Raw genomic sequence first — 57,671 nt, forward strand, 5'->3', positions numbered from 1 at the left:
CAAAACAATGAAATTAAAAAAAACTATAGGTAAAATACATTTATGGCTAGGTCTGGCTTCTGGGCTTATTGTAATTATTTTAGGCATTACAGGCTGTTTATATGTTTTTGAAGAAGAATTACGTCCTCTTATTCACAAACATTATCATGTTGATGAAGTAAAAAAACCAGCAATGCCCTTCAGTAAACTGTTAGAAATAGCAAAAACCCAATCTGAAAATCCAATTTCCGGATGCAAAATTTATAACAATAAAGAGAGAACCTTTGCTTTTTGGAGTTTTAATAAATTAGAAAATAACAGCATTTGGTACTGGGACGATTACAACAGACTGTACATCTACATAGACCCGTACACAGGAAAGGTTGAAAAACTAGAAGATTATAATTTCGAGTTTTTTTTCGTGGTTAGAATGCTTCATCAGACTCTTTTTCTAAAGCATGATATTGGCGATATAATTGTAGGCACAGCAACAATTCTATTTGTAATTCCACTTATAACAGGCCTTATTCTTTGGTGGCCAAAAAACAAGAGTGCGGCCAAACAGCGTTTTTGGTTTCGATGGAAAGATACTACCAAATGGAAACGTAAAAATTATGATCTGCATAATATATTGGGCTACTATATGATGATTTTTGCTTTAATAATTGCGCTTACAGGTTTGGTCTGGGCATTTGAATGGTATGATTCGGGCTTGCAATGGGCTCTCAACGGAAGCAGTACAATTGAAAAAAGCGAAAAATTAGTATCTGATTCTACTCAGGTGAATTCGAAAAACAGCTTTGATAAAATATACAATACCACTAAACAGCTGCACCCAAAAGCTGATAATTATATTCTTTTTATACCTAAAGATTCGGCTGCAACATTTAATACATTCATTAAATATGAAAACTGCTTTAACGATGCATCAATCGAATACGATCAATATTCTGGAAAAATTCTTAAAACAAATTCATTTGATAACAAAAACACAGGGGAAAAATTTCGATCTATCAATTACGATTTACATGTTGGAAGTATATTAGGATTTTCAGGTAAAGTGCTTGCATTTTTTGCAAGTTTTGTTTCGGCCGGCTTACCAATTACCGGTTTTTTAATTTGGTGGGGACGCAATAAGAAAAAGAAAAAAGATACTGCTGAAACAATTGCATCTTAATTCTTCCTCCTGCTCCCAATTATCTCTCTACCAGTAAACATTGACAGCGATAATTTCATTTAACAAAATTATTCATAATTAATCTAAATAACACTTGTTAAAGGATTATTAATTTTTATATTTGCAGTGAAATAATTTTTATTTATTCTAAATAAAAATAATTTAATTTAATTTAAAAACAATGAACAATTTCAGACTTCGAAAACAGCATTTAATTCTTATAACTTGCTTGTTACTTTTTTCAGCCGTTAATCTTTTTGCCCAGCAAAATCATGGAAAAATAAATGGACAGATAACCACCTCAGACGGAGAACTAGCTGTCGGTGTAAACATCATTCTTAAAAATTCAAAATACTTTACGATTAGCAATGAAGATGGAACTTTTGAATTTAACAGAGTAAAACCAAATACTTATACTTTACAAGTTTCATTAACGGGTTACGAAACTACACAGCAAGAAGTAAGCGTTACCGAAAACCAAACGGCAACCCTAAATTTACAATTAAAGGTTTCAAACAGAGAACTGAAAGAGATAGTAATAAACACTCAGAAAGCAAATAAGTTTGCAGATAGAGAAACCGTTTATGTAGCACGAATGCCTCTAAAAAACTTAGAAAACTCACAAGTTTACAATACCGTGAGCAAAGAACTGATAAAAGAACAGATAGCAACAGATATGGCACAAGCCCAAAGAAATATCCCCGGAGCTATACCTGGAGCAGCAGGAGGCGGAAGTGTTGGTATTGTATCTAGAGGTTTTACTAGTTATCAATCCCTTAGAAACGGTATGAATTCGGCAGCTATCGCACCGGAGGATCCTGTGAATATTGAACGTATTGAAGCTATAAAGGGACCTGTAGGTACTTTATTTAGTAATATTTCTACCAGTTTAGGAGGAGTTCTGAACTATGTTACCAAAAAACCATACGAAACTTTTGGGGGCGAACTATCTTATACAACTGGAACCTATCAGCTAAACCGCTTGACTGCAGATGTAAATGCTCCACTTGATAAAGAAAAAACGCTGTTATTTAGAGCTACAGCTTCTTATCAAACAAGAAATGGCTACGTCAATGGTGATGGAGCACTTTGGTCAAACAGTTATTCTTTTTCTCCAAAATTGACTTATAAAGTTAACCCGAAACTTACTTTAGATTTTGATACCGAAATTGTTAGTCAAAAATACAATGCAACGTATGTTTACACCATTGGTGCGGGAGTTACTGCAAAAAGTTTAAAAGATTTACTTCCATACGATAAAAGTTTAAGCAGTAACGGTCTTGCCAATTATAACTTTGTGAATAATATAAATGTTTCGGCAAATTATAAAATTTCCGATTATTGGACTTCTCAAACCAGTTATATGTTTTCTGAAGGGCATTATCCAAAACAATATTTATATTCAGCTGCTACTTTTACAAACAATACTACAGCTAATAGATTGGTTGGATTATGGGAACCTGATAATAAATTTGGTCAAATGCAGCTACAGCAGAACTTTGTTGGCGACTTTAAAATAGGCAAACTTAGAAATCGTATTGTGGCAGGTATTGATTGGTCACAATACTACTATGGATTAAATCGTCCTGCATCATTAGCAAATGGATATACAGATACAGTAGATACAACTAAGCCTATTCCGGAAATTAGTCAAGCACAGGTAGAAGCGGCTAATTCATTAGTAAAATATAATTTTAGAAGTTCTACATTAGATCAATATAGTGCTTATGTTTCAGATGTATTAAACGTTACAGATAATTTACTGGTAATGGCAAGTTTGAGAGTCACACGAGCTATAAATAATGGTATATACTCTCAAGCTACAGGATTAACAACTGGTAATTACAACCAAACACAATTATCTCCAAAATTAGGTATTGTTTACCAAGTGTTGAAAGACAAAATATCACTTTTTACAAATTACAATAATGGTTTTATAAATGTTGCGCCTGCTCCTACTGGGCCTAGTGGAGATATAACCGTATTAGAACCTCAACAGGCTAACCAAGCAGAAGGTGGTGTAAAATTCAATTTATTTAACGGAAAATTAAGCAGTACATTCAGTTACTATGACATTCAGGTAACTAATGCTACCTATGCTGATCCAGCAAACGCAGCCTATACAGTACAAAATGGAACACAGCGTAGTAAAGGATTTGAGGCAGACATAATTGCGAATCCTATTTCTGGACTGAACATTGTTGCTGGTTATGGATTTAACGAAAACATCTATACTAAAAACACAGCGGCTCTTCAGGGCAAATTTTCAACATTTGCTCCTAAAAACATTGCCAACCTTTGGATCAGCTATAAAATAATGAATGGCAAACTAAACGGCTTTGGTCTTGGTGCAGGAGGGAATTATGTAAGTGACTCTTGGTTCAACACCACTAATACATTTATTTTCAACGGTTACACTGTTGCTAACGCATCTATTTTTTATAGTACTGAAAAAATCACCCTAAACCTTAAGGTAAATAATCTTACCAACGAAGAGTATTATATTGTAGGAACAGGTACTCCTCAAATGCTTAGAAATATTGCAGTAGGCTTTACATATAAATTGTAAAAACTCTTTCTAATTTATTATTTAAAAATCACCTCTTTATTAGAGGGAACGAAATAATAAAAAGAAAATGTAGATCACTAAAATTATTTATAACTATTAACCTATTTATATCTAACAAATGAAATATCTAAATCCGAGAATGACAAAATTCTTATATATTGTTAGTTTATTTTTTATTTTAACAACAACATTAATTGCCCAGCAGAATCACGGAAAAATAAAAGGAATCATAACCACATCTGATGGACAGCCAGGCAGCGATGTAAATGTGGTTCTTAAAAATTCAAAATACTTTACGATTACCAATGAAACGGGTAATTTTGAATTTAACAGAGTAAAAGCAGATACTTATACACTCCAAGTTTCATTAACAGGTTACGAAACAATAGAAAAAGAAGTTGCTGTTACAGAAAACGAAACAACCACTATCAATTTACATTTAAAAGTTTCTAACAAAGAATTAAAAGAAGTAGTTGTAAATAACAACAGTAGAAGAATCTCTAAAAAATCAGATTACGTTGCCAGAATGCCTATAACAAACCTTGAAAACCCTCAAGTATATAGTGTAATTCATAAAGAACTGTTACAAGAACAAGTTGTAATTGATATTAAAAGTGCCATCCAAAATTCCCCAGGGGCAACAGCAATTAGTTATCCCTCTGGAGGAGTTGGCATCAATTTTAGAGGATTTACTACTGGAGTAAATGCAAGAAACGGTATGGAAACATCTGCAAATCGTTCTTCTGTAGATCTTGCTAACGTGGAACGAATTGAAATAATGAAAGGCCCTTCGGGAACTTTATTTGGTTCGACAATATCTTCTTTTGGTGGAGTCGTAAATCTCGTTACTAAAAAACCTTTCGAAACAACAGCTGCTGAAGTAACTTATACTGCTGGAAGTTTTGGTTTAAACCGTCTTACTGCCGACGTAAACACCCCTCTTAAAAAAGATAAAACAGTTTTATTTAGAGTTAACCTTGCCATCAATAATGAAAAGAGCTTTGTAGATTATGGTTTTAATAAGACCGTTGCTATTACTCCAAGTCTAACTTTTAAAGCAAATGAAAAACTTACTTTTAATGTTGATGCAGAATTTATAAACTCAAACAATACCAGACGTACTTATAATATTTATGGTGGAACCTCAGGAATAACTAATCCCGAAGATTTAAAAATCGCTTATAATAAATCATTATTCTTTGATGACCTTGATGCTAAAACTTCAGCTACTAAAATTTTTACACAAGCAGAATATAAAATTTCCGAAAACTGGAAATCTACTACTCTATTTTCTTTTGTAGGCGAAAATGTTGAACGCAGTTACCAAACTTATCTTCTTTGGAGTTCTCCAACTACAGCCACTAGAAGAGTCGGTAATTGGGGACCTATATATGATAATTACACTAATTTACAGGAAAATATTAACGGACAGTTTTCTACAGGAAATATTAAGCACAAATTTTTGGCTGGAGCAAATTATAGCATGAACAAAAGTGGATTTTCGTCTGGAGCACAAGCTTTTGATGTTGTCGATGTAACAACCAATATCGATCCAATGAGAAAAAAAGATGTTGACGCTGTATTAACACAAACTGCATATCCAGTTTTTGGAACTAATACTTTTAGCGTTTATGCTTGTGATGTAATTAACTTTACCGACAAATTATCTGCTATGTTGAGTTTACGTTTAGACAATTTTGACCAACCCGAAGTTGAAGGGACAGAAGGCTATCATCAAACGGCATTATCACCAAAATTAGGATTGGTTTATGAAGTTGTTAAAAACCAGGTTTCGGTATTTGGAAATTATATGAATGGATTTCAAAATTCAGCACCTGTAACACAACCTGATGCTTCTCGATTAATTTTAGACCCTATTTATGCTGTACAATACGAAGGAGGTGTAAAGGCAGAAGTATTTGATAAGAAATTAAGTGCCACAGCGAGTTACTACAATATCACTATTGATAATGCCACAAGATCTGATGTTGATGGTTTTACAAAACAAGATGGAGTACAAGAAAGCAAAGGGTTTGATTTTGAATTGATGGCAAATCCTGTCAATGGTTTAAATCTTTCTCTTGGATATGCTTATAATGATAATCGTATTGTAAAAGCTTCCGAAGAATCTGTGGAGGGCAATAAAGCCGCAAATTCTCCTGAAAATGTAATTAATCTTTGGATTTCATATACCTTACAAAACAAGTTAAAAGGTTTAGGATTTGGATTTGGAAATAATTATGTAGATAAAAGTTATATGTTCGAAGATAATGTTTTTTACATTCCATCGTATTCACTTTATAACGCGACTGTATTTTATGAGCAACCTAGTTGGAGAGTTGGAGTTAAATTAAATAACTTATCCAACGAAAGATATTGGGATGCTTGGGGAGCTTCACAAGCACCTACAAACTTTTTAGCAAACTTAACATTCAAATTTTAAACTAATTAAAGTCACAAGACACCTCTATCTTTGGGTATGAGGTGTTTTTAGTTTTAAAATAAAAAAGCTATTTATCCTGCAATCATATAAACAATGAAATTAAAAAAAACTATAGGTAAAATACATTTATGGCTAGGTCTGGCTTCTGGGCTTATTGTAATTATTTTAGGCATTACAGGCTGTTTATATGTTTTTGAAGAAGAATTACGTCCTCTTATTCACAAACATTATCATGTTGATGAAGTAAAAAAACCAGCAATGCCCTTCAGTAAACTGTTAGAAATAGCAAAAACCCAATCTGAAAATCCAATTTCCGGATGCAAAATTTATAACAATAAAGAGAGAACCTTTGCTTTTTGGAGTTTTAATAAATTAGAAAATAACAGCATTTGGTACTGGGACGATTACAACAGACTGTACATCTACATAGACCCGTACACAGGAAAGGTTGAAAAACTAGAAGATTATAATTTCGAGTTTTTTTTCGTGGTTAGAATGCTTCATCAGACTCTTTTTCTAAAGCATGATATTGGCGATATAATTGTAGGCACAGCAACAATTCTATTTGTAATTTCACTTATAACAGGCCTTATTCTTTGGTGGCCAAAAAACAAGAGTGCGGCCAAACAGCGTTTTTGGTTTCGATGGAAAGATACTACCAAATGGAAACGTAAAAATTATGATCTGCATAATATATTGGGCTACTATATGATGATTTTTGCTTTAATAATTGCGCTTACAGGTTTGGTCTGGGCATTTGAATGGTATGATTCGGGCTTGCAATGGGCTCTCAACGGAAGCAGTACAATTGAAAAAAGCGAAAAATTAGTATCTGATTCTACTCAGGTGAATTCGAAAAACAGCTTTGATAAAATATACAATACCACTAAACAGCTGCACCCAAAAGCTGATAATTATATTCTTTTTATACCTAAAGATTCGGCTGCAACATTTAATACATTCATTAAATATGAAAACTGCTTTAATGATGCATCAATCGAATACGATCAATATTCTGGAAAAATTCTAAAAACAAATTCATTTGATAACAAAAACACAGGGGAAAAATTTCGATCTATCAATTACGATTTGCATGTTGGCAGTATATTAGGATTTCCCGGTAAAGTGCTTGCTTTTTTTGCAAGTTTCGTTTCAGCTGGCTTACCAATTACCGGTTTTTTAATTTGGTGGGGACGCAATAAGAAAAAGAAAAAAGATACTGCTAAAACATCTTAATTCTTCCTCCTGCTCATTAACAGCGATAATTTTATTTAACAAAATTATTCATAATTAATCTAAATAACATTTGTTAAAGGATTATTAATTTTTATATTTGCAGTGAAATAATTTTTATTTATTCTAAATAAAAATAAATAACCTATATATACTTTAATCATGAATTATTTAAAATTAAGAATGCCCCGATTCTTATATCTAATGAGCTTTTTTTTACTACTAACATCAATCGTAAATGCGCAGCAAAAAACGGCAACCATAAAAGGAACCGTAAAAAACAGTCAGGGAAAAGCGGCTGAATTTGCAAATGTCGAATTGAAAGGCACCAGCAAAGGTGCAGTGACTGATGAAAGCGGTGAATACAAAATTGAAAATATCAAACCAGGAAACTACACTATAACAATCTCCGGAATTGGTCTAAAAAAGAAAACACAAGATATCGAAATAACAGCCGGTCAAAGAAATTATACTTTTGACTTTGAAGTAGAAGAAAATATCGGACAGCTGGATGAAATTGTTGTTTCAGGCTTTCGCGAACGCACCTACAGAAACGAAATGTCTGTGGCCTCATCTAAATCTAGTATTGCTCTGAAAGATTTACCACAATCGGTAAGTTATGTTACTAAAGAATTAATTATCGACAGACAGGCTTTTCGTGTCAATGATGTTCTAAAAAACATCAGCGGTGTGAGTCTTAATAACTTTGAAAACCGCTTTTCCATCAGAGGAATTTCGGGCAACAGTTATCAGTTCATCAATGGATTAAGAGTAAGCGGAAGATCTTTCAATTCATTAAACCTAAACAACCTGGAAAGAGTTGAAGTCATGAAAGGTCCTGCATCTGCTTTATACGGTAATACTGAACCAGGCGGATCTATTAATAATGTAACCAAAAAAGCGCTGTCCGTAAATCGAAATGCAGCTAATGTAAGTGTTGGAAGTTTTCAAACCATTAGAGCCACAACGGATTTAACCGGTCCGCTAAATGAATCCAAAAGTATCTTATATCGTATGAATGTAGCGTATCAAAACACGGCAACTTTCAGGGATTTACAGGAAAGAGAAGATGTTTCAATCGCACCCACAATCGCTTTTTTACCAAGCGAAAAGACCCGAATTGATGTCGATTTCGTTTACAGTATTATCAAAGGAAGAACCGAAAGAGGACAGCCTATATACGGACCTTCAACTGATGGAGCCAGCCGTTTATTCACGACTCCAAGTTCACAGAGTATGTCAAGAGCAAGCGATTATTTGAAAGAAAAGACCTTTTATTTATCGGCAATAATGAATCATAAATTCAACAGCAAGCTTTTATTGAATGTGTCTTACTTAAAGTATAAATTCTTTGAAGACATGGTTGAACACAGAGGCGGTAACGCTTATGCAGTTGACGGAGCGGGAAAAGAAATTCCGTCGCTGTTATTGCAGAGCACAACCGAACGTATGCGCAACCGCTATGACGACAATCTTACCGCATACCTAAATTATGACGTCAGCACTGGAAAAATAGAACACAAAATAGTTTTAGGAGCAGATTATATTCAAAGTTTAGTACCTGTCGGCGGAACAAACGGCGTCGCATCTGGTTATAGAAATGCAGCCAATACCGGTTCAATTGCAACCTATAATCCAGCAAAAAAGGATTTATATCTGCTGGACGCAAATGGAAATCCAGTTCCGAATGTTCCTTTTTATAATTTAGCAAATCCAGATTACTCAGCTGCTAATACTGATAATTATTTCACAACCCGAACAGCAACGGCACCAACGAAATACTATTCGCAAAGTATCTACATCCAAGATCAGATGAAGTGGAATAAACTGCAGCTTCTGTTGGGTTTAAGACAAGAATTTTATACTGATTTCACCAATTACACAAAAAGCAATGAAGCCAAAGTAAAACAAGATGCTTTGATTCCAAGAGTAGGTTTGGTGTATAGTGTAATTCCGCAGATTAATATTTACGGAACCTATGTAGAAGGTTTTCAGCCACAAAGTGCTGGAACTATTGGTGCACCAGAAATTTATGGAGGTCCATTTGATCCGCTAACCAGTAAAATGTTCGAATTTGGAGCAAAAAGCGATTGGTTTGATAAAAAATTAGGCGTTAGTGTTGCTGCTTACAAAATCAATCAAAACAATATTTTGGTCAATGCCAATGATCCTACAAACACGCAATTATTGGAACAGAGAGGTCAGGAAACATCAAAAGGTATCGAAGTTGATATTACCGGAAATATTTTGCCTAATTTATCCATAAATGCAAATTATGCATACAACGATGCACGAATCACCAAGACCGCAGTTCCCGCCGATGTAGACAGATGGAAAGAAGCAGCACCGCACCATCAAGGAGGTTTTTGGGCAAAATACACCATTTTAAAAGGAAGCATTAAAGGTTTTGGAGTTGGATTAGGCTCTAATTTTGCTTCGAAACAAAGTACCCGATTAGCTTATTTTATTTTACCGGGTTATTCATTGATAGATGCTGCATTGTATTATCAAATAAAACAATTGAAATTTTCACTAAACTTGAACAATCTTCAGAACAAGGAATATATCGTATCACAAGCCAATGCCAATATGGTTGGGCCTGGTGCGCCTAGAAACTTTATGTTCAACTTGGGATACACTTTCTAATAGTTTTTGGACATAAAATCAAAAAGAATTCAGATCAAAACAATTTTTAAACTATAAAATCAATTACAATGAAAAAATTACTTTCAAAATTAGCGCTGGGATTTGTTCTTTTATTAGCTCCAATGGCTGTAAATGCGCACAATATCTGGCTAGAAGTAAAAGGCTCCGGCAAAATCAATGATAAAGTCCAGGTGCAGTTATACTTTGGCGAATACGGTCAGGAAGCTCCAGAAAAAGGAGCCAAACTAGACCGATTAAAAGACATCAAAATCTTTCTAATAGATGCTTCTGGAACAAAATCAGAAATCGCAATGGCACAGACAGAAACGCATTGGCAGGGTTCTTTTGATGCTAAAACTGCTGGAACTTATCAGATAATTGGAATAAATGACCAAGGAGAAGTTAGGGATATGTCAAAAAAACATCTCGGTTTTGCACGAAGCATCTCGTATCTAAAAGCTGTTTATACAGTAAAAACTCCAGAAGCCAAAGAATATGCAGTTCATCCACTAGACTTAACTGCACAAAAACAGAATGACAGTTATTTACTGACTGCATTTAAAGATAAAAAACAGCAGGGCGCTTTGAATATTACAATTATCAATCCTGAAGGCTGGGTGAAAACAGTTGAAACAAATGAAAAAGGTCAGGCAGCTTTTGTTCCCAATAAAAAAGGATTGTACTTAATCAATCTGGAATGGATAGACAATACCAAAGGAAGTTTCAAGGACAAAGTATTTGAAAATACTGTAAACAAATCAGTTCTTTCTTTAAAAGTTGAATAATCCAATTCCACTTTATTTAAAAAAGGTTTAGAAGAAATTCTGAACCTTTTTTTATGAAATCATCACAAACTTGACTAATTATGAATTTCAAAAGAAATAAAAATATTTCACCAGACTGCTTTAAACCTTCTTCAATTTATTACATCTAAAAAACGAGTTTTATACTCCTCATTTCTAAAATTAAAAAATCATTAGAATATTAGTTTTTATAGGAGAATCAGCTTGGTTATATACTATTTCTTTTTACATTTGCACTATTTTTATTTATTCTAAATAATTTCAATTAACAAATTATCCCTATAAATCATGAAAAAAAATATTTTCATTGCTTTTACCTTAGCCTCTGCATTTTTTGTTAGTGCACAGCAAAAAAACACACTTTTGGAACAGTCTTTCTGGAAAACAAACCCTGATGTAGCAGCTGTTCAGGCTGAAATTGCAAAAGGCAGCAGTCCATCAGAATTAAATTCAAGATCTTTTGACCCAGTAGTTCTTGCTATAAATAATGACGCGCCAAACGCCACTATAAAATTCTTATTGGAACAGCCTGGAAATGAAGTTACCAAATCGACTCACGATAACAGAATTTATCTGCATTGGGCTGCCGGTAAAGGAAATCTTGAAATCATAGAATATTTGATTGCCAAGAAATCGGATGTTAATTTAGAAGACAGCCACAGTTCGTTTCCAATTACTGCAGCGGCTAGCAGCGGGGTAACTAACATAGCCGTTTATGAAGCTTTTTTTAATGCGGGTGTTGAACCGATGAAAAAATACCAGGACGGTGCAAACCTATTGCTTCTGGCAATTCCTTATGACAAAGATCTTGCACTTTCAGCTTATTTTACAACCAAGGGAATGTCCCTTAAAGATGTAGACAGCAACGGTAATACAGCATTCAATTATGTAGCCAGAACTGGTAATATTCCTTTCTTAAAAACATTACTAGACAAAGGAGTAAAATACACTGACAATGCGCTGATTTTTGCTGCTCAAGGTTCCAGAAGAGCAACAAATACAATAGAAGTTTATAAATACTTGGTCGAAGATTTAAAAATCAAACCTAGTGCTACAAGTAAATTTGGTGAAAACGTATTTCACTTCTTGGTTAGCAAACCAAAACAAGCAGATATCATTAACTACTTTTTAGGTAAAGGCGTAAGTATTGCCAAAGCTGATAACGAAGGAAACACTCCGTTGATGGCAGCCGCGGCGTCCAGAGAAACTTCTGCTGCATTGGAACAAATACTGCTAATTGTAAAAACAATTAATTTCCAAAACGGAAATGGAGAGTCTGCATTGACAATGGCCGTAAAATCAGGAACTCCTGAAACTGTTACTATGCTTTTGGACAAAGGTGCAGATGTAAAAGTACTGGACAAACAAGGAAATGGTTTAGGTTATTACCTAATTCAATCATACAGAGCTCCAATGCAGGGAATGGGCGCACGTCCAGAAGGCGGAAACGCACCAAAACAAGATCCTTTTGAAGCAAAAGCAAAACTGCTTCAAGACAAAGGCTTAAACTTGGCGACAGCACAAAATGACGGAAACACACTTTATCATTTGGCTGTAGCCAAAAATGATTTGACTTTATTAAAAAAATTAGCCGATTTAAACATAGATATCAATGCTAAAAACAAAGACGGATTGACAGCATTGCACAGAGCAGCAATGATTGCCAAAGACGATACGATTTTGAAATACCTGCTTTCTATTGGTGCCAAAAAAGATATCACAACAGATTTTAAAGAAAGTGTTTTGGACTTGGCAAAAGAAAATGAAACGCTAACAAAAAACAACGCAGATTTAACTTTTTTGAAATAGCAAAAAGCTATAGGCTGTAAGCTTTAGGCCTTAAGCTAAAATTCATAATTCATAATTCATAATTCATAATTCATAATTAAATATGAAATCAATACTAAAAATAGCTCTTGCAGGAGCATTCATCTTCCTTTTATCTTTCGAAGCCACAGCGCAAACGAGCAAATACAAATGCATGCTTCAAATGTCTAACTATACAGGAGAAGGCGCTTATGTAGTGGTATCGCTTATCAATGCCAAAGGAGAATACGACAAAACGCTTTATGTAATGGGTGATGACAAAAAATGGTACAAAACCCTAAAGGAATGGCATAAATTTTATTCTCAAAAACCTACTGATATCAGTGCAAAAACCGGTGCTTCAGTTACTGGCGGAGACCGTAGTATGACAACACTGGAAATTGAAGATTCCAAAATCAACAAAGGATATAAACTGCGTTTCGAAACTTCGGTTGAAGACCAAAAATATTACGTAACCGATCTTGAAATTCCTTTGACTACTGAAGGAATCGCTGATAAAACCGAAGGCAAAGGTTACATCCGCTATGTAAGATTAAATAAATTATAAAACAAGCAACATTTGTTTTTTCAACCATATAAGGCATTTAAGGTCATTTAAGCTTTCATAAAAAAACTTATATGTTTCTTAAATGCCTTTTATGGTAAACTTTTTTTAAACAAAACCCTTACTAATGACTCTTTCTTTTTGGCGTTACTCCCACTTGGCCTTGGCGGTATTTTCTTCGTTGTTTTTACTATTAGCATCCGTAACCGGAACCATACTCGCGGTTGATGCCATTCAGGAAAAAACAGTTTCTTACCGAGCCGAAAATTTTGATGCAATAACATTGGGAGAAACCTTGCCGATTCTTCGCAAAACCTATCCTGAAATAACCGAAGTAACAGTTGATCACAATCAGTTTGTAACTTTAGAAGGGCTCGACCAAAAAGACAACGATGTCAAAGCCTATATTGACCCAAGAACCGGAAAAAATTTGGGGACACCCATCAAGAAAAGCGAATTTATTCAATGGACAACAGCGCTTCACCGCTCGTTATTTCTTCACGAAACGGGACGTTTTTTCGTTGGGCTTATTTCGTTTATTTTAGTATTAATTTCCATTTCTGGCTTTGTTCTTATCCTAAAAAGACAAAGAGGCCTGCGCAACTTTTTTTCCAAAATAGTAAAAGAATATTTTGCGCAATACTACCATGTCGTATTAGGCCGATTGGCACTGATTCCGATATTGATTATTGCAGTTACAGGAACCTATCTCACATTGGAAAAATTCAATTTTTTCATTCCAAAAACAGATTCCAAAGAACAGCAGGAAACCGTAAAACCAACACTGGTTTCGGACAAAACCTCTATATTTAAGAGTACACTTTTGGCCGATGTTGAAAAAATAGAGTTCCCTTTTTCAGACGATCCCGAAGAATATTATATCATTACCTTAAAAGACCGAGAAATTGAAGTCAACCAAGTTACCGGTACCGTTGTAAGCGAAAAACTTTTCCCAGCAACAACTCTCTTGTCAAATCTAAGCCTTGACCTTCATACCGGAAGAACCAATGCCATTTGGGCTTTCATCCTTGGACTTGCAAGTTTAAACATATTGTTTTTTATCTATTCCGGTTTTGCAATGACTTTCAAAAGAAGAGCAAGCCGAATCAAAAACAAATTCAAGGCCGAAGAAAGCAAATACATTCTGCTCGTCGGTTCCGAAAATGGTAGTTCTTTACGATTTGCCAATTCAATCCTAAAACAGTTAACCGATGACGGAGAAAAAGCACATATTACAGAGCTTAACAATTACAATGTTTACCCAAAAGCCGAGCATTTATTAATTTTCACCTCAACGTATGGCTTAGGTGATGCACCATCGAATGCTGATAAGTTCGAATCTCTTTTGACCAAATACAATCAACAGCAAAAAATTAACTACACCGTAATTGGTTTTGGTTCCAAATCATATCCCGATTTTTGCGGTTACGCGAAACAAATTGATCTATTGCTTTCGAATCAGGATTGGGCGCACCGCTACATTGATCTTCAGACAGTAAACGACAAATCGGCCGAAGAATTTGTCGAATGGGTAAAACAATGGAATCACAAAACTGGTTTCCAATTGGCCACTACTCCATCGTTGTACAATCATGTCCCGAAAGATTTAGAAAAATTAATGGTAATGGAAAAAACCACAGTTTCCGAAAATGAACAAACCTTTATACTGACATTGCGCGCTGGAATGCGAAGCAGATTTACCTCTGGAGATTTATTAGCGATTTATCCCGCCAATGACAATAGAGAACGTCTCTATTCCATTGGAAGCAGTAACGGAAACATCCAATTGGCGGTAAAATTACATCCTTCCGGTTTGGGCTCCGGATTTTTATACAACGCAAAAGCGGGTGATATCATCAAAGCCAGAATAGTTCCTAACCATGCTTTTCATTTTCCTAAAAAAGCCAAAAAAGTGGCTCTTATTTCAAATGGAACCGGAATTGCGCCTTTCTTGGGAATGATTGAACAAAACAAGAAAAAAGCCGAAATCCATTTATATAGCGGTTTCCGCAAAAAAACTGAGATCACTTCCCGTTACGAAACACTTGCTTCCGAAATGATTCAAAAACAACAATTAAGGAACATCAACTTGGCATTTTCCCGTGAACAGGATCATCATTATGTAATGGATTTAATCAAAAGAGACGAAGATTTTTTTGCTGATTTATTGGCCAACGGAGGCACTATAATGATTTGCGGAGCACTAAAAATGCAGTTTGATGTCGAAAATATCCTTGACGCAATTTGTTTGGCAAAAAATAACACAACCCTTTCCAGCTATATAAGCAAAGGTCAGATTTTGACAGATTGTTATTAATTTTTTGATATTTCGACAGCTCAATATCCGTTTAGTTTGTCATTCCGACGTAGGAGGAATCTTCACAAGTAGCTCTACAAACAAAGGCTTCACGATACGGAATAGCAAGCGGAGATTCCTCCTACCTCGGAATGACAAACTTTATGAATAGAAACGCTGAAACAGAGCAATCGCGTATATAGGCAGAACACGAAATCATTATGAAAAGAAAATACTTTATAGCAATTTTATCATTCCTTTTTCTAATCCAAACAAGCAACAGTCAAGTCCTTCGAAAAAGAGCCACAATGCTCATGGGCGGGCGTTTTGATATTACAATTGTTGCCAAAGATTCTCTTTCGGCTGAACAAAGTATTGATGAAGTTATCAGTGAAATTTCAAGAATCGAATATCTAATCTCCGACTGGAAACCCAACACTCAAATATCCGAAGTAAACCGAAATGCCGGAATTCAGCCCGTAAAAGTCGATAAAGAAGTTTTTGAACTAACGAAAAGAGCCATTCATTTCTCGGAACTAACCAACGGAGGTTTCGACATCAGCTTCGCTGCCATGGACAGAATATGGAAATTCGACGGATCAATGACCGAAATGCCTTCGGCGGAAGCCATTAAAAAATCGGTCGAAAAAGTAGGTTACAAAAACATTATTCTGGACAGCATAAACTCAACCATTTTCTTGAAATTAAAAGGGATGAAAATTGGTTTTGGAGCACTCGGAGAAGGCTATGCAACGAACAAATGCAAAGAAATGATGCTAGCAAAAGGAATCAAGGCAGGTATTGTAAACGGCACTGGCGATATGAGCACATGGGGAAAACAACCTAACGGAAAACCTTGGAAAATAGGCATTACCAATCCTTTTCATCCAGATGACCTATTAGGTGCAATTCCGCTCACACAAGGTGCGGTTACGACCTCCGGATCCTACGAAAAATTTGTTATTTTTAACGGCAAACGATATTCCCACATCATAAATCCGTCAACTGGCTATCCTGTAACGGGTCTTTGCAGTGTTACTGTTGTAGGTCCAAATGCCGAAACCGCCAATGGATTAAGTACTTCGCTAATGATTTTAGGACAAAAGAAAGGTTTGCTTTTACTCGACAAATTCCCTGATTACAGTTGCCTAATGATTACAGACGAAGGGAAAGTAGTGAAATCAAAAAACTTCAGAATCAAAAAAATAAAGACTAAACTTTAGTTTTTTGAATATTAATTTCACGAAAATATAATTCTTAAAAAATTAGTGTCAATTAGTGACTCGAGCGATAGCGACTGGCGAAGCAAATTCGTGTTTATTAATTTTTAATGTTCCATTTTTAATTTACTTGGCAAATACCCAAATACCTTTTTAAACGCTACAGTAAAATGCTGCGGGTTTTTATAACCCAATTCTTCAGAAACCAAAGCAACTGAATAATCGTTTTCCATAATTAATTGTTTGGCATATTCCATTCGAAGCTCCGTCAAATAATGAAAAACAGTAGTATTATAAACGATTTTGAAATATTTTTTTAACTTAAAATCATTCAAGCCCACTTGTGCTGCAATACTCGCAAGCGTGTGTTTTTCTTTGAACTGCTCTTTGAGAATCTTCTCGACAGCAACAATTTTCAGATAATCCTGTGAACTTAAATCTTCGCTTATTTTTGTATTTTCTTCTTCATTTATAATCGTAAACAAGTACGAAAGAATCTCAACAACCTTGGATTCCAAAAACGCTTTTTTGATCGCTCCGGTATAATTGCACTGAATAATATCTTCAATCAAAATATACAATTTTGGCGATATGCTTTTACTTGAATCCCACATGGCATACGGAGTTTTATTCGTTATGGCATCAGCCAATAAAGGGATGGCGGTTTTTAAATTGGGATAAAACAATTGCTCCAAATAATCTTCGGTAAAAGTAATTTCTAAAGTTTTTCTTTTTTTAGTCCGATAATTTAAAACGCCTTTTATTACCGGAAGATAAAACAAGTTGTAATGTCCCTGCGGAATATAAATTCCTCTTTCTAATGGGTTTTCAGGGCAGTATTCATTATCTCCTTCTATTTCGATATGCAGTTTAACAAAAGAGAAATCGTGCTGAATTTCGATGGAATAGGATGCTGCCTGAATCGTTATTTCCCGAATCGTCAAATGAATTCCGTTGAGCATGATATCGGTAATAATTCCGCTGACTCCTTTGTGGTTGTAGTCAATTTTCTTCTCGACAAGATGCTCTTTATTAAACTGAATCGGGTCATTTACCACAACCGAATTTCCTTCAAATATCTCGCTTCTCATCTCAGTTTTCATAAAATCCGTTTTGCGTTACTATTAATACTGATTGCGTTAATTATGTTTTCATTAACAAAGTACTTTTGCGTAAAATTATCAATTTTTAATTAATCTAAATAATAATAACCATGATTATTACCGAAAAATCATTACTGCCCTTATTCAAAATAATTATTCTGCTTCTTATTCTTACTTCTACAAATATATTTGCACAGCAAAATACCGGAACAATTAGAGGAACGGTAACTACATCTGACGATAAAGTTGGAGAAGCTGTTACGATTACCATACTGGAATTAAAAAAATCAGCAACATCTGATACAAACGGAAATTATATTTTTAATAAAGTTCCAACAGGTAAATATCAGCTTCAAATAAACACGATGGAACATCAGCCATCAGCCAAGGAAGTAATTGTAACTACCAATGAAACAACAACCGCTGACTTTCAGCTACAATCTTCATTAAAACAATTAAATGAAGTTGTTGTAGTTTCGGCGGCGAAGAAATTTGCCGAAAAGAAAAGTGAATATGTTTCAAGACTTCCTATCAGCAATCTTGAAAATCCGCAGGTCTATACCGTTGTCCCAAAAGAACTTTTTCAGGAACAAATCGCAGTTGACTTTAGAAGCGCGCTTAGCACTGCTCCTGGTTTAAGCAACGTTACGCAAAGTGTGGGTTCTGGCGGAGTTGGATTAAGTTTAAGAATGCGCGGTTTTAGCGGTGCATCGGCGGCAGGTTCCATCCGTAATGGAATGAACACCAACTGGGTAACAATGAGCGATCCGGTAAATTTGGAAAGTATCGAAGTTATCAAAGGACCCTCAGCTACTTTATTTGGCTCTGCATTAACCACTTATGGCGGACTTGTAAACAGAGTTACCAAAAAACCTTTTGAGGCAACCAGAGGTGAAGTGAGTTATACTACCGGAAGCTGGGCACTAAGCCGTACAGCCATCGATTTTAATACCGCTCTTAACGATGATAAAACAATGCTTTTCAGGATAAATGCTGCTTTGGACAACCAAAAAACATGGCAGGATTATGGCAAAAGCAGAACTTTCATTATTGCTCCTTCATTTCAATATAAAGTAAGTGACCGATTGACTTTTGATTTTGATGTAGAAATGTACAGCGGAAGCCGAAATGCCAGCTACATTGGTTTAGGAAATTTAAATCCAGTAACTTCTGAATATAAAAGCTTTAATGATTTGAATTTTGATTTTAAAAAATCATACACTACAGACGACTTACAATCCGAAGCTAAAAACACCAATGTTTTTGCCAGAGCTACTTATAAACTATCAGATCAATGGATTTCACAGACTAATTTCTCGAATGCCTTTACAGACAACAAAGCGAATTATTTATTTCTGCTGATAAATACGCCAGCTTCAGCAACAACACAACCTTTGTTACAGCGCAGATTAATGAACATCAACAGTGTTTTCAAAACTAGTCAATTGCAACAGAATTTTGTTGGAACTTTCAATATTGGAAACATCAAAAACCGTCTCTTACTTGGATTAGATTATACTTACATCAGTACCAATGACAACAGATGGACTATTAATTCCTATGATGCATCAGCAGGTAATCCTTTGACTCCAATAAACGGCACTGCTCCATTCATCAATATGGAAAAATACAAACAGATGATTGCCGCGATGCCGGCGCCAAGCACTGTAAACAACAGAGATTTAAGAACAACAAGCGCTTACGTATCTGATGTTGTGAATTTTACCGATAAATTAATTGGAATGGCTAGTGTCCGCTGGGATCACAACGAAAATAGAATTGCAAATTATAACCAAAATGCAGTTTCTCCAAAACTGGGTTTAATTTACCAAGTAATAAAAGAGAAAGTTTCTGTTTTTGGAAACTACATGAACGGATTCAGTAATGTTGGAGCAGGTTTGACATCGAATCCTGCTGCACCGACTGAATTCAAACCAGAACAGGCAAATCAGCTGGAAGGCGGTGTAAAACTTGAATTGTTAGGCGGAAAATTAAACGGAACTCTTAGTTATTATGACATTCAGGTGAAAGACAAAGTACGTACAGATCCTAATAACTCATTGTATTCTGTACAAGACGGTACGCAGAGAAGTAAAGGTTTTGAGGCCGATTTGATTGCTAATCCGTTTAGAGGTTTCCATGTAATTATGGGATATGGATACAATGAAAGTGAATTTACATCTGGATCATCAGAAGGGAAAACACCTTATTCTGCACCAAAAAATGTCGCTAATCTTTGGATGAGCTACAAAATATTGGACGGTAAAGTAAAAGGACTTGGTTTTGGTTTTGGAGGAAATACTCAAAGCGACAGTTTTGCAAATGACACCAATACATTTACTGTAAACGGATATACCATAATGGATGCGACAGTTTTCTACGAAAAACCAAAATTCAGAATTGGATTAAAATTAAACAATATTGCTAACAAAGATTATTGGTCTTCTGATTACTGGGCTACAATGATGCCGACAAGACAATTGGTAGCCAATCTTACCTATAAATTTTAAATTTTATTAGTCTAGTTATTTTTTTCCAAGCTAATGATGGATGAAACCTTCGTTAGCTTGGTTTTATAATTAATGTATCATGACAAAGAATTCTCAAAAAACGGTAATACCAAAAAAATCCAAGCAAAAAAGCAAATGGAGCAAACTCAATCATTGGCTGCATTTGTGGTTAGGTCTCAGTTCCGGAATAATCGTATTTATTGTAGCGCTGACAGGAGTTTTATTCATTTATTGTGATAACATTATCGACGGATTGGCGTATGATTCCTTGTATGTCAAAGAAGTAAAAGCACAAAGACTTTCGCCTGAAGAAATTCTGAAAGCGTTCAAACAGCAAAAACCAGAAAGAAAGGCAAGTTATTACATCATTTACAGAGATCCCGAAAGAACCATCAAACTGGCTTCTTCTACCAAAGAACGAGATTTGCAGTTTTCATGGATTGATCCTTATACAGGCAAAGTTCTGGATTCTGGCAAAGCTTATGATTTTTTCTATGTTATTGCTCACATTCACAGCGGTCACATCCCATTTGGAAAAACCGGCAATTTGATTGTTGAAATTTCAGTTTGGATTTTCCTTATAGAACTTATTACAGGACTTATCCTTTGGTGGCCAAAAAAATGGAACAGCTCAACCAAAAAACAAAGCTTTACGATAAAAACAAAAGCCAGTTTCAAACGGCTGAATTACGACCTGCACAATGTTCCTGGTTTTTATAATTTATTACCTGCTCTGTTTATTACTGTTACGGGTTTGATTATTGTCAACAAACCGCTGGGAAATGCTGCCCATAAAATATTTGGAGGAACTCCAAAAGCCTATTCTTTATTCCGAGATATTAAACCGAAATATGACAGCACTAAAACATTTGCTCCGCTAAATCCTATTATCCAAAAATTATTTTCGAAAGATAAAAACATCAAACAAGTCAAATTATCCGTTGCTGCAAAAGACAGCATTACTACTTTATATGCCGTTACAGCCGAAAACATTGGACTGAAAGGTGTTGAAAACGGAAAAACTTTCACCATCAACCGTTATACTGGTCAGGAAATGGAAATTCCGGTAAAAGTGATGAACGGTCTGGAAATCGACGACTGGACAATGAACCTTCATATTGGTTTTTGGGCAGGCTGGATCGGAAAAACACTGACTTTATTCGTTGGATTAATCTGTACTGCTTTACCGGTTACCGGATTTATTATTTGGTACGGACGCACCAACAAAAAGAAAAAAGAACAATTAATTTAAGTAACATGAAAAAGACAGTTTTACTCCTATTCATACTTTTTTATGCCAGCAGTTCCTTTTCGCAAGACAGCATTACTATCGGAAGCAGGCATCATATTTTTTCTAAAGTTTTAAATGAAGAACGAAACTTTTGGATTTACCTTCCACCCGATTACAACAATAAAAAATTTGCTCCAGCCAAATATCCAGTAGTTTATTTATTGGATGCTGAAAATAATTTCCATTCGTTTACTGGAATCCAGCATTCACTGGCAAAAGGGCCTTATGCAATGATTCCGCAAATGATTGTCGTGGGAATTACAAATACCAACCGCACCCGAGATTTAACTCCAACTGAAGCTAATCGACAGGCTTTTTTCGATAAAAGCAAAAAATTCTTTGACCAAAGCGGCGGTAATAAAAATTTCATTTCTTTTTTGGAAACCGAACTGCGTCCGTACATCGATTCCCGTTACAGAACTTCTGGCTATAACATATTAAATGGACATTCTTTTGGCGGGCTGACAGCTGTAAATATTCTGCTACACCATACCAAACTGTTTAATGCATACACTATTATTGACCCAAGCCTTTGGTGGGATAATGAAATCATGATCAAAAAGACGGATTCTATTTTCAACAAAAAAGATTTTGAGAACCGCAGTATTTATGTGGCTATGGCCAATAAAATAAGTATTCCGCAGGACACAACAACTGATATGGCAAGAGGAATCAGAAAATTTGAAAAACTATTAACTTCCAAAAACCCTAAAAATCTCCGCTGGGCATTTAAATATTATGAAAATGAAGACCACGGAACGGTACCCATTCCGGCAGAATATGATGGTTTGCGGTTTATTTTCAAAGAACATTTGGTACAGGTAAAAGAAGCCATGCAAAATCCGTCATTGGTAGAACAGCAGTTTGCAAAACTTTCGAAACAAACTGGTTTTACATTTATTCCAACAGAAAGCTATTTGGACTGGATGGGAAACTTTTGTCTGGAAAAAAAACAAACTGACAACGCGCTTGCTTTTTTTATGATGGCAAAAAAGTATTATCCGAACAGTGGAAATGTCTATTTAAGTCTTGGTAAAGCTTATGAAAATAAAGGAGAAAAATCACAGTCCAAACTTTCCTATGAAAAAGCAATACAGCTTTCGCCAAATAATAAAGAAGCTAGAAAGCTTTTAGAATCAGAATAAAAATCTGAAAGCACTTTTTTAACAAAAAATGAAATAAAAAAATTTGCCTTTCGTCTTTTGCAGGAGGTTTTTTAGTCCTTTTGAAATTACAACCCTATCATTATCAACATAAAAGAGCCAGTAGAAAATCAAAAAACAGAAAAAATAACAATTAAAAAACTGTATTCCAAATAGTTAAAAATTTATTAAAATATTATTGATATTTAGTCTAAATAAGTTGCAGTATCGAAAATGAGGTTTTATATTTGCACCGTTATTTTTAATTATTCCAAATAAAACGGCATGAAATACATTTTAATCCCCATTACGTTCTTTGCTTTCTGTTTAAACAGTCAAGCGCAAGACGTTGCAAGTAACGCAAACAGCACAAAAGACAATAGCCTTTACTATTTTGCTTCCGACAGCATAAAATCAGTAAATGATACTGTAAAGAAAAAAGGCCAGCAATTAAAAGAAGTTATTGTTACTGGAAATAAATTACCAAAAGTTACTGCTTTACGCTCTGGATTAAAACCAATGGATACGCCCCAAAGTGTACAAGTAATAGGCTCTGAAGTAATCGAACAGCAGCAGGCAATCCGTTTGAGCGACGTTATCAAAAATGCAAATGGAGTTTATGTAAGTTCAGCCCGTGGTGGAGCTCAAGAATCATTTTTCTCAAGAGGTTACGACATGGGAACCAATAATATGTTCAAAAATGGTTTTCGTTATAATGCAGGTTCCATTCCAGACGTAGCCGGATTAGAACGTGTAGAATTCCTTAAAGGAAGTTCTGCTTTACTATATGGCAATGTAGCTCCAGGAGGAATTTTAAATCTAGTTACTAAAACACCCTCTTTCAAAAACGGTGGTGAAATCACGATGCAGGCTGGAAGTTATGCTTACTATAAACCATCTGTTGATTTCTACGGACCTCTAAATAAGTCTATTGCATACAGAATTAATGCTTCTTACGAAAACTCAGAAAGTTTTAGAGATGTCGTAAAAAATGAACGCTTATATGTGAACCCGTCCCTACTTTTTTTAGTATCTGATAAAACACAAATTACTTTACAGGGAGATTACTTGGATGCTGACTGGACTCCCGATTTTGGAACAGGGATCATTGGAAAAGAAATATTGGATTTACCACGCAATGAATACTTTGGTGCACTATGGTCTACTGGAAATACGAAATCAGCCAGTGCTTCTGTATTATTAAATCATGATTTTAACAAAAACTGGAAGTTAAATTTCAATAGTTCTTACCAAACTTATAGAAGAACTCAAAAATCAACTTCTCAATTATCTAATTTAGATGATCCGATAATTTACCCTACTACTGGCTACTGGAACAGAGCATTAACTCAAAATAAAAACTTAGAACAAATAGCTGGTGACCAATTGAGTTTGCAAGGAACATTTAATACAGGAAGCATTAAACATCAAATATTTACTGGTGTAGATTGGGAAAATTCATTTACAACCGGTTATAACCTCGCATTTAATGAAAAGGCTGTAGCTGTAAGACAATTTGATGGATCATACAAAAACGATCCTAATCTATATGATACTATTTATCTTTTTGATTTTGATCCCTCAGCACAAAGAAATGATATCCCAAATGCTAGGACTACTCAAATACTAAAAACAGATACTAATCGTTTTGGGGTCTATTTTCAAGACTTAATTTCAGTTACTAGTCAAATTAAAGTTTTAGCTGGTATTCGCTGGTCTTGGCAAGAAGCAGAAGCTACTACCTATAAAGAAACGCTGACAAATGGTGTTCAGACTATATCTCCTGAAAATGCAATTCCTACAGTTGCTGACAAAAAAATGGATAATGCTTTTTCTCCAAAAATTGGATTAGTATACCAGCCACTAAAAGATATGTCTTTATTTGCAAGCTATTCTAACTCATTTACACCAAACACAGGAAATACATTTAATAATGAGCCTCTTGATCCTTCGATTATAGATCAATACGAAGCAGGTATTAAAACAGATTTTTGGAAAGGAATTTTAAGCACTAATATTACTATTTATCAAATTACAAATGACAACTTAGTTCAAACGGCGGCATTTAAAGCGGATGGAATTACCCCTAATACTGACACAACTTTAAAAGTTTTAAGTGGCGAAACAAAAAGTGAAGGAGTAGAAATTGATGTTACTGCAAGACCTCTTGAAGGTCTAAGCATCATTGCTGGATATAGTTATAATGATATGCGTTACACAGAAACATCTGGTAAAGAGGGAAGTTTTATAGAAGGAGACCGTGTAGCAAGAACGCCAAAAAACACAGGTAACTTAAGCTTCTTTTATACCCTTCCTACAGGAATTCTAAAAGGATTATCAGTGGGGGCAATTGGTAATTATATCGGCAACCGTATAGGTGGATGGAATAATCAATACTACTACGCGACAATTTTTGATCCTGCAACAGGTTTACCAGTTATTGATGTAAGTGATCCCACGAAACCTAAACCATTAAAATCAACTACTCTAAGCATTCAAGAAAGAGAAATCCCCCTAGAAGGATATGTAACGGTTGATGTATCGGCAGGTTATGCTTGGAAAAAATTCTCAGTCCTTTGTAAAGTATCAAACATCGCAAACGAGTTGAACTATACTGTACACGAAAATTACAGTGTGAATCCAATTGCACCAACTCAATTTATGGTAAGCTTGAAATACAAATTATAAAAACTGTTAATTAAAAGCTTTTTATTTTTTTTTCCAAAACTTTTTCTGTCTATTTCATCTTTTTGAAAACAGAAAAAGTTTTTGGTTTTTTTGTTGCTTTTCAACTAATCAGGACAAGAACATATTGAAATATAGGCGTTAAAAGAAATCCCAATTCCGAAATAATATCAGAATTGGGATTTTTTTATCTTCTGGATTTAAAATAGTCTGCTAAATTTTCACAACCCGACAAATCAACACTATATTCGGGAAATTGTGTGGCAACCTTTTTCGAATCACTATATTCATTCTCTTCAGCATAATCCATCATCCGCAGACAAAGTGCTTTGAATTTTGCTGTTTTGGCATTTTGAAAAGCCAATTTGTAATAGGCGACAGCCTTAAGTTTGTTTCGGTACTCTATTTCGTCTATATATGATTCATTTTCATAATCTTGCCCAAAATAAGAAGTACTGCTGAAATAACGGCGCATCATCCATGAATTACCATAATCTGACATATTGTAATAGCAGTTCGCCAGAAGAAAATAGTAATAATCTCTATCTTTGGTTTTCGGATTATTGGCCAGATTGTTGTATTTTATCAAATGTTCAGTGATGGAAAGTTTGGTAACCAAAAACCTTTCTTTATGTTCAATAAAGTTTTCCGTATGTTTAAAATCATAAAACGGATTCTGGTCAAAAGTATAATCATCGCCATAATTTCCTCTTTCCCATGCATTGTAATTATCTTCCCAATATCTTTCATTTATAGATTTAAAAGTAATTAAAGCATTACTCAATTGATTTTCCCGAATGTATTTTGTTCCCAATAAATCCTTCAAATAATCTTTATCTTTAAGCAATTTGGCATAAATCGCTTTTTCGAATTGGCTTAAATTTCCTCCTTTCAATTTATTGACAATAATCTGCAGATCCTTGGCCGAATACACAAAATCCAAATAGTCAAAATAAGTATAAAACACTTCCAAATTTCCTGATGTTTGGATACGATTGCCTTGCCATTCTACATCGCTAGTATCATAACCATTATCAAAATTTGATTCCAATAAAGAGATTAAAGCAATTCCATCTGTAATATTACCTTTAAACTCCAATTCTCTTCCCAAAGCAAAAATAAAACGTTCGTCGTTTTTATATTTTAAAATCACATTTTGGATCTCATGCTTGATGATGGCTTTTCCATTTTCCTGATTGGCAGTAAGGCAGAGTGCTTTTATTTTTTCAATCTGTTCTAAAGACTTATCGTTTTTAAACTTTTTTTCGAATGAGGCTATATGCTGTAAACAATCGGCATATTTTCGGGTCATAAACAGCAGATTGATTTGAGAAGCTTCCCAAACCAAAGGGTCCTGTATCGCTTTCAAATCGATGGATTCTACAAAATCCAAAACATTCAGAGCATACAATCGGTCTTTTTCAGAACGGTCTCTTAATATTTGAGTAGTAATTTTATCATTATCTTCACTCCAATAATCAAATTGTGTCGACGGAGAATAATTGGAATAATAAGGTGTATAAACCCAATCTTCAATTTTATTAATTTCACGCAAAAGCAAAAACCCAAGAATTTCTGATTTTGGATTATTTTTATAAATTTCTTTTAGGTAATCTAGGTTCTTATCCACTTTTTGAACAGAAGCATACGCATAAACATTAGCAATTTCCTCTTTGCTCCTAGCATGCTTTAAAGCTTCTGAAATTTTAAACCCTTCGTGAAAATAGTAATAACTGGCATATGTTTTCTCAGGACAATTTGACATTAAATTGGCTGTATTCAACATAGATTCAGCATCTGATTTTGTAAAATTATAGAAAAACAAACTCCAATAATACAGATAATCTTTTTTGCTTCTATTGAAATTATTCTCAAAAACAGTTTTTATAACATCCATTTCTCCAGCATAATACGCAAATCGAGTCGTCAAAAAAGCATATTTACGTTTAAAATAGGAATTGCGTTCTTGTTGGGTAATTTTAACTAATTTATTCAAGAAATCACCTCTCTTATTTGTGTTCACAGCCTCATCTCTTTCCCAAACATCCTGCTCGAAAAAACCATTAATCATTTCACAGTTCTTTGCTGTCTTCAAATAGGTAATCGCATCTTTTTTATCGTTTTTATAAAGATATTGGATAAAATCATTATTGCTTTTGGGACTAATATCCGTAAGCGTCAAATTATTATTGAAATCTTCAATAGATTCAACACTTACCTTTCTATTGGTAAAATTATACCAATCCAAGATATTGGCTTCCACACTAGTTTTGTAACTATTTGAATTTAGATCATAATCAAACCCCCATAGATTAGCATTATAGTAAAATGCTTTATAGTGGGAATATTTGAAATATTCGGGTCTTAATAAACAATACCTAATATCCTCCCCATAAGGCGAATAACCACATGCGATGCTCTTGTAAAAACTACTTACTAAAAGAACTGTAAAAACTAGAAATTTCTTCATTACTGTATTTTTTAAAAGTGCTGTCATCTAAATGAAATAGGGAAATAGTCGTATTAGCGTCCAATTCTACATTCTTTTTTATTATCGAAATTGCTTTGCTGATTGTTTCAGCACTCACTTCTTCGCATTTAATTTGGTCTCCTTTTTTGAAAAAAGTGTCATATTGATAAGTGCTGTCTTTTGTCACCTCATACCACAATGGCTTTACAGGTTTTGTAAACCCTGCAATATCTGACGAATTAAGATTTACCAATCCCGAAAAACGATTATTTTCATACCATTGGGTCCAATAAAATACGGGTAATACCACATCTAAATGCATAGGATAACTGCGCCTTTCATTCAAATAGGATTCCAATTCGGAAATGTCCAAAATTGAGTTTTTATCTTTGCTGGACAAGGGTTTTATCAGATTATAACACATCAGCATTGCTTTATCCACAGGCGGAACTCCCATAATATCTGGATATTTATAGGGATAAAGCCGAAGAGTACAGCTAATTTCCTTGTTGGATAGTTCTTTTATTTTTTTCAGCAAATAGAAATACTTCTCTTTGGTCGATTTAGTCCAATCGCAGTCTATCTGAATTTCCGAATACTCAAAAATGTTTTTATCACTGTAATCTTTATGGTATTTGTCAATCAGAAAAACAATATTATCTGCTAGTTTGTCCAGCGATTTTTCAGTATTATATTGAAAGATTTCGTTTTTAATAAAAATAGTTGGTACAATAGCTAACGAATCTAACCGGCGGAATTCATACTCTCTAGGCCTATTCTTTTCATAAGGAAAATTGCCCATCGTTTCATTATAATCTACTTCAAAAAATTTTACATAGATTTTTTGAACCTGTAGTTTGTTAATTTTTTCAATGGATACATCGTCAAAAGAAGTATTGCTTTTCCAGTAATAAAAAGCTCTTTCAACATTTTCTACTTTATTTTCCTTTTTTGAACAAGACAAAAACAAAGCAGAAACAAAGACAAACAAAACGATTTTTTTCATTAGGAATAGGGATTTTATTAAAGTGTAAAATCGTACTAAAATTATATAATTTCGAAATACAAAATCAACAATGAAACCATTTTTTTGACTGAAAACAAAAAATCCCAATCCTAAAATAGTATCAGAATTGGGATTCATTTTTTAAGATAATTTACTTATTTCAATCCAGCCAGACTCTGCTCAATTGTAGTAATTTTAGAAAGCGCATCGGCTTCTTTTTATCTTTCAATAGGCTCAACTTTGTTTGAAACACAAGCGACAAGAGAAATTACTTTCAGCACCATATACATTATAACATTAAATTTTAAATAATTATTATATCTTTAACACGATTATTCTACAATTAAATGACTCGATTTTATGCAACACAGATTTTTTTTCAGCTTACTATTTTCACTTTTTTTCTTTTCATGTGATAATCATGAGGAGATTACTCAAACCAAGCCAACTATTTTTATACCAACCAAATGGACAAAAGGAACCGGCACAATTGATGATCCTTATCAAATTGAAATCCCAGAACATCTTGTTTATTTATCAAAAACAGTAAATGAGGCTGTTCCAAGAACAGCAGAAGCCCAACGTTTTTCAAATAAATATTTCAAAATAATGAACGATATTGATTTAAATAACATCCTATTTATACCAATTGGAAATATTTATGATTTGCCTTTTATTGGTAATCTGGATGGGAATTTTAAAAAAATAATCAATTTAAAAATCAAAATAACCAATGAGCATGAACCTGCTGGTCTATTTGGATCTTTAAATTCTAGAATAAAGAATTTAAGCATTATAAATGGCTCTATTGAAGGGCAAAATTCAGTAGGAGGCATAGCTGGTGAAGCAAATGCTAATATAGAAAACTGTTCCTTTGAAGGAAATATTATTGGAAAAGATGGAGTTGGAGGCATTGCTGGAACTGGTTACCTTAATATAAATAATTGTTCCTTTAATGGAAGTATCCAAGGAGAAGCTTTTATTGGTGGCATAGTTGGAGACAATATTGGATCAAATGGCCAAATAAAAAATTGTTTTAACAAAGGAACTATCAGAGGAACGACAATGGTTGGAGGCATAATAGGAATTAATTATGATAGTGTTATACAAGAGTGCTACAACATTGGCAATATTACGGCAAGTAAAGAAATTGCAGGAGGAATAATCGGATTAAGTTTGGGAGGTAGGAACTTAAATATTCCAAACTACATAAATAATTGTTATAATAAGGGGAGAATTCTGGCTCAAAAATATGTTGCTGGTATTACAGGTAAACAAGATCAAGGCCTAATATTCAACTGCTATAACACAGGGGAAATTTCAAAATTATCAGAAGAATACAGCAATCCAATTGCTAAAGGATATGATTATGTATTTAATTATGTTGATAATTGTTATTACTTAAGTAGCTCAATAATTTTAGACCCAAATATTGTTCTTGTCAGAGGCATTAGTAAAGAAAAAAACTACATGACAACCGTTTCCTTTGTAAATGACCTAAATAATAGTATTTTACCAAATGCATGGAAGCAGGACAAAATCCCCAATATAAATGGTGGTTACCCAATCTTGTCTTGGCAATAACTGATTCGATTTTCTAACAAATATACATTTGCAAACATAATCCGAAGTCCTAAGCATTAGTATTTAAAAAAAATCCCAATCCTGAAATTTTCAGAATTGGGATTTAATTTTTTAAGATAATTGACTTATTTCAATCCAGCCAAACTCTGCTCGATTGTAGCAATTTTAGAAAGCGCATCTGCTTCTTTTTTGCGTTCGTTTTCTATGATTTCAGGTTTGGCATTGGCTACAAACTTTTCATTTGAAAGCTTCACCTGAACCGATTTCAAGAAACCTTTAATGTAATTTAACTCTTCGGTCAATTTCGTAATTTCTGCTTCAACATCAATATTTCCAGTAATCGGAATAAAATATTCATTCGATTTTACGCGGAAAGACAACGCTCCATCTACTTTATCTGAAACATATTCTAAAGATGTGATATTTCCTAATTTGGTTACCACCGAATCAAAATAAGTAGAAGCTTTATCATTATTTACTACTTTCAATTCAATCGTATCTTTGAATGGAATATTCTTGTCTTTACGAATCGTTCTGATTCCGGAAATCACTTCAATTGAATTTTCAAAATCAGTAATTAATTTAGCATCAAACGGTTTTAACTCTGGCCAAGTCGAAACGATTAAAGCTTCTTCTGTAGTTCTTTCTGCAATATGTTGCCAAATTTCTTCTGTCAAAAATGGCATAAATGGGTGCAACAATTTCAAGTTGTTTTCTAGCATTTCTATCGCTTTCGCAAAAGTTACGCTGTCAATTGGCTGTTGGTATGCAGGTTTAATCATTTCCAAGAACCAAGAACAGAAATCATCCCAAACCAATTTGTAAATCCCCATTAAAGCATCAGAGATTCTGTATTTTTCAAAATTGTCTTCGATTTCTAAAAGTGTCTGCTGTAATTTGGCTTCATACCATTCAATCGCTACTTTTGAAGATTCTGGTTGTGAAATTGAATCTGAAACTTCCCAACCTTTAATCAGTTTGAAAGCATTCCAGATTTTATTTGTAAATCCTTTTCCTTGGCTACACAATTCTTCATCAAACATAATATCGTTTCCTGCGGAAGCACTCAAAAGCAATCCCACACGAACTCCATCGGCACCAAACTTCTCGATTAATTCCAAAGGTTCTGGTGAATTACCTAACGATTTAGACATTTTACGTCTTTGCTTGTCACGAACCAAACCAGTTAAATACACATTTGTAAATGGTTTTTCACCAGCATATTCGTAACCCGCAATAATCATTCTCGCTACCCAGAAAAATAAAATATCTGGACCGGTTACTAAATCATTTGTTGGATAATAATATTTGAAATCTTCATTTTCTGGATCCATAATTCCCCCAAAAACAGACATTGGCCACAGCCAAGAAGAAAACCAAGTATCTAGAGCATCGGCATCTTGCTTTAAATTGTTAATGGTTAATTGTTGATTGTTTGTAGCTTCTTTAGCCAAAGCTAAGGCATCATCAATATTTTCAGCAACCACGAAATCTTCTTTTCCATCACCATAATAGTACGCAGGGATTTGTTGCCCCCACCACAATTGACGGGAAATATTCCAGTCACGGATATTATTTAACCAATGAGCATACGTATTATTAAAACGTGCTGGATGCAATTTAATATCTCCATCAACCAAAACCGATTGAATAGCTGGTTTTACTAAATCTTCCATTTTCAAGAACCATTGATCAGATAATCTTGGCTCAATAACGGCTTTCGTTCTTTCTGAAGTTCCTACTTTATTCAAGTGAATTTCAGTTTTTGCTAAATCACCTTTTTCTTCTAATTCTTTAGCAATTTCAGTACGAACTACAAAACGATCTTTCCCTTGATAATGCAAACCAAAACTATTTAAACTTGCATCTTCATTGAAAATATCAATGATTTCTAAATTGTGTTTTTCTCCTAATGCCTTATCATTCACATCGTGAGCAGGCGTTACTTTCAAACAACCCGTTCCAAACTCAACATCTACATATTCATCTTCGATAATTGGAATCACACGACCACAAATTGGCACAATCGCTTTCTTTCCTTTCAAATGAGTAAAACGTTCATCATTTGGGTTGATACAAATTGCAGTATCCCCGAAAATAGTTTCAGGACGAGTAGTTGCAACCGTTAAGAAATCTTCTGAATCTTCGATTTTATATTTTAAGAAAAATAATTTTCCTTGTTGTTCTTCATAAATAACTTCTTCGTCTGACAAAGTTGTTTTCGCTTCCGGATCCCAGTTCACCATTCGATACCCACGATAAATCAAACCTTTGTTGTATAAATCCACAAAAGATTTAATTACAGATGCCGACATATCAGGATCCATTGTAAACTTGGTTCTGTCCCAATCACAAGAACAACCTAATTGTTTCAATTGTTCAAGAATAGTTCCTCCATATTTATCGGTCCATTCGTAAGCGTGTTTCAAAAACTCTTCACGACTCAAATCAGCTTTATTGATCCCTTCGGATTTTAATTTGGCAACTACTTTCGCCTCTGTTGCAATCGAAGCGTGATCCGTTCCAGGAACCCAACAAGCATTAAAACCTTTCAAACGAGCACGACGAATCAACACATCTTGAATCGTATTATTAAGCATGTGTCCCATGTGTAAAACTCCAGTCACATTCGGTGGCGGGATTACAATAGAATAAGGTGTTCTATGGTCTGGCTCCGAATGAAAATAATTATTCTTCATCCAGTAATCATACCATTTATTTTCAATGGTTTTAGCGTCAAATTGTGCAGGAATTGTCATAAAAAAGCAACTGTTAAAACCAAAATTAAACTTTGGTTTGATTTTTGATATTTATATAAAGGACAAAAGTAAATAATTAAGCACAGTATAAAAAGAGAAATAAAAAATTGTGCATTAATTATAAAGTAGTACATTTACTATACCTACTAAAAACCTAATCAAATGAAAAATATAAAATTTCTTTTATTATTATTGTTCGTAAGCTATATGGGCTTTGCACAAAGTGGCCCTAAGATTGAAATCCAGCAAAGTGAAAATACTGTTGATTATGGAAAAGTAAAAAAATCGACTGATAATGGGGTTCGAAGTTTTACATTTACCAATAATGGAGATGCACCGTTAACCATAACCGGAATTCAGACTACTGCTAGTTTCACGATATTATACAAACCAAATCAGCCAATTGCACCAGGAAAATCAGATAAAATTGAAATTAAATACAACATGAATCTTGGTCCAATTCGAAAAACTATAACATTAGAGACTAATGCTGTAAATTATGAAGGCGGAAGAGTTCCTCTCAAAATTAAAGGGGAAGTACTCACAAATTAAAAACAAAAAAACGCTTTTTAAAAAGCGTTTTTTTGTTTTTACAGATCATCAATCAGCTGAAATCCAAATTTTAAAACTTTACCATTCCTATCTATTTCCAAGTAAATCCATTTATCTTCTTCTGATTTAAACATTTCATTCAATTTTTCCAATGAATACCGGTAAGCTGGTGCTTTATTAATAGATATTATTATGTCTCCAACCAGCAGACCAGATTTTTCCGCTGCTGATTTTTTTCGAATATTAGCAATCTCATATACTGGTTTTAGCTCAAATTTATATCTAAAATCATTTGTAACATTATTTCCCTCCCTATCAAATGAAATCCCTCCGGATAATGGAACTGTTTCCATTTTCACTGTTTCTTTTACCCACTGTATTCCATTGTGCTTTATTTCGATACCACTTTTATTATAACCAAATGGCTCACTGAATCTAGAATTTTTTCTTAAATAGAGTTGCTGGTTTTGATAATCAAAAACCACCGAAAACCGTTTTAAAATTTCTCCTCCCACAGATCCTGCTCTATCTTTAACCATACGGACACTTTTGATAGAACTCGAATCTGGAAAAGCTACAATCGGAGATCTAAAAGTATATTTATCAAATGAAAAATTCTTTACCCGTGCTCTTTTCCCTTCAATATCACCGCTAAAGCCTTTCCCTAAAAAATCATCAAAATTTTTAGCTGGAACTTTAATATCTTCTGATAAATTCTGAAAAAGCCATACCGAATCACTATTCCCTGTATCCAGGAGTAATTTTGTTGAAACTCTGGATTCTTTCATTTCAACTATCCCAATTAAATAAGGTTTTAGTTTCTCTATTGTAATTGGAATTTTATCAAATTTTTTTTCGATTTTTTTTCGATTTGTTTCATTATTTTTATAAACAACAACTCTCTTATTTGCATAGTCAAAACGAACCAAGTTATTCTTAAAAAATTGATAACCAATAATACCATTTACTGGAATACCAATTTGTGAAGAAAGATTAAAACTCTGATCGAGAATAACGTAAATTAACTGATAGTTAGCTTTTACACCATTCAATTCCAAAATATTATTGGTTGTTTTCAACCCTTCAATCGCATCTTCACTTCCCAGCCCTCTCAAGCTTATTTTTTCGGAATTAAAAAAATTAACATTTGGATTATCTTCCAGACTAAAAAGAATAGTTTCCTCAACACCGGTATCCAGAAGAAAATTCAATTCTACTCCATTTACCTTTATAGGAATAAAAACTAAATTATTAATTAAGGTAATAGGGATCGTAACTTTTTCAATTCCTTTTTCAAAAACAAAACCCTCTTGGGCAAATACTGAGGATATTGCTATAAAAAAAAGAAAAATTACACACTTTTTTTGCATTTAGTTAAATTTCTATATTAATATTCAATTATACGAAAATAATAGGCAAAAAGCAATAAAATAGAAACAATGTTTACAGTGTTTTTAGAAAATAAATTGCAATTTTGCACCTCAAATTTATAATCATGCCTGAAATTTCAATCAGAGGTCGGAGAATGCCGGAATCGCCAATCCGAAAATTGGCTCCTTATGCTGACATAGCTAAAAAAAAGGGACATAAAGTCTATCATTTAAACATTGGACAACCCGATATAAAGAGCCCAGAAATTGCCATCCAAGCGATAAAAAACATTGATTTATCGATTATCGAATACGGTCCTTCTGCAGGATACGAAAGCTACCGAAAAAAACTGGCCAAATTTTACACCAAACAAGATGTAAAAGTTGGTTATGAAGATATCATGATAACTACTGGAGGATCAGAAGCACTTTTGTTCGCTCTTGGAAGTATCATGGATCCAGGAGATGAAGTCATTATTCCTGAACCTTTTTATGCCAATTACAGCGCTTTTTCGGAAGAATCAAGTGCGAAAGTGGTGCCTGTAATTTCTAATATCGAAAGCGGATTTACACTGCCTACAATTGAAGAATTTGAAAAAGCAATTACGCCAAAATCTAAAGCGATCTTAATCTGTAACCCAAATAACCCGACAGGCTATTTATATTCTGAATCGGAAATTAAACAGCTGGGAGAATTGGTTAAAAAACATGATTTGTTTTTGATTGCTGATGAAGTATACCGCGAATTTATCTATGATGAAAGAGATCATCACTTTTCGGTGATGAACCTGCAAGGAATCGAGCAGAATGTCATCATGATTGATTCGGTTTCCAAAAGATACAGCATGTGCGGTGCGCGTATTGGATGTATGGTTACTAAAAATAGAGAAGTTATAGCTGCTGCAATGAAATTTGCACAAGCACGTTTATGTCCGCCAACAATCGAACAGATTGCATGCGAAGCTGCAATTGACACACCTCAAAGTTATTTTGACGAAGTAATCGTTGAATACAAAGAGCGAAGAGATATTTTAATTAGCGAATTAAACAAAATAGACGGCGTAATCGTGAAAACTCCGAAAGCTTCTTTTTACTGTATCGCTCAATTGCCTATTGATAATGCTGATGACTTTGCGCAATGGCTTTTGGAAAAATATGAACTGAATGGTGAAACGGTAATGATCGCTCCTGCTGCAGGATTTTATTCGACTCCCGGCGTAGGCTTGAACCAGGTTCGTATTGCTTATGTTTTGAAAAAAGAAGATTTAATCAATGCTGTTAGAATTTTGAAAGAAGCGATTAGCGTTTATAATTCGAAATAAAAAAAGATTTATCATAAATATCAAAAGCAATATCGCTCAAAACGATATTGCTTTTTTGTTTTTATTCCAAAACATTTAACCAATCTTAGTATTTAAGACATTAGGAAGTTTTGAATAATTATCAATTTGAGATTTAGAGAATTTAGGTTTTCTGCAGAGACCTAACAGGTTTTAAAAACCTGTTAGGTCTGAATAGCAGTTTTTCATTTCATACCTTACTTTGTCCTTCTGATAAAACAAAAATGCTGTCCTTTAGCCCCGATTGCAGTGAAAATCCTTGTATGCCGGGTTTCGGCATACAAGATTGTAACGAAAAGCGGGAGCAATGCTGTTATAAAACCCAAATATTCTGCTCCTATTAAACAATAATAAACTTCTATTTATTGATAGAATTAAAAGCCAAAACGATAGAAAATGTTTCCTTTTTATTAATTATCTTTACCCCTCAAAAATAGACAATCATAATAACAGTATCTTTTAATGATAAACAACGAAGAATTTCAAGACGAAATAGGAAACAATCATATTAGTACAAATGCTAAAAACCCTGTAAGAGACGATGCTTTTGCGATTACAGATGACGAAAAGATTGAAAAAATAAAAAAAGATGTTGAAAGCATTCTATTAACACTTGGAATGGATTTGACTGACGACAGCATGAAAGGAACTCCTAATCGTGTTGCAAAAATGTTTGTAAAAGAAATTTTTGGCGGATTAAATCCTGACAAAAAACCAAAAGCTTCGACTTTTGAGAATAATTACAAATACGGCGAGATGTTAGTTGAAAAAAACATTACGCTTTACTCCACCTGCGAACATCATTTATTGCCAATTATCGGAAGAGCTCATGTGGCTTACATTTCGAGCGGAAGGGTTATTGGTCTTTCTAAAATGAATCGTATTGTTGAACATTTTGCTAAAAGACCTCAAGTACAAGAGCGCTTAACGATGCAGATTGTTCAGGAGCTTCAGGAAGCCTTAGGGACTGAAGATGTTGCCTGCGTGATTGACGCCAAACACCTTTGCGTGAACTCTAGAGGAATCAAAGACATCGAAAGCAGTACGGTAACTTCTGAATTTGGCGGAAAATTCAAAGATGCACAAATCAAAAGAGAGTTTTTGGATTACATTAAATTGGAAACTAAATTCTAAATATCGTTTAATCGTTAATTTGTTTAATTGTTAAATCGGATTAAAGTATGTATGTTTTTTCATTCGAGAAACTTGAAGTTTGGCAAAATTCCAGAGAATTTGTTTTGACAATTTATAAACTGACTAATAATTTTCCATCCAGTGAAATTTATGCCATTACATCTCAAATAAAAAGAAGTTCGTCATCTATTGCAACAAACATAGCTGAAGGAACTTCTAGGAACACAAATAAAGATAAAGCTCACTTTCTGACAATTTCATACTCTTCGGCAACAGAAACATTAAACCATTTAATAATTTCAAAAGATCTTGATTATATTACAGAAGAAGAATATTTATTTTGTAGAGAAAAACTTGAAAAAATTTGCAATCAAATTAATAGCTTAAAAAAATACTACCTTTCACAAGGGTAAAAAAGTTTAATCGTTGAATTCTTTACCAGATTAAACAATTCAACGATTAAACGATTAAACAATAAACGAATAAACACATGCCATTATATAAAAGCCAAACCTTAAAAATATACAATTCTCTTTCGGGAGAAAAAGAAACATTTACGCCAATCAACGAAGGAAATGTGGGTATGTATGTATGTGGACCAACGGTTTACAGCAATGTGCATCTTGGAAATGTGAGAACTTTTATGTCATTTGATGTAATCTTTAGGTACTTACAGCATTTGGATTTTAAGGTACGCTACGTACGTAATATTACCGATGTTGGTCATATCGTAGACGACGTAGATGAAGGGGAAGATAAAATCGCCAAAAAAGCGCGTTTGGAACAATTGGAACCGATGGAAGTGGTACAACGTTATACTGTAGATTTTCATGATATCTTAAATGCTTTTAACTTTCTGCCTCCGAGCATCGAACCGACTGCAACGGGACATATTATTGAGCAAATTGAAATCATAAAAACCATAATTGACAAAGGAATTGGTTATGTTGCCAATGGATCGGTTTATTTTGATGTGGTTAAATTCAATGAAACTAATCATTACGGTATATTAAGCGGACGCAACATTGAAGACATGCTTGCCAACACCCGCGATCTTGATGGACAATCGGACAAAAGGAATCCACAGGATTTTGCGCTTTGGAAAAAAGCCGAACCACAGCATATTATGCGATGGCCTTCGCCTTGGAGCGACGGTTTTCCAGGCTGGCACTTGGAATGTACTGCAATGAGTACTAAATATCTGGGTAACCATTTTGACATTCACGGTGGCGGAATGGATTTGAAATTCCCGCACCACGAATGTGAAATTGCTCAAAACGAGGCTTGCACAGGTCATACTCCTGTAAATTACTGGATGCATGCTAATATGCTTACCCTGAACGGTAAAAAAATGGCAAAGTCTACTGGAAACAATATTTTGCCTGGCGAAATTTTAACAGGAGACAATACTTTTTTAAGCAAAGCTTTTTCAGCTTCAGTAGCACGTTTCTTCATGTTACAGGCACATTACAGAAGTATTCTTGATTTCTCTGATGAAGCTATTATTGCAGCTGAAAAAGGATATAAAAGACTGATGGAAGCAATGGATGCTCTAAAAGGAATTTCAGCAAAAGAAACTAGCTCACTAGATATTACTGGCTGGAAACAATTGTGTTATGATGCTATGAACGATGATTTCAATACGCCGATTCTTATTGCGCAATTATTTGAAGGCGTTCGTTATATTAATTTACTAAAAGACGAAAAAGAAATTTTAAATACTGCCGATTTGAAACTATTTACAGCAACAATGGAGGCTTTTGTATTTGATGTTTTGGGATTGGAAGAAGAAAAATCAAATGGTAATACCGATAAATTAGAAGGTGTCGTGAACATGCTTATCGGCATGCGTAAGCAGGCAAGAGACAATAAAGATTTTGCGATGTCTGACCAAATCCGTGACCAATTGATTGCCTTGGGAATTCAATTAAAAGACGGAAAAGAAGGCACTACGTTTAACATAAATTGATTTTAGATTGCTGATTAACAATTTTTGACTTCAGATTTCTCAGCAAATGAAATCGAAAATCGTTAATCATAAATCGTTAATCATAAATCAAAAAATCGATGAAATTTCTAACTGCTCCTTTTATTTTGCTAGTACGTTTTTATCAGGGCGCTATTTCCCCTTTTACTCCGGCTGCTTGTAGATTTGAACCTACTTGCTCTAGTTATATGATTCAGGCGCTGCAAATTCATGGATTATTTTATGGAGGTTATTTAGGAATAAAAAGGATTTTGAGCTGTCATCCTTGGGGCGGAAAAGGCTATGACCCGGTCCCCGAGAAAAAATGCAGTCACAATCATTAAAAGAAAAACTCTTACCTTTTAGTTAACATAATTGTTCGAATCAAAATAGTATTTTCACAAAAAAATAAAATTATAAATGACACACGCTTTAAACATTGTTTGGAATCCCTCTGAAGGTATCGATTTAGGTTTTTTCATTATCCGTTATTACAGTTTGATGTTTGTAATCGCTTTTGGATTGGGCTGGTACATCATGAAACATATTTTTGACAGAGAGAATATTGCCATCGATAAATTGGATTCCTTATTTGTTTGGACAGTGTTAGCTACTTTGGTCGGTGCGCGTTTAGGACACGTTTTCTTTTACGATTGGGAATATTATCGAAACAATTTAGCAGAAATCATATTACCTTTCCGTTTTAATCCAAAATTTGAATTCACAGGATACCAAGGTCTAGCAAGTCACGGAGCTACTATTTCAATTATTGCTGCGATGTATTTTTTCAGCAAAAAAGTACTTCACAAACCTGTTTTATGGATATTAGACAGAGTCGTGATTCCATGTGCCAGCGGTGCTATTTTTGTGAGATTGGGGAATTTTTTCAATTCTGAAATTGTGGGTAAAGAAACTACTTCTGCATTTGGAATCCGTTTTGTGAGAGATCAGTTTTCTCCAAGAGAAGCTGTCAATTCAACAAACCTTCCTACTCCAAAAGAAGCATATAATGCCATTGCTTCCAATCCTCAATATGCAAATTTACTAAATCAGGTTCCGGCAAAACATCCTGCTCAATTATATGAAGCTTTCTGTTATATTTTTGTTTTTGCAGTTTTGTTTTTCCTTTATTGGAAAACAGATGCAAGAAAAAAATCAGGTTTTTTATTCGGTTTGTTCTTAGTACTTTTATTCACCGTGCGTATTATAGTCGAATCAGTTAAAGAAAGCCAAGGCGGCTTCGAGAGTGATTTAGGAAATATATTATCAACAGGACAATGGCTGAGTATTCCATTTATACTTGTGGGATTGTATTTTGTTTTTACTGCAAAAAAGACAAGTGAAATATAAATCACGTTTTATATAATTTAAAATAGCCACTGAAAATTCGGTGGCTATTTTTTTAATAATTATCCTAATCTTGAAGTCTTATAAATTGTCATTTCTCCATCCAGATAAAGTTCAGAAACCTCACTAAATTTCACGAAATATAATTGTTTCATATGCAGATCGAGACCTTCTTTATTTTTCCAAATCTCATGAAAAATAAAAACATTTGGATCTTCTATATTTTGATGCAGATCATATTGTAGACAGGCTGCTTCTTTTCTAGAATTCTCTACCAAATTGAGCAAAATTGTTTTTAATTCTTCTCTCTTTTCAGATTTACTTTTAATAATTACCGTCAAATTTATTTCCATAATTAGTTCAAAAAAACGTTAGTCAGATGATTTCTATACATTTCTAAATCGCTGTTTAAATTAGCCCCTTTCATGACATCGTGAAAATGCAAACTTTCCAAAGGCTCCAATCCAGTAAAAGCATTCATTCTGTGGAAACCAAATAATACTCCATCGTCAACACTTGTTTCTCCAAAGAATTCCCCAGGCAATGTGAAAGCTTCTTTTGGTGCATTCCAAGACGAAGTTACCATGTATTTTCTGCCGTGAAGCATCCCTCCTGTTCCATAATTAATAGCAGGATTTTTAGAGGAACGGCCGTCACTTTTGTAAATGCCATTATCGTGACCTTCGGTAAAAACCACGTCGATATATTTTTTAAAAGCATGAGGCAGCTGAAACCACCAAATCGGCGTATGATAAATGATGACATCTGCCCAGACAAATTTTTCTACTTCTTTAGCAGGATCATACTCATCGTTTACATCTGTGCTTCTTACCTCAAAATCTTTATTATTTACAAAAAATTCTGCCGTTGCATTTGCAATTGTCTCATTAAATTTTCCGCCTGAATGTCCGAACTTTTGCCCGCCGTTTATTATAAATATCTTTTTCATTTTTATTAGTTTTAATTTGATAGTGCAAATTTAAAACCAATATATCTATTATTAAAATAACATAATTAATACATTTGCATCATAATTATAATAGATTAAAAATGGTAAATCTAGAATGGTACAGAACTTTTAAATATATTTATAAAACCGGCACCTTAACCGGCGCAGCAGATTCATTATTTATTTCACAGCCTGGTGTCAGTCTGCATTTGAGTTCGCTCGAAAGTTATGTTGGTTATAAATTATTCGACAGAACCAGCCGAAAAATGGTTCCAACCGAAAAAGGGAAAGTCTTATACAATTTCATAACAGATGCATTATCTAAATTGGAAGAAGCTGAGAAAAATTTCCAGCGAAGCACTGAAAAAAACACACCAACCATCAGCATCGGAATGTGTTTTGAGACCTTCCAAATTACGCTAGAACCTTACCTAGCAACTTTTCCTTTCAATGTGATTATACAGTTTGGAGAATATCCCGAAATGATTGAAAACTTAGACAAAGGAATATTAGACTTAATCATTACACCGCAAATGATTATCAAAAACAATATCGACTATCAGGCTTTCTCATCTGAAACGATTGTTCTTATTGCAGGCAATGAAACTGATTCAGATGCTTTTGAAACTTTAAAAAAAGAAAATAACGCTACAGCAATTGAACTCTGGCTGAAACAGCAAAGATGGTACGGTACAACCGGAGACATGGAGCATTTAAGACGTTTCTGGCAGCTTAATTTCAACAAATATGCAGATTTCAGACCAAATTATATTGTTCCGAATTTAAACTCCATAGTACGCTGTTTAAGCAACAGTAATGGTCTGGCCGTAATTCCGGATTTTTTATGCAAAACAGAATTGGAAAACGGTAAAATTAAGCTTTTATGGAAAGGAAACACTCCTTTAAAAAACACACTCTACTTTGCAAACAAAAGAAAAACGATTTACACTGATGAGATACAATTAATAAAAAACACTTTTATGAAAATAATGTGATTTCAGATTTTACAAATAAAAAAACTGCTACATTCCTAAACTCTGATTGCTACAAATATTAAAAGCAGAATGTTGATTATTAGCCCCGATTGCAGTGGAAATCCTTGTTGCCCGGGGTTCGGGTAACAAGATTGCAACGAAAAGCGGGAGGATACTTCCTAAAAAACACAAATCTTTCTGCTCCAAAAAACATTACGCTTAAATTAAGAGCAAAAAAAAAGATTCAGCTTTCACTGAATCTTTTATAATCTGTATTTAGTATTTATTAAGCTTCTTGATGCTTAACCTCTACATCATGTTTCTCATCTTTAGAAATAGTATCAACCAATACTGGAGTTGCTATAAACAATGAAGAATAAGTACCGATGATAATACCAATAAGCATTGCAAAGATAAATCCTCTGATAGATTCTCCACCGAAAATAAACATAATCAATAATACAAAAATCATTGTTAATGAAGTATTGATTGTTCTTGACATTGTTGAGTTAATCGATTTGTTTACGATTTCAGCAAAAGATCCTTTTGTCTTACCATCCAAGAATTCACGAACCCTGTCGTATACAATTACGGTATCATTCATAGAATAACCAATTACGGTCAAGATCGCTGCAATAAAGTGCTGATCAATCTCCATACCGAAAGGCATGTATTTCCAAAGCAATGAATACACTCCTAATACGAATATAACGTCATGCGCAACAGCAGCAATAGCTCCTAAACTATATTGCCATTTTCTGAAACTGATTACTAGATATAAACCAACAATAATCATTGCTCCTAAAACTGCCCAGTACGCATTAGTTTTAATATCCTCAGCTACAGTAGGACCAACTTTTGATGCCTGAACAACACCTAATTTTTTACCTTCATAAGCATTTACAAATTTATCATAAGTCATATCAGGACCATAATGCTTTTTCAGACTTTCAAATAATTTTTTATTTACATCTTCGTCAGCAGCACTTCCAGTCTCTTGTATCTTATATTTAGTAGTTATTTTTAACTGATTGTCTTCACCAAAGATTTTAACCTCGGCGCTGCCAAATATAGCTGTTAACTCCTCTTTAACAACCTCTGGTTCCATTGATTTTTCAAAACGAACCTGGAAAGTTCTTCCTCCAACAAAATCCACACCTTGGTCAAAACCATGAGTCGCAATCGAAGCAATACTTACAATAGTTACAACAATAGAGAAAAGGTAAGTCCATTTTTTAACTCCCAAGAAATCAAAATGGAAATTAGTAAAGAAATTTTTAGAGAAATTAGTAATGAAATTCAAATCATTTTTACCTGCAATATTTTTATCAATAAAGATTCTTGCAATAAAGATTGATGTAAACAAAGAGGTAATAATACCAATTAATAAAGTAGTAGCAAATCCTTTGATTGGTCCAGAACCAAAAATGAATAATACTGCACCTGTCAAAATGTGAGTTACGTTAGCATCTACAATAGAACGCATTGCACCTGTCCAGCTGTAAGAAGCTTTTACCGCTTCATCGAGAGTTTTTCCAGCACGTAATTCTTCTTTTGCTCTTTCATATATAATGATATTCGCATCTACCGCAGTACCCATTGTTAAAACGATACCAGCAATACCAGGCAATGTAAGTACAGCACCTAAGCTTGATAAAATACCAAACATAAATAATAAGTTGACTGCCAAAGCGATATTTGCATACCATCCAGCTTTACCATAATAAACAATCATCCAAAGTGACACTAAAAGCAATCCGATTACAGCAGAATTTGTACCATTATCAATAGCTTCCTGACCTAAGGATGGCCCTACAACCTCAGACTGAACAATTTCAGCAGCAGCAGGCAATTTACCAGCTCTTAATACGTTTGCTAAATCTTTTGTTTCTGTAACATCAAACTGTCCAGAAATCTCAGATCTTCCACCAGCGATAGGTCCGCTAGAAACACCTGGTGCAGAATAAACTACATCATCAAGAACAATAGCAATATTACTTTTTTGAGTATAAGCTCTTCCTGTTAATTCTTCCCATTCTTTAGCACCTACATTATTCATCTGCATAGAAACTGCAGGTTTACCCATTTGATCAAATGTATCACTAGCATCAGTCACAACACCTCCACCCATTGAAGCAACATTATCTCTATTTCCTCTTAAAGCATAAAGTTCAACAGCTTCAATTTCTTTTTCTTTTGCATCTTTAATAGTTGTTGGTTTTCCCCATACAAATTTTGCATAACGCTGATCACCAGCTAACAAAATTCTGATATCGGCTCTTTTAAAATAAGAGTTGATTACAGCAGTATCTTTTGGAGAGAAAAGACCAAGAACTGGTCCACCGCCTTGAGCAATAATTTTATCTAAAATAGGATTGTTCCCTTTTTTTGTAGCAGCAGAATCTTTTGCATCAGTCAATAAAGCACTTAATGAATCTTTTGCAACTGTTTTTGTTTCAACTTTTGCAACTTCAGTTTTTTTCAAAGCCTCGTTAGCAGCCATTAAGAAATTACCAATTTCTTCAATTTTATAAGTTTCCCAAAACTCTAACTGAGCTGTACTCTGCAATAATTTTTTGATTCTATCGATATCTTTAGCACCTGGAAGCTCCACAAGGATTTGTCCAGATTCTCCTAATTTTTGAATATTCGGCTGTGTTACACCAAATTTATCGATACGTTTTCTTAATACTCCAAAAGCACTTTCAACTGATTCGTCAACTTTTCTTTTAAGTACTTTTTTCGTTTGAGAATCTGTCATTTGAAAATTAATTCCTCCCTCGCCTTGCAGATTTTTATTTGCAAAAATCTCAGGTGAAGCAAGTTTCACTGATCCTTTAGAATTAGCGTCAAAAGCTTCAAAGAATGCATCAAGATAAGATTGATTTCCTTTTTGGTTTGCAGTGGCATCTGCCAAAGATTTATTAAAAACCGGATTTTTCGAATTATTAGATAATCCTTTCAAAATGTCTTTAACTGAGATCTGAAGAGTCACATTGATTCCTCCTTCTAAGTCAAGCCCTTTGTTAATTTGCTTATCCTTTACTTCATTGAATGTAAAATCGGTAAATCCTAAATTGAAAACTTTTTCTTTACCAATTGAATCCAAATATTTTATTTCTTTTTCTGGATTACCTCCAGCGAAAGTTTTTGCATCACTTTTAATCTTACTAGAGACAAAAGTGAAAGAAAGTTGGTAAATACTTACCAATGCAAATAGAATTGCGAAAAATTTAATAAGTCCTTTATTCTGCATTATTACTAAAAATTAATTATTTTTATTTATTACTTTTTTGCTTTAAACCCTATAAGATAAGCCATTACATCTATTTTGTAAAACCAAAAAGAGGTGCACGATTTATATCATTTTTTTTAAACCGAGCAAATATATAATTAACGGAAAGATTAACCAATTAATTTATTAATTAAAATCAAAAAAAAGACTGCAAAATTGCAGTCTTCTTTTTTTCCTATGAGAATTATTATACTAAAACCGATTTCAAATCAGCATTCATGTTTCTTACAGCGTCTGCACTTTTTGCAAAAGCAGCTTTCTCAGCATCATTCAATTCGATATCAACAATTTGCTCTACACCGTTTTTACCTATAATACAAGGTACTCCAATGCAGATGTCATTTTGACCATATTCTCCTTCTACAAAAACAGAACAAGCAATCATTTTCTTTTGATCATTCAAAATACTGTCAACCAAATAAGCAACAGAAGCTCCTGGAGCATACCAAGCCGAAGTTCCTAATAAACCAGTAAGTGTAGCACCTCCAACCATAGTAGCCGCTGCAACTTTATCTAATTCTTCCTGAGATAAAAACTGAGAAACTGGGATACCATTATAAGCAGCCAATCTTGTTAAAGGAATCATAGTAGTATCTCCGTGTCCGCCAATAACCATTGCCGAAATATCATTAGACGGCTTGTCCAATGCTTTAGACAAATAATATCTAAAACGGGAACTGTCTAAAGCACCACCCATTCCGATGATTCTGTTTTTTGGCAAACCTGTGGATTTCAATGTCAAATATGTCATTGTATCCATTGGGTTTGAAACTACAACTACAATACAATTTGGCGAATGAGCCAATACATTCTCTGCAACAGTTTTAACAATTCCAGCATTAATTCCGATTAATTCTTCTCTAGTCATTCCCGGTTTTCTTGGAATACCCGAAGTAATCACAACCACATCACTGTCAGCGGTTTTAGAATAATCATTAGTAACCCCAGAAACATTCGTATTAAAACCGGTGTTTGTAGCACATTGCATAATATCCATAGCTTTACCCTCGGCAAAACCTTCTCTGATATCTAATAATACTACTTCACTTGCAATTCCTCTATAAGAAATTGAATCTGCACAGGATGCTCCCACATTCCCTGCTCCTACAATGGTAACTTTCATTTTTATTTGTTTTTTTATTAATTTCAAATCAAAAAATGAAAAATACAGCTCATTCTAAAAACTACGCATCGATATTAGCGTAAACTGCATTTTTCTCAATGAACTCTCTCCTTGGCGGCACTTCATCTCCCATCAACATTGAAAAAACCCTATCTGCCTCAGCAAGACTGTCAATATTTACTTGTCGCAGCGTTCTGAACTCAGGATCCATTGTAGTTTCCCACAACTGCTCTGCATTCATCTCCCCAAGACCTTTATAACGCTGGATAGCTGCACTTCCGCCCATTCTGGCATTTGCCTGATCGCGCTGATCATCATTCCAAGCGTATTCCTTTTTATTTCCTTTTTTCACTAAATATAAAGGTGGCGCTGCTATATAAACGTGTCCTTCTTCTATTAATTCTTTCATAAAACGGAAGAAGAACGTCAAAATTAAAGTTGAAATGTGGCTTCCATCGACATCGGCATCACACATGATGATTACTTTATGGTAACGTAATTTTGAAATATTCAAAGCTTTGCTGTCTTCTTCAGTTCCAACTGTTACTCCAAGTGCCGTGAAAATATTTCGGATCTCTTCGTTTTCAAAAACCTTGTGATGCATTGCTTTTTCAACGTTCAAAATCTTACCACGCAATGGTAAAATCGCTTGAAAAGCACGGTCACGGCCTTGTTTGGCCGTTCCACCTGCCGAATCTCCCTCGACAAGATACACTTCACATTTTGCAGGATCCTGCTCAGAACAATCTGATAGTTTTCCTGGCAATCCGCCTCCGCCCATTACGGTTTTACGCTGTACCATTTCACGCGCTTTCTTAGCAGCATGACGTGCCTGCGCAGCCAAAATTACTTTTTGAACAATAATGCGGGCATCATTTGGATTTTCTTCCAAATAATTTTCAATCATTTCGCTTACAGCCTGACTTACCGGCGAAACAACTTCTCTATTTCCTAATTTCGTTTTAGTCTGACCCTCAAATTGTGGCTCTGATACCTTTACCGAAATAATTGCCGTAAGACCTTCACGGAAATCATCTCCAGAGATATCAAACTTCAATTTATCCAGCATTCCAGAAGAATCTGCATATTTCTTCAATGATCTCGTAAGACCAGTTCTAAAACCCTGCAGGTGCGTTCCTCCTTCGTGTGTATTGATATTATTTACATAAGAAAAAATATTCTCTGAGTAACTTGTATTATAAATCAAAGCTACCTCAACCGGAATTTCTCCTTTTTCGTGATCCATCGAAATTACATGAGCAATAATTGGCTCACGGTTTCCGTCCAAATAACGAATATATTCTTTTAACCCTTCAGTAGAATGGAAAACTTCACCAAGGAAATTTCCATCTTTATCTTTTTCTCTTTTATCTGTAAACGTAATAGAAATACCTTTATTCAAGAAAGCCAGTTCGCGCATACGAGCTGACAAAGTATCATAAGAATACTCCGTTGTCTGCGTAAAAATCGTTGGATCTGGGTAAAAAGTAACGATTGTACCTCTTTTAGAAGTCTCTCCGATTTGTTTAACCGGATAAAGTGCTTTACCTCTCTCGTATTCCTGTTCATATATTTTCCCGTCACTACTGTGAACTGTGGCAGTCAAATGAGAAGAAAGTGCATTTACACACGAAACCCCAACACCGTGAAGACCTCCCGAAACTTTATACGAATCTTTATCAAACTTACCTCCAGCACCAATTTTAGTCATTACAACCTCCAATGCCGAAACACCTTCTTTTTTGTGAATACCAACAGGAATACCACGTCCATTATCCTCAACAGATATCGATCCGTCCTCATTGATACTAACAGATATCGTATCGCAATGACCTCCCATTGCCTCATCAATAGAGTTATCTACTACTTCATAAACTAAATGATGTAACCCTCTTACACCAACATCTCCAATGTACATCGATGGACGCATTCTCACGTGCTCCATACCTTCTAAAGCCTGGATACTGTCTGCTGAATAATTGTCCTTCTTAATTTCTTCGCTCATATAATTTAATCTAAAAAATGTGTTTTTCGTCTAACAACAAATATAAGAAACCATAAAGGATTTAATGGTTAAAATCATATTTTAAGTTGTTAAGTTATTAACAAAAAGACGAAAATATCTGTTTAAATTTCAATATAGCTAATAATTACAATACCAAAAATCGATATTAATATCAAAACCCTATTTCAGCCCTGCTAACCTGAGTCTCATCATTATTTTTTGAAGCAGAAACATTTGGCATTTTCAGGAAGCATTCTCCCGATTTTCGTTTCAATCTTGTATGCCGAACGCCGGCATACAAGGATTTCCACTGCAATCGGGGCTAAAAATCAACAATCTGCTTTTTTATTATTACTTATTATACAGACCTAACAGTTTTTTTTTCAAATATTCAGGAAAGATGAATTAGTTATATTCAAGAGTTTATACACTTGGTATGTCATCCCGACGGAGGAGGGATCTCCGTTAGAAACTCGACAACGATTAGCTCTTTTAATTACGGAATTACTTGCGGAGATCCCTCCTCCGTAAGGGATGACAAGTTTGCGGACATATTTCGGAAATAAACCTTTCGAAAACAAAAAAAGTGGGTCTGCGTTTTTCAACACAAACCCACTTCTTAAATGGTTTTAGATTATAAAATCTGCTATCGAATAACACGAACATTCATCTCTTCAACCTTTTTGTCGGATAAAGCAGATGGTGCTCCAAATAATAAATCTTCGCTGGTACCGGTTTTCGGGAAAGCCATCACTTCTCTGATCGATGCTTTTTTCTCCAAAATCATCATCAAACGGTCAATTCCCCAAGCAATCCCTCCGTGTGGCGGTGCACCGTATTGGAAAGCTTTATGCATCGTTCCTACACTCTTAATCATTTCTTCTTTGTTGTAACCCATATTTCTATAAGTCGCTTCCAGAATCTCTGATTTATGTGCACGAACTGAACCTCCACCTATTTCATAACCGTTTAGGATAATATCATACTGTTGCGCAATGATAGTTCCAATTTCATCATCATCGCCTTTCATGTGCTTTTCTAAATCATAAATCGCAGGCATTGAGAACGGATTATGTGTAAACGTCCATCTTCCTTCATCTGTTCTTTCAAACATTGGAAAATCAACAACCCAAGCCGGACACAATTCCTTCGGATTGATCAAGTGCAGTATTTTACCCAATTCCTGACGAACAGCATCCAAAGCTTTATTAGCCGTTGCATAATCAGCTGCCGAGAAGAATACAATATCACCAACTTCAGCATTTGTTGCTTTTATAATTCCGGCCGCAATATCTTCACCTAAAAATTTAATAATCGGTGACTGTAATTCATCTTCATTTACAATAATATAAGCCAACCCGCCTAATCCGTGCTGTTGTGCAATAGCAGTAAGGTTTTCGATCTGACCTTTGGACATACGTTTATTGCCTTGTTCTTTAGCCGAAACCTTGATACATTTTACAATTCCACCATCCTCAATAGGTTTGCTAAACACTTGAAAAGTAGTATCTTTTACAATATCAGTAATGTCCTGCATTTTTAAACCATAACGCAAATCTGGTCGGTCACAGCCATAAAAATCCATCGCATCTTTATAAGTAATCACTTCAAACGGACGCAAAATCCATTTGTTGCCATATATTTTCTTAACTACTTCATTAAACATTTTAGTGTTCAAATCAATAATCTGCTGCATGTTTCCATACGCCATTTCCATATCCAGCTGCGTAAACTCAGGCTGACGATCTCCACGGGAATCTTCATCTCTGAAACAACGCGCAATTTGGAAATACTTCTCATAACCGCTCACCATCAACATTTGTTTAAACTGCTGTGGCGCTTGTGGCAATGTATAAAACAAACCTCCTTGTTTACGTGTCGGAACGATAAATTCGCGCGCTCCCTCATCAGTTCCCGCACTTAAAATCGGCGTTTCAATTTCTAAGAATTCTTCTTCATCTAAAATATCACGCAATAACTTAATTACTTTATGGCGATTTACGATCGCTCTTCTTACCTCATCATTTCTATGATCTAGAAACTTATATTGGTAACGCATCGCTTCATTCGTTTTTGAAGCTCTTTTTATTTCAAAAGGCAATGTTTTAGATAAATTCAGAATTTCTAAAACTGAAGTTTCCAATTCAATTTTACCAGTACGTAATCCTGCATTGTAATCATCTTCATTTCTTCCAACCACTTTACCAGTCACTGAAATCACCGACTCCGGTTTCAATTTCACTAACTCATCAATATTAGGGAATGATTCCCTGCTGATACGGATTTGAAAAATCTCATAACTTGAATCACGCAAATCGATAAACATCAATTCACCGTGATCACGAACACTCGCCACCCAGCCAGACAGCATCACTTCCTGACTGATGTTTTCTTCTGATAATTGTGAAATTTTATGTGTTCTGTAAGTGTCTTTTACAATAATAGGAATTTCAGGAAGCGATTCTTCTTGACTTTCTTTGTTTTCAACAGTTACCTCTTTCGAAGCTTTTTCATCGGACTGTTCTTTAGCAGAAACAGCACCAGAAGCTAATTTGTCCAAAATAATCTGGCGGATTACTTTCCCGTTTGCTCCTTTTCCGATAACACCAAGAACTTTACCAACAAGAATACCTGCTTTTCCTTGGTCACCTGCAGCAACATCATTGGCTACAGCCTCATTTTCCGAAATCACTTTTGCAATAACTTCTTGGATTTTATCTTCAGAAATCGTATTTTCTTCAAAATACTTATTGTAATCAAAAGTTCTGTCTTTTAAATAACCTGTAATCGCATTTTGAACTAAAACAGCAGTGATTTTTTCAGCCTTGAATAATTTAAAAATATCCGTTAACTGAGCAATGCTGTGGATTTCAGCGTAGTCTTCAGCCTTTATATTGTTAGCTAAAGTTTTAGCAACAAACGAAGGATCTTTAATTTCGTTATTTATTTCTACAAATGTCTGCGAACGCAGTTTATCTGCCGTAAAAAATTTAGCATCCTGTGGCAAAACGCCTCCATGAATTAAAATAGATTCCACCGCATAAGGCAAAGCGCTTGTATCTACTTTAATCGCCTCAATTTCAGCTTTAATATTCACAAAAGGTAAATCCGGCTCCGAAATAAAACGATAATCTGCTTCAAACTCTTTTTTACGCATTACTTTGGTCTGCTTCAAATCGGCATCCCATAATACAGTCGTTTGATCAGGTCTAAACTCTTTATTTTCTATAAAATAATTAAACTGTTTTTCAACTTCTTCTTTTAAAGCTTCCACCATAAACTTAAACGAGTTCAAGTTTTTGATTTCCGTTCTTGGATTCAAATCATAACTATGTTTTTTACGCAAAGACACAGAAACATCCGATTTGAATTCTCCTTTTTCCAAATTCGCTTCAGAGATTCCTAAATTCTGAACGATACGCTGAATGTACTGCGCATAAGTTGAAGCATCCTCGATATTACGAACACAAGGTTCCGTAACAATTTCAATCAACGGAACTCCGGCTTTGTTAAAATCAACCAACGAAATTTTCTTTTCGTGCATCAATTTGGCCGCGTCCTCTTCGATATGAACCTGAGTTAAATTTACCGTAAACTGCGTACCGTCATTTCGGTAACAAGACACGTGTCCGTCAGGAATAATCGGGTTGTGAAATTGCGTAATCTGAATATTTTTCGGGTTATCTGGATATTCGTAATGCTTTCTATCCCATGAGATCACTTCATTACTGAATGACGAATCCACTGCTTTACCGAAATAAATCGCTTTTGTAACGGCTTCTTTATTTACAGCAGGCAAAACGCCCATTTGTCCAGTACAAACCGAACATATATTTTCGTTAGGTGTTTCAATTTCTTGATTTGGACAAGAACAAAACAACTTGGTTTTGGTATTCAATCGAACGTGAGTTTCCAGTCCGATTACCAATTCTAAATCGTGGGCTTTTAAAGCCGCTGTTAATTGTTCCAATTCCATTATATTGTATCTTTTAAGAAGTTAGCAAACTGCATCACTAATTCGTCATTATTTTTTGCTCCAGTCACCTGAAGTCCTGTGCTTGTCCCTTGTGGCACGGTCAAAGTTGGTAATTGTCCTAAACTAAAACCAACTGTATAAGCATCCGACAAATACATCGCATGCGGATCTTTTAAACTGTCACCAATTTTAGGAGGAGTAGCTGGCGTAACCGGTGATAAAATGATATCCACTTCTTCAAAATCTTTACTGAAATTTTCAGAAATCTGATCTCTCAAAGCTAGTCCTTTCAAATAGATTTCATCTGAGAAACCTTGTGACAACACTTGGTTTCCACCCACGATTCTCCGTTTGGTTTCTTCCGAAAAATTTTCAGAACGCGTTACTGCATACGTTTCAATTAAATTTTCAGCTTCAATGCGGTTTCCATAATTGGTTCCGTCAAGACGAGATAAATTCGAAGCTGTTTCGGCCATTGCCAAAGTATAATACGTCGAAACCAAAATATCGGATTTGAAGAAATCCAATTCTTTTACAGCGATTCCTTTAGCTTTTAGTTTTTCGATACTTTCTAAAAAGTCATCTTTTATTTGAGCATCGATTGCTTCGCTTTCGATAAAGTTTTTAAAGTAACCAACCGTTTTCACCGTTGAAGTTGCAATAGCTTCTTCACTAATTTCGTTTGAAACGATAGAAGTTTGATCTTTTGGATCTTTTCCGCTCATTACATTCAGCACAATTCGGATGTCTTCGATTGATTTGGCCAATGGACCAACACAATCCGTAGAAGAAGCATACGCCATCAAACCATATCTAGAAATTCTTCCATAAGTTGGTTTCAAACCATAGATATGATTGTAACCTGCAGGCTGACGAACCGAACCACCCGTGTCTCCACCAATAGAGAAAACAGTATATTCCTTGGCAACATTCACCGCAGAACCTCCGCTTGAACCTCCAGCAACTAATTCTGGATTAACCGCATTTTTTACCGCTCCAAAAATGGTATTCTCGCTAGAAGATCCATGACCAAAACTGTCGCAGTTTTCTTTTACCAATGGAATAGCACCCGCATCCAATAATTTTTGAATGGCAGTTGCTGTGTAAGGCGATTTATAATTTTTCAACAAATTAGAACTCGCAGTTGTGTAAGTACCCTGCACCATAAATACATCTTTGATCCCAAAAGGAATTCCTTCCAAAAGACCAATTGTTTCTCCGTTTGCGATTTTAGTATCAACTTTAGAAGCTAATTCTAAAGCCAAAGTATCCAAAACAGAGTTTACAGAGTTGTATGTATTTTGTTTAAGTAAGTCTAATTTTTCCTGTACAAGAGCCGTACAGCTTATTTCTTTTGACACCAATTGTTGGTGTATTTTTTTTATCTGAGAATCCATTTTATCCTTCTATAACTTTTGCAACCACTAAAAAACCATTTTTCTTGTTCGGGAAATTTTCTAAAATAATCTGTTTCTCAATAGCCGAACTCTCTATCACAACATCTTCTCTTAAATTATTCACTGACACACAATTACGATTGACATTATTTAAGGAATTATCATTTGATGAATTTGCATTTTTAATCACATCAAATAATTTGTTCACACTCTCCGAAGGCTGTGCTCCTTTAATACTCGACAAGATGTCGACTGTCATTATTTTACTCATAATTTTACGTAGTTTTAAAGTCAAACTTTTAAGCTCGCGAAATTACAAAAAGTTTTTTTAGGGATTTCTATTTTTTAATGAATTGAATGGTTTTCTACGAAAGAAGTCATTGATTTAACATTATGTTTAATTTTGTTATAATATGTAGCGGTATTGTGAAATCTAACAGTGAGTAATATTGAAAAACCTAAAATTGATATTTTTTTGAAGCAGAAAGATTAGGCATTTTCAGCCAAGATTGTTCCCGCTTTTCGTTACAATCTTTTTGGCTGAACCCCAGCCAAAAAGGATTTTCACTGCAATCGGGACTAAAAGCTAAGATTTTACTTTTTGTTATTCACTCTTTAATTTGATTTGCTTGTTCAATTCTTCAGAATCCCCATTTAACTCCTGAACTAACAAATGAATTCTGGTACACGGATTATGAATTGCAAAATTGTTACAATTATGAGTTAAAATCAACTTTTCAGCATTTTTTATAGCTTGTTTTTGATCTCCATATTTTTCTAAAATCGAATACATTTCTGCACTGTTCTTTTTATAAACGAATGCTTTTGCTTTTTTACTTTTAGATTGAGCTGAAATCTTAGCATTGACTTCAACCTCAATGGCACTTTTATACTCGTTTCTAGACATGTGGGTATTTCTATATTGAAAATGCAGTAAATACCATAATTCAAACGCTTCGTTTGACCAACCTGCTTTTATATTATTATTTTCAGCTAATTCAATTGCGCCATTAAAATTATTTGGACTAAAACTGTCTTTATCAAAAACTACCCAAACACTATCATATTTTTGACTTGATTTATCTCTTGCTTTAATTGTTCTTTTTACTAAATCTCTAGTATTAGAAGCTTCTCCAAAAGCATCAATCGTATAAACATAAGATTTTACATTGGTTTTAAAAGACTTGAAATAGTTAGGTTCTGTTTTTTCACCTTCGCAAACAATTAAAAAATAAACACGAACTTCTTTGGTTTCAATAGTTCTTTTCTTCTCCTTCGTTCTTTCTCGTTTAGCAAGATGATTTTGGATTTTTATGATATTTGCCATATTCTATATTTCTTGAAAGTTCGAAATATACGGAATTGCTCCATAGCGTCCTCTTATATAATCAGCTTCAAAACTCCTATCATTTCTAACCGACTTACCATCTCCATCTTTAAATTCTAACAATGAATACAAGTCAGTAGTTTCAAATTCATCTTTCTCTGTAAACCAAATTTGATCCCTTCTAAATAGATTAGCAGCTAATAAATTTGTATCGTGAGTAGTGAAAATTAATTGAGCATTTTTAGGATTAGTTTCCGGATTATTGAATAATTTTATAATTTCTTGAGTTAGAATTGGGTGCAATTTAGAATCTAATTCATCTATAACTAACACCAAACCAAATGAGAGTGTCAAAATGATATAACCAGACAAATCGAATAATTTATTTGTTCCCGAAGACTCTTGTTCAGCTAAATTAAATTTGAAATCAGAAACAAATTCACCTTTTTCGTTGTATTTTTTATGAGACGTTCTAATCATTTTACTAAAAAAAATATTCTCGTCTTTTCTATCAAATTCAAAACTATTAAAACCTAATTGCAACTTCTCAATGAAATTTTCAACTTTTTCCTTATATTCATCATTTTTATACAAAACACCAGTCATAGAAATAGCGTTTTTGTGTTCTATACCTGATAAAATTTCCATTTTTGAAAACTGCTGCATAACTGTTTTTGCAACTTTACTATTGAATTGATCTACAACCCAAATAAACAATCCATTATCTCTGGTCTTACTTTCCAAACCTTTGGCTTCTTCAAAAACATCAGCTACGCCAATACCTTCAAGTTCACGCACAAAATAAGGAACTTCTTTTTTTGAATTCGCTTTTAATACAAATAGCCATTCTGAATGAATTTTATCGTTATCTAATTCAAAACCATAACGATAGCGACTATCTCCTTCCGTAAAAAGAATCTCAAAATAACAAGGCTGATTTTCTGTTTCTGTATTTAATAAAAAAGGCTTGGCACCTAACTTATCTATTGAATTCAACTTTGAAGAGTTCTTAACAGTATTAACCATAAAATCCAGAGCTTTTACAAAATTACTTTTCCCACTAGAGTTAGCACCATAGATAGCTGCTGAGCGAAGCACTTTGTATTTTCCATTTCGAACAACATTATCTGGCAAAATGGTTTTAATACCTCCTGCTTCTAAACTGAAAGTCTTTTTATCCTTAAATGACAGAAAATTTCCGACTGTGAATTCTAACAACATAATTTTAGCTTTATATTTTGAGAAAATCTCTCAAAATTATAAACAAATGTAACTATAAAAATCAACAACGCCATGAAATTGAGAAAATTTCACATTTTCATAACTACAAAATCTCCTCAATCAAATACTTCGTCCCATTAATTTCAAAAGTAAAACCAATGGTATTTCTCATCAGTTTATCTGCTGTTAAAAACAACAGCATCAAACAACAAGCAAAAACCTCTATATCAACTTTTTAAAATATTTTTATGATTTCATATAAACAATTTTGTTTACATTTGCATCATGAAAGATATTCTTAAAATAATCAAAGGGGTACATCCAGGTAAGTTTGTAGAGCGAGAAATGCTTAAAAAAGGCATTAACAAGCGACAATTTGCCATTGCTATTGATGAGCATCCGCAGACT

39 protein-coding genes (1 of these 39 running past the window's edge) are annotated in these 57,671 nt (G+C 34.3%); 24 read left to right on the forward strand and 15 right to left on the reverse strand.

Annotation, left to right across the window (positions count from 1 at the left end; translation table 11 throughout):
• The 10 genes from C8P67_RS11420 to C8P67_RS11465 all read left to right on the forward strand — a co-directional run.
• The coding region (locus tag C8P67_RS11420) for a PepSY-associated TM helix domain-containing protein (RefSeq protein ID WP_211319908.1) at window positions 1-1,156 on the forward strand (1,156 nt) is incomplete at its 5' end.
• A gap of 181 nt (window positions 1,157-1,337) precedes the next feature.
• Window positions 1,338-3,725 carry a TonB-dependent receptor gene (locus C8P67_RS11425; protein WP_115813312.1) on the forward strand — a complete coding sequence of 796 codons (2,388 nt, stop codon included), beginning with the start codon at window positions 1,338-1,340 and terminating at the stop codon, window positions 3,723-3,725.
• Window positions 3,726-3,864: 139 nt separating this feature from the next.
• Window positions 3,865-6,168 carry a TonB-dependent receptor gene (locus C8P67_RS11430; RefSeq protein ID WP_245980429.1) on the forward strand — a complete coding sequence of 768 codons (2,304 nt, stop codon included), beginning with the start codon at window positions 3,865-3,867 and terminating at the stop codon, window positions 6,166-6,168.
• A gap of 93 nt (window positions 6,169-6,261) precedes the next feature.
• Window positions 6,262-7,404, forward strand: a complete 1,143-nt coding sequence (locus C8P67_RS11435) for a PepSY-associated TM helix domain-containing protein (RefSeq protein WP_115813314.1) — start codon at window positions 6,262-6,264, stop codon at window positions 7,402-7,404.
• 201 nt (window positions 7,405-7,605) lie between these two features.
• Entirely contained in the window at window positions 7,606-10,047 is a 2,442-nt protein-coding gene (locus tag C8P67_RS11440) for a TonB-dependent receptor (protein ID WP_170141454.1), read from the forward strand.
• Between the two features lie 68 nt (window positions 10,048-10,115).
• Window positions 10,116-10,832 carry a hypothetical protein gene (locus tag C8P67_RS11445; RefSeq protein ID WP_115813316.1) on the forward strand — a complete coding sequence of 239 codons (717 nt, stop codon included), beginning with the start codon at window positions 10,116-10,118 and terminating at the stop codon, window positions 10,830-10,832.
• Window positions 10,833-11,138: 306 nt separating this feature from the next.
• Complete coding sequence (locus tag C8P67_RS11450) at window positions 11,139-12,659, forward strand: ankyrin repeat domain-containing protein (protein WP_115813317.1); 1,521 nt, start codon at window positions 11,139-11,141, stop codon at window positions 12,657-12,659.
• 82 nt (window positions 12,660-12,741) lie between these two features.
• Window positions 12,742-13,224 (forward strand): DUF2271 domain-containing protein, encoded by a 483-nt coding sequence (locus C8P67_RS11455; protein WP_115813318.1) that lies wholly within the window; start codon window positions 12,742-12,744, stop codon window positions 13,222-13,224.
• A 124-nt stretch (window positions 13,225-13,348) separates the two neighbouring features.
• Window positions 13,349-15,538, forward strand: coding sequence for a PepSY domain-containing protein (locus C8P67_RS11460; RefSeq protein WP_115813319.1), 2,190 nt, complete (start codon window positions 13,349-13,351; stop codon window positions 15,536-15,538).
• A gap of 200 nt (window positions 15,539-15,738) precedes the next feature.
• Complete coding sequence (locus C8P67_RS11465) at window positions 15,739-16,740, forward strand: FAD:protein FMN transferase (protein WP_170141455.1); 1,002 nt, start codon at window positions 15,739-15,741, stop codon at window positions 16,738-16,740.
• Window positions 16,741-16,844: 104 nt separating this feature from the next.
• On the opposite strand, the gene C8P67_RS11470 is transcribed toward C8P67_RS11465, so the two are convergent.
• Window positions 16,845-17,840: a helix-turn-helix domain-containing protein gene (locus C8P67_RS11470; protein WP_115813321.1), complete on the reverse strand. Its 996-nt coding sequence runs from the start codon at window positions 17,838-17,840 to the stop codon at window positions 16,845-16,847.
• Between the two features lie 110 nt (window positions 17,841-17,950).
• On the opposite strand from C8P67_RS11470, the gene C8P67_RS11475 reads away from it, so the two are divergent.
• From C8P67_RS11475 to C8P67_RS11490, 4 genes are all read left to right on the forward strand, one after another.
• A complete protein-coding gene (locus tag C8P67_RS11475) occupies window positions 17,951-20,350 on the forward strand; it encodes a TonB-dependent receptor (RefSeq protein WP_115813322.1) in 2,400 nt (799 codons plus the stop codon).
• Window positions 20,351-20,429: 79 nt separating this feature from the next.
• Window positions 20,430-21,602, forward strand: coding sequence for a PepSY-associated TM helix domain-containing protein (locus tag C8P67_RS11480; protein ID WP_115813323.1), 1,173 nt, complete (start codon window positions 20,430-20,432; stop codon window positions 21,600-21,602).
• A 5-nt stretch (window positions 21,603-21,607) separates the two neighbouring features.
• Complete coding sequence (locus C8P67_RS11485; RefSeq protein WP_115813324.1) at window positions 21,608-22,786, forward strand: alpha/beta hydrolase-fold protein; 1,179 nt, start codon at window positions 21,608-21,610, stop codon at window positions 22,784-22,786.
• Between the two features lie 282 nt (window positions 22,787-23,068).
• The gene (locus C8P67_RS11490; RefSeq protein WP_115813325.1) at window positions 23,069-25,471 is read left to right on the forward strand and encodes a TonB-dependent siderophore receptor; all 2,403 of its coding nucleotides are present in this window, start codon (window positions 23,069-23,071) and stop codon (window positions 25,469-25,471) included.
• 184 nt (window positions 25,472-25,655) lie between these two features.
• Here the strand turns inward: C8P67_RS11490 and C8P67_RS11495 are convergent, their stop codons facing one another.
• Window positions 25,656-27,938, reverse strand: a complete 2,283-nt coding sequence (locus C8P67_RS11495) for a hypothetical protein (protein ID WP_147298225.1) — start codon at window positions 27,936-27,938, stop codon at window positions 25,656-25,658.
• On the reverse strand, window positions 27,898-28,944 hold the full coding sequence (locus C8P67_RS11500) for a hypothetical protein (RefSeq protein WP_147298226.1): 1,047 nt from the start codon (window positions 28,942-28,944) through the stop codon (window positions 27,898-27,900). The genes C8P67_RS11495 and C8P67_RS11500 overlap by 41 nt, the downstream gene beginning before the upstream one ends.
• Before the next feature lie 360 nt (window positions 28,945-29,304).
• Here C8P67_RS11500 and C8P67_RS11505 point away from each other — a divergent pair, with 360 nt between their 5' ends.
• The gene (locus tag C8P67_RS11505) at window positions 29,305-30,528 is read left to right on the forward strand and encodes a GLUG motif-containing protein (RefSeq protein WP_115813328.1); all 1,224 of its coding nucleotides are present in this window, start codon (window positions 29,305-29,307) and stop codon (window positions 30,526-30,528) included.
• A gap of 125 nt (window positions 30,529-30,653) precedes the next feature.
• Here the strand turns inward: C8P67_RS11505 and C8P67_RS11510 are convergent, their stop codons facing one another.
• Window positions 30,654-33,287, reverse strand: coding sequence for a valine--tRNA ligase (locus tag C8P67_RS11510; protein ID WP_115813329.1), 2,634 nt, complete (start codon window positions 33,285-33,287; stop codon window positions 30,654-30,656).
• Window positions 33,288-33,449: 162 nt separating this feature from the next.
• On the opposite strand from C8P67_RS11510, the gene C8P67_RS11515 reads away from it, so the two are divergent.
• Window positions 33,450-33,839, forward strand: a complete 390-nt coding sequence (locus C8P67_RS11515; RefSeq protein WP_115813330.1) for a DUF1573 domain-containing protein — start codon at window positions 33,450-33,452, stop codon at window positions 33,837-33,839.
• A gap of 38 nt (window positions 33,840-33,877) precedes the next feature.
• On the opposite strand, the gene C8P67_RS11520 is transcribed toward C8P67_RS11515, so the two are convergent.
• Complete coding sequence (locus C8P67_RS11520) at window positions 33,878-35,209, reverse strand: PDZ domain-containing protein (protein ID WP_115813331.1); 1,332 nt, start codon at window positions 35,207-35,209, stop codon at window positions 33,878-33,880.
• 125 nt (window positions 35,210-35,334) lie between these two features.
• Here C8P67_RS11520 and C8P67_RS11525 point away from each other — a divergent pair, with 125 nt between their 5' ends.
• The 6 genes from C8P67_RS11525 (at window position 35,335) to lgt (ending at window position 40,999) form a co-directional block, all read left to right on the forward strand.
• Window positions 35,335-36,531: a pyridoxal phosphate-dependent aminotransferase gene (locus tag C8P67_RS11525; protein WP_115813332.1), complete on the forward strand. Its 1,197-nt coding sequence runs from the start codon at window positions 35,335-35,337 to the stop codon at window positions 36,529-36,531.
• Window positions 36,532-37,011: 480 nt separating this feature from the next.
• A complete protein-coding gene (folE, locus tag C8P67_RS11530; RefSeq protein ID WP_115813333.1) occupies window positions 37,012-37,683 on the forward strand; it encodes a GTP cyclohydrolase I FolE in 672 nt (223 codons plus the stop codon).
• A 47-nt stretch (window positions 37,684-37,730) separates the two neighbouring features.
• Window positions 37,731-38,096 carry a four helix bundle protein gene (locus tag C8P67_RS11535; RefSeq protein WP_115813334.1) on the forward strand — a complete coding sequence of 122 codons (366 nt, stop codon included), beginning with the start codon at window positions 37,731-37,733 and terminating at the stop codon, window positions 38,094-38,096.
• A 77-nt stretch (window positions 38,097-38,173) separates the two neighbouring features.
• Entirely contained in the window at window positions 38,174-39,652 is a 1,479-nt protein-coding gene (cysS, locus tag C8P67_RS11540) for a cysteine--tRNA ligase (RefSeq protein WP_115813335.1), read from the forward strand.
• Between the two features lie 98 nt (window positions 39,653-39,750).
• Window positions 39,751-39,993 carry a membrane protein insertion efficiency factor YidD gene (yidD, locus tag C8P67_RS11545; RefSeq protein WP_115813336.1) on the forward strand — a complete coding sequence of 81 codons (243 nt, stop codon included), beginning with the start codon at window positions 39,751-39,753 and terminating at the stop codon, window positions 39,991-39,993.
• Window positions 39,994-40,069: 76 nt separating this feature from the next.
• A complete protein-coding gene (lgt, locus tag C8P67_RS11550; RefSeq protein ID WP_115813337.1) occupies window positions 40,070-40,999 on the forward strand; it encodes a prolipoprotein diacylglyceryl transferase in 930 nt (309 codons plus the stop codon).
• Between the two features lie 59 nt (window positions 41,000-41,058).
• On the opposite strand, the gene C8P67_RS11555 is transcribed toward lgt, so the two are convergent.
• The gene (locus C8P67_RS11555; protein ID WP_115813338.1) at window positions 41,059-41,349 is read right to left on the reverse strand and encodes a putative quinol monooxygenase; all 291 of its coding nucleotides are present in this window, start codon (window positions 41,347-41,349) and stop codon (window positions 41,059-41,061) included.
• 2 nt (window positions 41,350-41,351) lie between these two features.
• Window positions 41,352-41,945 (reverse strand): NAD(P)H-dependent oxidoreductase, encoded by a 594-nt coding sequence (locus tag C8P67_RS11560; RefSeq protein ID WP_115813339.1) that lies wholly within the window; start codon window positions 41,943-41,945, stop codon window positions 41,352-41,354.
• 101 nt (window positions 41,946-42,046) lie between these two features.
• On the opposite strand from C8P67_RS11560, the gene C8P67_RS11565 reads away from it, so the two are divergent.
• Complete coding sequence (locus C8P67_RS11565) at window positions 42,047-42,940, forward strand: LysR family transcriptional regulator (protein WP_115813340.1); 894 nt, start codon at window positions 42,047-42,049, stop codon at window positions 42,938-42,940.
• A 265-nt stretch (window positions 42,941-43,205) separates the two neighbouring features.
• On the opposite strand, the gene secDF is transcribed toward C8P67_RS11565, so the two are convergent.
• The 8 genes from secDF to C8P67_RS11605 all read right to left on the reverse strand — a co-directional run bounded on the left by secDF (window position 43,206) and on the right by C8P67_RS11605 (window position 57,263).
• Window positions 43,206-46,175, reverse strand: coding sequence for a protein translocase subunit SecDF (gene secDF, locus C8P67_RS11570; RefSeq protein WP_115813341.1), 2,970 nt, complete (start codon window positions 46,173-46,175; stop codon window positions 43,206-43,208).
• Window positions 46,176-46,401: 226 nt separating this feature from the next.
• On the reverse strand, window positions 46,402-47,337 hold the full coding sequence (locus C8P67_RS11575; protein ID WP_115813342.1) for a malate dehydrogenase: 936 nt from the start codon (window positions 47,335-47,337) through the stop codon (window positions 46,402-46,404).
• Between the two features lie 61 nt (window positions 47,338-47,398).
• The gene (gyrB, locus tag C8P67_RS11580) at window positions 47,399-49,342 is read right to left on the reverse strand and encodes a DNA topoisomerase (ATP-hydrolyzing) subunit B (RefSeq protein ID WP_115813343.1); all 1,944 of its coding nucleotides are present in this window, start codon (window positions 49,340-49,342) and stop codon (window positions 47,399-47,401) included.
• Between the two features lie 646 nt (window positions 49,343-49,988).
• Window positions 49,989-53,318, reverse strand: coding sequence for a bifunctional amidotransferase subunit GatB/aspartate--tRNA ligase AspS (gatB/aspS, locus tag C8P67_RS11585; RefSeq protein ID WP_115813344.1), 3,330 nt, complete (start codon window positions 53,316-53,318; stop codon window positions 49,989-49,991).
• Window positions 53,318-54,715 (reverse strand): amidase, encoded by a 1,398-nt coding sequence (locus C8P67_RS11590; protein ID WP_115813345.1) that lies wholly within the window; start codon window positions 54,713-54,715, stop codon window positions 53,318-53,320. Before C8P67_RS11590 ends, gatB/aspS begins: the two co-directional genes overlap by 1 nt.
• A 1-nt stretch (window position 54,716) precedes the next feature.
• Window positions 54,717-54,986 carry an Asp-tRNA(Asn)/Glu-tRNA(Gln) amidotransferase subunit GatC gene (locus C8P67_RS11595; RefSeq protein WP_194642964.1) on the reverse strand — a complete coding sequence of 90 codons (270 nt, stop codon included), beginning with the start codon at window positions 54,984-54,986 and terminating at the stop codon, window positions 54,717-54,719.
• Window positions 54,987-55,319: 333 nt separating this feature from the next.
• Window positions 55,320-56,042 carry an RloB family protein gene (locus tag C8P67_RS11600; protein WP_115813347.1) on the reverse strand — a complete coding sequence of 241 codons (723 nt, stop codon included), beginning with the start codon at window positions 56,040-56,042 and terminating at the stop codon, window positions 55,320-55,322.
• 3 nt (window positions 56,043-56,045) lie between these two features.
• On the reverse strand, window positions 56,046-57,263 hold the full coding sequence (locus C8P67_RS11605) for an AAA family ATPase (protein WP_115813348.1): 1,218 nt from the start codon (window positions 57,261-57,263) through the stop codon (window positions 56,046-56,048).
• 285 nt (window positions 57,264-57,548) lie between these two features.
• On the opposite strand from C8P67_RS11605, the gene C8P67_RS11610 reads away from it, so the two are divergent.
• Window positions 57,549-57,671 carry the start of a helix-turn-helix transcriptional regulator gene (locus C8P67_RS11610; RefSeq protein ID WP_115813349.1) on the forward strand. Its footprint extends 339 nt past the window's final position, so 123 of the gene's 462 nt are visible here — the first part of the coding sequence; the start codon lies at window positions 57,549-57,551; its stop codon lies off the right edge, out of view.

The sequence above is a fragment of the Flavobacterium aquicola genome, from assembly GCF_003385115.1.
Taxonomy (GTDB): domain Bacteria; phylum Bacteroidota; class Bacteroidia; order Flavobacteriales; family Flavobacteriaceae; genus Flavobacterium; species Flavobacterium aquicola.

Excerpts from the sequence above, each read along its gene's own strand:
- C8P67_RS11425 (WP_115813312.1), top strand. The coding sequence starts at position 1,338 with ATGAACAATTTCAGACTTCGAAAACAGCATTTAATTCTTATAACTTGC.
- C8P67_RS11430 (WP_245980429.1), top strand. The coding sequence starts at position 3,865 with ATGACAAAATTCTTATATATTGTTAGTTTATTTTTTATTTTAACAACA.
- C8P67_RS11435 (WP_115813314.1), top strand. The coding sequence starts at position 6,262 with ATGAAATTAAAAAAAACTATAGGTAAAATACATTTATGGCTAGGTCTG.
- C8P67_RS11440 (WP_170141454.1), top strand. The coding sequence starts at position 7,606 with ATGAGCTTTTTTTTACTACTAACATCAATCGTAAATGCGCAGCAAAAA.
- C8P67_RS11445 (WP_115813316.1), top strand. The coding sequence starts at position 10,116 with ATGAAAAAATTACTTTCAAAATTAGCGCTGGGATTTGTTCTTTTATTA.
- C8P67_RS11450 (WP_115813317.1), top strand. The coding sequence starts at position 11,139 with ATGAAAAAAAATATTTTCATTGCTTTTACCTTAGCCTCTGCATTTTTT.
- C8P67_RS11455 (WP_115813318.1), top strand. The coding sequence starts at position 12,742 with ATGAAATCAATACTAAAAATAGCTCTTGCAGGAGCATTCATCTTCCTT.
- C8P67_RS11460 (WP_115813319.1), top strand. The coding sequence starts at position 13,349 with ATGACTCTTTCTTTTTGGCGTTACTCCCACTTGGCCTTGGCGGTATTT.
- C8P67_RS11465 (WP_170141455.1), top strand. The coding sequence starts at position 15,739 with ATGAAAAGAAAATACTTTATAGCAATTTTATCATTCCTTTTTCTAATC.
- C8P67_RS11470 (WP_115813321.1), bottom strand. The coding sequence starts at position 17,840 with ATGAAAACTGAGATGAGAAGCGAGATATTTGAAGGAAATTCGGTTGTG.
- C8P67_RS11475 (WP_115813322.1), top strand. The coding sequence starts at position 17,951 with ATGATTATTACCGAAAAATCATTACTGCCCTTATTCAAAATAATTATT.
- C8P67_RS11480 (WP_115813323.1), top strand. The coding sequence starts at position 20,430 with ATGACAAAGAATTCTCAAAAAACGGTAATACCAAAAAAATCCAAGCAA.
- C8P67_RS11485 (WP_115813324.1), top strand. The coding sequence starts at position 21,608 with ATGAAAAAGACAGTTTTACTCCTATTCATACTTTTTTATGCCAGCAGT.
- C8P67_RS11490 (WP_115813325.1), top strand. The coding sequence starts at position 23,069 with ATGAAATACATTTTAATCCCCATTACGTTCTTTGCTTTCTGTTTAAAC.
- C8P67_RS11495 (WP_147298225.1), bottom strand. The coding sequence starts at position 27,938 with ATGAAGAAATTTCTAGTTTTTACAGTTCTTTTAGTAAGTAGTTTTTAC.
- C8P67_RS11500 (WP_147298226.1), bottom strand. The coding sequence starts at position 28,944 with ATGAAAAAAATCGTTTTGTTTGTCTTTGTTTCTGCTTTGTTTTTGTCT.
- C8P67_RS11505 (WP_115813328.1), top strand. The coding sequence starts at position 29,305 with ATGCAACACAGATTTTTTTTCAGCTTACTATTTTCACTTTTTTTCTTT.
- C8P67_RS11510 (WP_115813329.1), bottom strand. The coding sequence starts at position 33,287 with ATGACAATTCCTGCACAATTTGACGCTAAAACCATTGAAAATAAATGG.
- C8P67_RS11515 (WP_115813330.1), top strand. The coding sequence starts at position 33,450 with ATGAAAAATATAAAATTTCTTTTATTATTATTGTTCGTAAGCTATATG.
- C8P67_RS11520 (WP_115813331.1), bottom strand. The coding sequence starts at position 35,209 with ATGCAAAAAAAGTGTGTAATTTTTCTTTTTTTTATAGCAATATCCTCA.
- C8P67_RS11525 (WP_115813332.1), top strand. The coding sequence starts at position 35,335 with ATGCCTGAAATTTCAATCAGAGGTCGGAGAATGCCGGAATCGCCAATC.
- folE (WP_115813333.1), top strand. The coding sequence starts at position 37,012 with ATGATAAACAACGAAGAATTTCAAGACGAAATAGGAAACAATCATATT.
- C8P67_RS11535 (WP_115813334.1), top strand. The coding sequence starts at position 37,731 with ATGTATGTTTTTTCATTCGAGAAACTTGAAGTTTGGCAAAATTCCAGA.
- cysS (WP_115813335.1), top strand. The coding sequence starts at position 38,174 with ATGCCATTATATAAAAGCCAAACCTTAAAAATATACAATTCTCTTTCG.
- yidD (WP_115813336.1), top strand. The coding sequence starts at position 39,751 with ATGAAATTTCTAACTGCTCCTTTTATTTTGCTAGTACGTTTTTATCAG.
- lgt (WP_115813337.1), top strand. The coding sequence starts at position 40,070 with ATGACACACGCTTTAAACATTGTTTGGAATCCCTCTGAAGGTATCGAT.
- C8P67_RS11555 (WP_115813338.1), bottom strand. The coding sequence starts at position 41,349 with ATGGAAATAAATTTGACGGTAATTATTAAAAGTAAATCTGAAAAGAGA.
- C8P67_RS11560 (WP_115813339.1), bottom strand. The coding sequence starts at position 41,945 with ATGAAAAAGATATTTATAATAAACGGCGGGCAAAAGTTCGGACATTCA.
- C8P67_RS11565 (WP_115813340.1), top strand. The coding sequence starts at position 42,047 with ATGGTAAATCTAGAATGGTACAGAACTTTTAAATATATTTATAAAACC.
- secDF (WP_115813341.1), bottom strand. The coding sequence starts at position 46,175 with ATGCAGAATAAAGGACTTATTAAATTTTTCGCAATTCTATTTGCATTG.
- C8P67_RS11575 (WP_115813342.1), bottom strand. The coding sequence starts at position 47,337 with ATGAAAGTTACCATTGTAGGAGCAGGGAATGTGGGAGCATCCTGTGCA.
- gyrB (WP_115813343.1), bottom strand. The coding sequence starts at position 49,342 with ATGAGCGAAGAAATTAAGAAGGACAATTATTCAGCAGACAGTATCCAG.
- gatB/aspS (WP_115813344.1), bottom strand. The coding sequence starts at position 53,318 with ATGGAATTGGAACAATTAACAGCGGCTTTAAAAGCCCACGATTTAGAA.
- C8P67_RS11590 (WP_115813345.1), bottom strand. The coding sequence starts at position 54,715 with ATGGATTCTCAGATAAAAAAAATACACCAACAATTGGTGTCAAAAGAA.
- C8P67_RS11595 (WP_194642964.1), bottom strand. The coding sequence starts at position 54,986 with ATGAGTAAAATAATGACAGTCGACATCTTGTCGAGTATTAAAGGAGCA.
- C8P67_RS11600 (WP_115813347.1), bottom strand. The coding sequence starts at position 56,042 with ATGGCAAATATCATAAAAATCCAAAATCATCTTGCTAAACGAGAAAGA.
- C8P67_RS11605 (WP_115813348.1), bottom strand. The coding sequence starts at position 57,263 with ATGTTGTTAGAATTCACAGTCGGAAATTTTCTGTCATTTAAGGATAAA.